The 56,033-nt window shown below is 44.9% G+C and carries 64 protein-coding genes and 2 pseudogenes (2 of these 66 running past the window's edge); 39 read left to right on the top strand and 27 right to left on the bottom strand.

Translation table 11 applies throughout. The features are described 5' to 3' along the window. The 7 genes from QUE24_RS08285 to QUE24_RS08315 form a co-directional block, all read left to right on the top strand. On the top strand, nt 1-855 hold the 3' portion of the coding sequence (locus QUE24_RS08285) for a lipid kinase (protein ID WP_286303394.1). 42 nt of this gene lie to the left of the window's left edge; only the last 855 of its 897 coding nucleotides appear in the window; its start codon lies beyond the left edge, outside the window; the stop codon is at nt 853-855. Nucleotide 856: 1 nt separating this feature from the next. Then, nucleotides 857-1,291, top strand: coding sequence for a hypothetical protein (locus tag QUE24_RS08290; protein ID WP_286303395.1), 435 nt, complete (start codon nt 857-859; stop codon nt 1,289-1,291). 245 nt (nt 1,292-1,536) lie between these two features. Beyond that, nucleotides 1,537-2,298 carry a hypothetical protein gene (locus tag QUE24_RS08295; RefSeq protein ID WP_286303396.1) on the top strand — a complete coding sequence of 254 codons (762 nt, stop codon included), beginning with the start codon at nt 1,537-1,539 and terminating at the stop codon, nt 2,296-2,298. 334 nt (nt 2,299-2,632) lie between these two features. After that, nucleotides 2,633-3,157 carry a P-loop NTPase family protein gene (locus QUE24_RS08300; RefSeq protein ID WP_286303397.1) on the top strand — a complete coding sequence of 175 codons (525 nt, stop codon included), beginning with the start codon at nt 2,633-2,635 and terminating at the stop codon, nt 3,155-3,157. Between the two features lie 115 nt (nt 3,158-3,272). Then, nucleotides 3,273-3,866, top strand: a complete 594-nt coding sequence (locus QUE24_RS08305; protein ID WP_286303398.1) for a hypothetical protein — start codon at nt 3,273-3,275, stop codon at nt 3,864-3,866. 76 nt (nt 3,867-3,942) lie between these two features. Continuing rightward, a complete protein-coding gene (locus QUE24_RS08310; RefSeq protein WP_286303399.1) occupies nt 3,943-4,488 on the top strand; it encodes a hypothetical protein in 546 nt (181 codons plus the stop codon). A 208-nt stretch (nt 4,489-4,696) separates the two neighbouring features. Further along, complete coding sequence (locus tag QUE24_RS08315) at nt 4,697-5,170, top strand: class I SAM-dependent methyltransferase (RefSeq protein WP_286303400.1); 474 nt, start codon at nt 4,697-4,699, stop codon at nt 5,168-5,170. Nucleotides 5,171-5,336: 166 nt separating this feature from the next. On the opposite strand, the gene QUE24_RS08320 is transcribed toward QUE24_RS08315, so the two are convergent. After that, a complete protein-coding gene (locus QUE24_RS08320) occupies nt 5,337-5,555 on the bottom strand; it encodes a hypothetical protein (RefSeq protein ID WP_286303401.1) in 219 nt (72 codons plus the stop codon). A gap of 523 nt (nt 5,556-6,078) precedes the next feature. Here QUE24_RS08320 and QUE24_RS08325 point away from each other — a divergent pair. The 3 genes and pseudogenes from QUE24_RS08325 to QUE24_RS08340 all read left to right on the top strand — a co-directional run bounded on the left by QUE24_RS08325 (nt 6,079) and on the right by QUE24_RS08340 (nt 9,249). Then, entirely contained in the window at nt 6,079-7,425 is a 1,347-nt protein-coding gene (locus QUE24_RS08325; RefSeq protein ID WP_286303402.1) for a sensor domain-containing diguanylate cyclase, read from the top strand. Between the two features lie 109 nt (nt 7,426-7,534). Further along, nucleotides 7,535-8,371 carry a 23S rRNA (adenine(2030)-N(6))-methyltransferase RlmJ gene (locus tag QUE24_RS08330; protein ID WP_286303403.1) on the top strand — a complete coding sequence of 279 codons (837 nt, stop codon included), beginning with the start codon at nt 7,535-7,537 and terminating at the stop codon, nt 8,369-8,371. Nucleotides 8,372-8,740: 369 nt separating this feature from the next. Next, nucleotides 8,741-9,249, top strand: a pseudogene (locus QUE24_RS08340) (type 1 glutamine amidotransferase). Between the two features lie 28 nt (nt 9,250-9,277). Here the strand turns inward: QUE24_RS08340 and QUE24_RS08345 are convergent. The 6 genes from QUE24_RS08345 to QUE24_RS08370 all read right to left on the bottom strand — a co-directional run bounded on the left by QUE24_RS08345 (nt 9,278) and on the right by QUE24_RS08370 (nt 14,359). Then, nucleotides 9,278-9,739, bottom strand: a complete 462-nt coding sequence (locus QUE24_RS08345) for an MOSC domain-containing protein (protein ID WP_286303406.1) — start codon at nt 9,737-9,739, stop codon at nt 9,278-9,280. Between the two features lie 77 nt (nt 9,740-9,816). Then, entirely contained in the window at nt 9,817-10,164 is a 348-nt protein-coding gene (locus tag QUE24_RS08350; protein WP_286303407.1) for a cupin domain-containing protein, read from the bottom strand. Between the two features lie 26 nt (nt 10,165-10,190). Next, nucleotides 10,191-11,561 carry a trimethylamine monooxygenase gene (locus QUE24_RS08355; protein WP_286303408.1) on the bottom strand — a complete coding sequence of 457 codons (1,371 nt, stop codon included), beginning with the start codon at nt 11,559-11,561 and terminating at the stop codon, nt 10,191-10,193. A gap of 166 nt (nt 11,562-11,727) precedes the next feature. Continuing rightward, nucleotides 11,728-12,510: a PAS domain-containing protein gene (locus QUE24_RS08360; protein ID WP_286303409.1), complete on the bottom strand. Its 783-nt coding sequence runs from the start codon at nt 12,508-12,510 to the stop codon at nt 11,728-11,730. 2 nt (nt 12,511-12,512) lie between these two features. Then, nucleotides 12,513-13,193 (bottom strand): response regulator, encoded by a 681-nt coding sequence (locus tag QUE24_RS08365; RefSeq protein ID WP_286303410.1) that lies wholly within the window; start codon nt 13,191-13,193, stop codon nt 12,513-12,515. Continuing rightward, nucleotides 13,190-14,359: a sensor histidine kinase gene (locus tag QUE24_RS08370; protein WP_286303411.1), complete on the bottom strand. Its 1,170-nt coding sequence runs from the start codon at nt 14,357-14,359 to the stop codon at nt 13,190-13,192. Before QUE24_RS08370 ends, QUE24_RS08365 begins: the two co-directional genes overlap by 4 nt. A gap of 303 nt (nt 14,360-14,662) precedes the next feature. Between QUE24_RS08370 and QUE24_RS08375 the strand changes: the two genes are divergently transcribed. The 6 genes from QUE24_RS08375 to dsbG all read left to right on the top strand — a co-directional run bounded on the left by QUE24_RS08375 (nt 14,663) and on the right by dsbG (nt 19,491). Then, on the top strand, nt 14,663-16,057 hold the full coding sequence (locus QUE24_RS08375) for a DUF1989 domain-containing protein (RefSeq protein WP_491562452.1): 1,395 nt from the start codon (nt 14,663-14,665) through the stop codon (nt 16,055-16,057). Further along, nucleotides 16,054-16,986 carry an aminomethyl transferase family protein gene (locus QUE24_RS15995; protein WP_491562453.1) on the top strand — a complete coding sequence of 311 codons (933 nt, stop codon included), beginning with the start codon at nt 16,054-16,056 and terminating at the stop codon, nt 16,984-16,986. Before QUE24_RS08375 ends, QUE24_RS15995 begins: the two co-directional genes overlap by 4 nt. Before the next feature lie 38 nt (nt 16,987-17,024). Continuing rightward, nucleotides 17,025-18,026, top strand: a complete 1,002-nt coding sequence (locus tag QUE24_RS16000) for a methyl-accepting chemotaxis protein (RefSeq protein WP_486196031.1) — start codon at nt 17,025-17,027, stop codon at nt 18,024-18,026. Between the two features lie 117 nt (nt 18,027-18,143). After that, entirely contained in the window at nt 18,144-18,440 is a 297-nt protein-coding gene (locus tag QUE24_RS08395) for a cupredoxin domain-containing protein (RefSeq protein WP_286303412.1), read from the top strand. Further along, nucleotides 18,410-18,559 carry a cupredoxin domain-containing protein gene (locus QUE24_RS15805; RefSeq protein WP_350226577.1) on the top strand — a complete coding sequence of 50 codons (150 nt, stop codon included), beginning with the start codon at nt 18,410-18,412 and terminating at the stop codon, nt 18,557-18,559. Before QUE24_RS08395 ends, QUE24_RS15805 begins: the two co-directional genes overlap by 31 nt. Nucleotides 18,560-18,714: 155 nt before the next feature. Continuing rightward, complete coding sequence (gene dsbG / locus QUE24_RS08400) at nt 18,715-19,491, top strand: thiol:disulfide interchange protein DsbG (protein ID WP_286303413.1); 777 nt, start codon at nt 18,715-18,717, stop codon at nt 19,489-19,491. A gap of 45 nt (nt 19,492-19,536) precedes the next feature. Here the strand turns inward: dsbG and QUE24_RS08405 are convergent, their stop codons facing one another. Together QUE24_RS08405 and QUE24_RS08410 are read right to left on the bottom strand one after the other, a co-directional pair. Further along, the gene (locus QUE24_RS08405; protein ID WP_286303414.1) at nt 19,537-19,998 is read right to left on the bottom strand and encodes a helix-turn-helix domain-containing protein; all 462 of its coding nucleotides are present in this window, start codon (nt 19,996-19,998) and stop codon (nt 19,537-19,539) included. An 8-nt stretch (nt 19,999-20,006) separates the two neighbouring features. After that, complete coding sequence (locus QUE24_RS08410; protein WP_286303415.1) at nt 20,007-20,504, bottom strand: AraC family transcriptional regulator; 498 nt, start codon at nt 20,502-20,504, stop codon at nt 20,007-20,009. A gap of 179 nt (nt 20,505-20,683) precedes the next feature. Here QUE24_RS08410 and QUE24_RS08415 point away from each other — a divergent pair, with 179 nt between their 5' ends. The 9 genes and pseudogenes from QUE24_RS08415 to QUE24_RS08455 all read left to right on the top strand — a co-directional run bounded on the left by QUE24_RS08415 (nt 20,684) and on the right by QUE24_RS08455 (nt 27,364). After that, nucleotides 20,684-22,096 (top strand): ethanolamine ammonia-lyase subunit EutB, encoded by a 1,413-nt coding sequence (locus tag QUE24_RS08415; RefSeq protein ID WP_286303416.1) that lies wholly within the window; start codon nt 20,684-20,686, stop codon nt 22,094-22,096. Then, a pseudogene (eutC, locus tag QUE24_RS08420) lies at nt 22,089-22,954 on the top strand (ethanolamine ammonia-lyase subunit EutC). The gene QUE24_RS08415 and the pseudogene eutC overlap by 8 nt, the downstream one beginning before the upstream one ends. 53 nt (nt 22,955-23,007) lie before the next feature. Next, complete coding sequence (locus tag QUE24_RS08425) at nt 23,008-24,375, top strand: ammonium transporter (protein ID WP_286303417.1); 1,368 nt, start codon at nt 23,008-23,010, stop codon at nt 24,373-24,375. Nucleotides 24,376-24,377: 2 nt separating this feature from the next. After that, entirely contained in the window at nt 24,378-24,545 is a 168-nt protein-coding gene (locus tag QUE24_RS08430) for a hypothetical protein (protein ID WP_286303418.1), read from the top strand. 570 nt (nt 24,546-25,115) lie between these two features. Continuing rightward, a complete protein-coding gene (locus QUE24_RS08435) occupies nt 25,116-25,397 on the top strand; it encodes a DUF3649 domain-containing protein (RefSeq protein ID WP_286303419.1) in 282 nt (93 codons plus the stop codon). Next, the gene (locus QUE24_RS08440; protein ID WP_286303420.1) at nt 25,394-25,891 is read left to right on the top strand and encodes a PepSY-associated TM helix domain-containing protein; all 498 of its coding nucleotides are present in this window, start codon (nt 25,394-25,396) and stop codon (nt 25,889-25,891) included. Before QUE24_RS08435 ends, QUE24_RS08440 begins: the two co-directional genes overlap by 4 nt. Continuing rightward, the gene (locus QUE24_RS08445; RefSeq protein ID WP_286306092.1) at nt 25,831-26,748 is read left to right on the top strand and encodes a PepSY-associated TM helix domain-containing protein; all 918 of its coding nucleotides are present in this window, start codon (nt 25,831-25,833) and stop codon (nt 26,746-26,748) included. Before QUE24_RS08440 ends, QUE24_RS08445 begins: the two co-directional genes overlap by 61 nt. Nucleotides 26,749-26,750: 2 nt before the next feature. After that, the gene (locus QUE24_RS08450) at nt 26,751-27,032 is read left to right on the top strand and encodes a hypothetical protein (RefSeq protein ID WP_286303421.1); all 282 of its coding nucleotides are present in this window, start codon (nt 26,751-26,753) and stop codon (nt 27,030-27,032) included. After that, complete coding sequence (locus QUE24_RS08455; protein WP_286303422.1) at nt 27,029-27,364, top strand: DUF3325 domain-containing protein; 336 nt, start codon at nt 27,029-27,031, stop codon at nt 27,362-27,364. Before QUE24_RS08450 ends, QUE24_RS08455 begins: the two co-directional genes overlap by 4 nt. Here QUE24_RS08455 and argH read toward each other — a convergent pair. Beyond that, nucleotides 27,309-28,784, bottom strand: a complete 1,476-nt coding sequence (argH, locus tag QUE24_RS08460; protein WP_286303423.1) for an argininosuccinate lyase — start codon at nt 28,782-28,784, stop codon at nt 27,309-27,311. The two genes, QUE24_RS08455 and argH, sit on opposite strands and share 56 nt — an antisense overlap. A gap of 122 nt (nt 28,785-28,906) precedes the next feature. On the opposite strand from argH, the gene hemC reads away from it, so the two are divergent. From hemC to QUE24_RS08485, 5 genes are read left to right on the top strand one after another with little or no spacing between them, the layout of a single operon-like run. Next, nucleotides 28,907-29,836, top strand: a complete 930-nt coding sequence (gene hemC, locus QUE24_RS08465) for a hydroxymethylbilane synthase (RefSeq protein ID WP_286303424.1) — start codon at nt 28,907-28,909, stop codon at nt 29,834-29,836. Continuing rightward, the gene (locus tag QUE24_RS08470) at nt 29,820-30,578 is read left to right on the top strand and encodes a uroporphyrinogen-III synthase (RefSeq protein ID WP_286303425.1); all 759 of its coding nucleotides are present in this window, start codon (nt 29,820-29,822) and stop codon (nt 30,576-30,578) included. The genes hemC and QUE24_RS08470 overlap by 17 nt, the downstream gene beginning before the upstream one ends. Nucleotide 30,579: 1 nt before the next feature. Next, nucleotides 30,580-31,608 carry a uroporphyrinogen-III C-methyltransferase gene (locus tag QUE24_RS08475; RefSeq protein WP_286303426.1) on the top strand — a complete coding sequence of 343 codons (1,029 nt, stop codon included), beginning with the start codon at nt 30,580-30,582 and terminating at the stop codon, nt 31,606-31,608. Further along, nucleotides 31,605-32,801, top strand: a complete 1,197-nt coding sequence (locus QUE24_RS08480) for a heme biosynthesis HemY N-terminal domain-containing protein (RefSeq protein WP_286303427.1) — start codon at nt 31,605-31,607, stop codon at nt 32,799-32,801. Before QUE24_RS08475 ends, QUE24_RS08480 begins: the two co-directional genes overlap by 4 nt. Nucleotides 32,802-32,819: 18 nt before the next feature. Further along, nucleotides 32,820-34,562 carry a monovalent cation:proton antiporter-2 (CPA2) family protein gene (locus tag QUE24_RS08485; protein WP_286303428.1) on the top strand — a complete coding sequence of 581 codons (1,743 nt, stop codon included), beginning with the start codon at nt 32,820-32,822 and terminating at the stop codon, nt 34,560-34,562. A 49-nt stretch (nt 34,563-34,611) separates the two neighbouring features. Here the strand turns inward: QUE24_RS08485 and QUE24_RS08490 are convergent, their stop codons facing one another. The 13 genes from QUE24_RS08490 to dnaA form a co-directional block, all read right to left on the bottom strand. Then, the gene (locus QUE24_RS08490) at nt 34,612-35,598 is read right to left on the bottom strand and encodes a GGDEF domain-containing protein (protein WP_286303429.1); all 987 of its coding nucleotides are present in this window, start codon (nt 35,596-35,598) and stop codon (nt 34,612-34,614) included. 129 nt (nt 35,599-35,727) lie between these two features. Beyond that, nucleotides 35,728-36,147, bottom strand: coding sequence for a DUF4174 domain-containing protein (locus QUE24_RS08495; RefSeq protein ID WP_286303430.1), 420 nt, complete (start codon nt 36,145-36,147; stop codon nt 35,728-35,730). Between the two features lie 82 nt (nt 36,148-36,229). Beyond that, the gene (locus QUE24_RS08500) at nt 36,230-37,633 is read right to left on the bottom strand and encodes a DUF3482 domain-containing protein (protein WP_286303431.1); all 1,404 of its coding nucleotides are present in this window, start codon (nt 37,631-37,633) and stop codon (nt 36,230-36,232) included. After that, on the bottom strand, nt 37,626-38,375 hold the full coding sequence (locus QUE24_RS08505) for a DUF2868 domain-containing protein (RefSeq protein WP_286303432.1): 750 nt from the start codon (nt 38,373-38,375) through the stop codon (nt 37,626-37,628). Before QUE24_RS08505 ends, QUE24_RS08500 begins: the two co-directional genes overlap by 8 nt. Beyond that, nucleotides 38,309-38,920: a hypothetical protein gene (locus QUE24_RS08510; protein WP_286303433.1), complete on the bottom strand. Its 612-nt coding sequence runs from the start codon at nt 38,918-38,920 to the stop codon at nt 38,309-38,311. The genes QUE24_RS08505 and QUE24_RS08510 overlap by 67 nt, the downstream gene beginning before the upstream one ends. A 156-nt stretch (nt 38,921-39,076) precedes the next feature. Continuing rightward, the gene (locus QUE24_RS08515; RefSeq protein ID WP_286303434.1) at nt 39,077-39,742 is read right to left on the bottom strand and encodes an adenosylcobinamide amidohydrolase; all 666 of its coding nucleotides are present in this window, start codon (nt 39,740-39,742) and stop codon (nt 39,077-39,079) included. A gap of 4 nt (nt 39,743-39,746) precedes the next feature. Then, a complete protein-coding gene (locus QUE24_RS08520; protein WP_286303435.1) occupies nt 39,747-40,457 on the bottom strand; it encodes a VC0807 family protein in 711 nt (236 codons plus the stop codon). A 101-nt stretch (nt 40,458-40,558) separates the two neighbouring features. Continuing rightward, nucleotides 40,559-41,044 carry a DUF6653 family protein gene (locus tag QUE24_RS08525; RefSeq protein WP_286303436.1) on the bottom strand — a complete coding sequence of 162 codons (486 nt, stop codon included), beginning with the start codon at nt 41,042-41,044 and terminating at the stop codon, nt 40,559-40,561. 40 nt (nt 41,045-41,084) lie between these two features. Next, nucleotides 41,085-41,333: a hypothetical protein gene (locus tag QUE24_RS08530; protein ID WP_286303437.1), complete on the bottom strand. Its 249-nt coding sequence runs from the start codon at nt 41,331-41,333 to the stop codon at nt 41,085-41,087. Beyond that, a complete protein-coding gene (locus tag QUE24_RS08535) occupies nt 41,294-41,521 on the bottom strand; it encodes a hypothetical protein (RefSeq protein WP_286303438.1) in 228 nt (75 codons plus the stop codon). The genes QUE24_RS08530 and QUE24_RS08535 overlap by 40 nt, the downstream gene beginning before the upstream one ends. A gap of 16 nt (nt 41,522-41,537) precedes the next feature. Beyond that, complete coding sequence (locus tag QUE24_RS08540; RefSeq protein ID WP_286303439.1) at nt 41,538-42,074, bottom strand: hypothetical protein; 537 nt, start codon at nt 42,072-42,074, stop codon at nt 41,538-41,540. A 432-nt stretch (nt 42,075-42,506) separates the two neighbouring features. Beyond that, entirely contained in the window at nt 42,507-43,610 is a 1,104-nt protein-coding gene (dnaN, locus tag QUE24_RS08545; protein WP_286303440.1) for a DNA polymerase III subunit beta, read from the bottom strand. 15 nt (nt 43,611-43,625) lie between these two features. Continuing rightward, on the bottom strand, nt 43,626-44,993 hold the full coding sequence (dnaA, locus tag QUE24_RS08550) for a chromosomal replication initiator protein DnaA (RefSeq protein WP_286303441.1): 1,368 nt from the start codon (nt 44,991-44,993) through the stop codon (nt 43,626-43,628). 270 nt (nt 44,994-45,263) lie between these two features. Between dnaA and rpmH the strand changes: the two genes are divergently transcribed. The 5 genes from rpmH to mnmE are packed head-to-tail and all read left to right on the top strand — an operon-like array spanning nt 45,264 to nt 48,994. Further along, nucleotides 45,264-45,398: a 50S ribosomal protein L34 gene (gene rpmH, locus QUE24_RS08555; RefSeq protein WP_286303442.1), complete on the top strand. Its 135-nt coding sequence runs from the start codon at nt 45,264-45,266 to the stop codon at nt 45,396-45,398. 32 nt (nt 45,399-45,430) lie between these two features. Continuing rightward, entirely contained in the window at nt 45,431-45,784 is a 354-nt protein-coding gene (gene rnpA, locus QUE24_RS08560) for a ribonuclease P protein component (RefSeq protein ID WP_286303443.1), read from the top strand. Beyond that, nucleotides 45,769-46,005, top strand: coding sequence for a membrane protein insertion efficiency factor YidD (gene yidD / locus QUE24_RS08565; RefSeq protein WP_286303444.1), 237 nt, complete (start codon nt 45,769-45,771; stop codon nt 46,003-46,005). Before rnpA ends, yidD begins: the two co-directional genes overlap by 16 nt. Continuing rightward, entirely contained in the window at nt 45,998-47,641 is a 1,644-nt protein-coding gene (gene yidC / locus QUE24_RS08570) for a membrane protein insertase YidC (RefSeq protein ID WP_286303445.1), read from the top strand. The genes yidD and yidC overlap by 8 nt, the downstream gene beginning before the upstream one ends. A gap of 9 nt (nt 47,642-47,650) precedes the next feature. Continuing rightward, nucleotides 47,651-48,994, top strand: a complete 1,344-nt coding sequence (gene mnmE / locus QUE24_RS08575) for a tRNA uridine-5-carboxymethylaminomethyl(34) synthesis GTPase MnmE (protein ID WP_286303446.1) — start codon at nt 47,651-47,653, stop codon at nt 48,992-48,994. Between the two features lie 5 nt (nt 48,995-48,999). On the opposite strand, the gene QUE24_RS08580 is transcribed toward mnmE, so the two are convergent. Beyond that, complete coding sequence (locus QUE24_RS08580; protein ID WP_286303447.1) at nt 49,000-49,902, bottom strand: LysR family transcriptional regulator; 903 nt, start codon at nt 49,900-49,902, stop codon at nt 49,000-49,002. A 94-nt stretch (nt 49,903-49,996) separates the two neighbouring features. Here QUE24_RS08580 and QUE24_RS08585 point away from each other — a divergent pair, with 94 nt between their 5' ends. The 4 genes from QUE24_RS08585 (at nt 49,997) to gloA (ending at nt 54,276) form a co-directional block, all read left to right on the top strand. After that, on the top strand, nt 49,997-50,794 hold the full coding sequence (locus tag QUE24_RS08585; RefSeq protein ID WP_343749775.1) for an SDR family NAD(P)-dependent oxidoreductase: 798 nt from the start codon (nt 49,997-49,999) through the stop codon (nt 50,792-50,794). Between the two features lie 14 nt (nt 50,795-50,808). Further along, on the top strand, nt 50,809-52,236 hold the full coding sequence (locus tag QUE24_RS08590) for an MFS transporter (RefSeq protein WP_286303448.1): 1,428 nt from the start codon (nt 50,809-50,811) through the stop codon (nt 52,234-52,236). A 104-nt stretch (nt 52,237-52,340) separates the two neighbouring features. Next, nucleotides 52,341-53,666: an alanine/glycine:cation symporter family protein gene (locus QUE24_RS08595; protein WP_286303449.1), complete on the top strand. Its 1,326-nt coding sequence runs from the start codon at nt 52,341-52,343 to the stop codon at nt 53,664-53,666. A gap of 55 nt (nt 53,667-53,721) precedes the next feature. After that, entirely contained in the window at nt 53,722-54,276 is a 555-nt protein-coding gene (gloA, locus tag QUE24_RS08600) for a lactoylglutathione lyase (RefSeq protein WP_286303450.1), read from the top strand. A 55-nt stretch (nt 54,277-54,331) separates the two neighbouring features. Here gloA and QUE24_RS08605 read toward each other — a convergent pair whose 3' ends face one another. From QUE24_RS08605 to QUE24_RS08615, 3 genes are all read right to left on the bottom strand, one after another. Continuing rightward, nucleotides 54,332-54,511, bottom strand: coding sequence for a PLDc N-terminal domain-containing protein (locus QUE24_RS08605; RefSeq protein ID WP_091712983.1), 180 nt, complete (start codon nt 54,509-54,511; stop codon nt 54,332-54,334). 61 nt (nt 54,512-54,572) lie between these two features. Then, nucleotides 54,573-55,994 carry an efflux transporter outer membrane subunit gene (locus QUE24_RS08610; RefSeq protein ID WP_286303451.1) on the bottom strand — a complete coding sequence of 474 codons (1,422 nt, stop codon included), beginning with the start codon at nt 55,992-55,994 and terminating at the stop codon, nt 54,573-54,575. Nucleotides 55,995-55,996: 2 nt separating this feature from the next. Next, nucleotides 55,997-56,033, bottom strand: partial view of an efflux RND transporter permease subunit gene (locus QUE24_RS08615; protein WP_286303452.1) — the 3' portion only. Its footprint extends 3,098 nt past the window's final position; 37 of the gene's 3,135 nt are visible here — the last part of the coding sequence; its start codon lies beyond the right edge, outside the window; the stop codon is at nt 55,997-55,999.

The following is a 56,033-nucleotide window of genomic DNA, read 5'->3' on the forward strand; positions in this document are numbered from 1 at the left end:
GGTAGTGAAGACGCTTTGCAAGAAGCCATAGAAACACTGAAATCGGGCGGGTTTGAGGTGTCAGTGAAAGAAACCGAAAGCGAAGATCACTTAGTCACACTCATTGAAAATTATGAACGTGAGGATGGCGTGATTATCCTCGCCGGTGGTGATGGGACTATCAGCACTGGGCTGGAAGCGATACATAAATATCAACGTACCATGGCGATATTCCCACTGGGCACAGCCAATGACCTGGCGCGATCGCTGGGTGTACCACAAGATTTAATCGCCGCCGCACAAGTCATTATTGATGGTAAACGCGAACGGATCAGTCTGGGCAAAGTAAATAATCATTTTTTTGTGAATGTTGCTCATATCGGACTGGGCGTGGATGTCACCCGAGAACTCAGCTCAGATAGCAAAAAATGGTTTGGTGTGTTGGCCTATTTAGGCGCCTTCTTCAAAGCCATCAAACGAAACAAAAGTTTTAAAGTCCATATCAAAACCGATGACTGGCAGAGCTCAAGTCGAGCGATTCATCTTGCTGTCGGCAATGGCCGATATTACGGTGGGGGCAATATTGTTGACCAGCGTTCTACCTTAGTAAACGGTCAGCTTCATTTGTTTTTTATCAAGCCACGACCATGGTGGCAATTGTTATTATTGGGGCCTAATTTACGTGATGGGGCATTGGCAAATGAGCGTCATATCGTGCGTCACTCTGCTCAACACTTTAGTATTTACACCTCTAAACCCAAAGAGCTGGAAGCTGATGGTGAATTTAAAACCACGACCCCTGTCGAATTTGAGATTATCCCTGAAGCCATAGAGGCAATTGTCGGGGACATACCTACCGATTCTGGAGACGTTTAATATGTCGATAATACGAACAGATGCACAGGCTGATGCCCTGGAAATTCTGAAATTACTCATACAAACAGTCGATTTTTACCGTGCAATGGGTGAGGAATTAAGCAAAGAAAATATTCAGCACCCGCTATTTGATATTGCAGACGAACGTGAAGCGTTCATTACCTCTTTTCAGCAAGTCACCAAAGAACTCGGCGACTTACCCTCCACACCCGATGCCGACAGAGAATGGATTGAAGAAATTGGTGGGAAACTGACTCAACTCTTTTCGGATGATCCTAAACAGACAATTGAAGAAAAATGCCTTGAGAAGGATGAAGTACTGGCCAACCTTGTTAACACCACCACACTCGGTGAACAATCAGCAGAAATAAAGCAACGCCTAGACTCACTCGAGCAACACCTGAAAAGCTCAAAAGCGCGTTTAGCTGGTGACTAGTTAGAACGCGATAGTTTGATATTAAAACTGAACCCGAAGGATGCCAATGTGCTGGCACTATTTTTCACCCTACGCTTTAACGGTTGGCCTCATAACTCTCTAAATAAAAAATGACTTTCATTAATAATCAACGTGTTAGACTTTCTAGAAAGGAATTATAAGGCCGCCTGTTTAATATTTATTATGAGGCTAGTGGCCTCATAAAACACTCTGTTAGGCTAAAAAAATAATATCGGAGATTCAAAATGCAAAATGTTGCAACGCCACTGTATCTAGACTGGTCATTTTGGGCTGTTGTAGTTGCATTTGCAGCGATGGTTCTATCTCAACTCCCTCCAATACATGTAATGTTAAAACGAGCCAAACTTGATTTAGAACTATATTCTAAGATATCTATTACGCATAAGCTTGGGAATCCGAATCTCCAATTGCATTTGATCCTTAATAATATTGGAGGTCGTCGAGTCAGAATAAAAGACCTAAAGGTGTCTATCTCAAAAGATGGAACGCATTTAGCAAATTTGCCAGCACAAAATTACTTGCAGAATCAAAATGATCAGAATACGGTCCTCTTTACTACTTTTGCTCTGGAGCCTAACGACGAATGGGCGCATATTACAAACTTTCTCAACTTTTTTAACAGAGACGACGAGAAAATTTATCAAAAAATTGAAGGCGACTTACTTACTGACTTTAGATCACACAAAAAAGAAACAAATGATGAAGGGAATAAAGAGGAATTATATGAGCATCCTGATGAGCTCGTGAGTCCTGCATTTGATTTTTTCGAAAAGCACTTCTGTTGGAATGCTGGTGAATATAATATGTCGATTATCGTCACAACTGACACAAAATCAGCTGATATAACTAAAAACTACAGATTCACAATATTCGAGTCTCACACAGAAGCCCTGAGTGCTATAAAGGATTACTTTAAATACGGTGGCGGCTTGTATTGGAACCCAAAAATTCAAACAAGCGTAATCCTTGAAGTATCTGAAGCCTAACAACCAGCTCTAGGCAGGCGCCCAAACGTACGTGCTTTTTGTGGGGTCGCTGTGCTCACTTTACCAAAAAAAGCCCTCCAGTTTAGGCGATGGTGAGCTGGGCATTATATGCTTAGGTCATCCAGGTCTCATAAAACTTCAAGTTGACATCAAATTATCCGTCAATCAAGATACGCGAATGAACACAAATCGTACGCAAAATGTAGCTCGAATTATTATCATCATTCCATAGGAATGGTGGGATTTTTGATGCGTTGAGAATTTATCAAACCCGCCCTAGAGGCGGGTTTTCTGTTTCTGCCTCCGGGGATTAATCTTATTTGGAGGAGCTAGAATGAAAAAAATAGCTGTATTCGGTAAGCCTGCTAATGGAAAGTCAACTTTAAGTAAGAAGCTAGCATTAGCTACAGGTATAAAATTGTATGCCTTGGATTCAATTTTATATAAACCAAATGGAGAACAGGTAGACCGAAAGAGCTACGAAGAACTCCATGAGAGCATTCTTTCTTACGAAGAGTGGATCATTGAGGGCTTTGGCCCAATGGATTCAGTGGAGTCGTTTAATAAGCGGCTAGAAGAAGCTGATACTTTGATTTATGTAGAATTACCGTATTTTGTCACTTATTGGTTAGTGACGAAGCGCTTTCTAAAGGGCCTATTCATAAAGCCAGAGGGCTGGCCCGAAGGAAGCTCGGTTTTAAAGGGAACGCTGGAGAGTTATAAAGTGTTGAAGCTTTGTCCCAAATTTTGGAATGATCGGTTTATGCAAAGGTTAGAGAAACTATCGGCTGATAAATCACTACATGTTATTCGCACAGTTTCTGAGTTAAATAGCTTTGTAGAGAGACATGTGCAATAAACAGCACATAACAGACTGTTAAAATCAACAGAGTCAGAATGTTTGATTTTAGCCTTTTTTACACTGACCCAAATAATTAGGGATTTTAATTTCAATCATTAAGGACAACACTATCATGCTAAAAAATTACATTAAGCACGCACATCATTTTCTTTTTATTGTTCTGGCAAGCATCTCCATGCAAGCCCTCGCTTCGGATAGCCTTATTCCTGAGCGTATTGAGTCGTTTGAAATTAATGGTCTTTCGCTTAACTCCTCAGTCGAAGAGTTCAAGGAACTCACAAAGAATGGCTTTAAATGTAGAGTTAAGGATCGTTTTGATGTTAATTATTGGACATGTCGTTCTAACCAGAAACAAAAAAACAAGATAAAGCTAATAGTGGGCGTTGATAACAATAAAATCGTATCAATTAACTACTCCAGTCAAAGCACCACAAATTCATTTGCTCAGTTAAGAAGTGACACCGCAGAATTGAATCAGGTATTGCTCGAAGAAGGTTTCGCTCACACAGGAAGAAATCCGAACGACAAAGAAATCTTTTTTTATAACAATGATGAATCGCCTGTCACGTCTAAGACAGAAATGTTTCTTAAGACTACGCTTGAGTGTTCAATGGAAAAACCAAGTATCTATGGCTTGGAAGTCACAATAATGACAGTTGGCCAGCTTGATAACGTCGGCGTGACGATGTACAAAATGCACTGCTAACAAAATTAAGTTGGCAGACCTTTGAGCTAGTACTGTGTTTCCTGTTATCAATCATATTTATATGAGAGGGTTTCCAATGAATTCAGCATCATTTAGTCAAATCGTCAAAACCATACTGACACTGTTGTTCATAGCCACAAATCTGGTTCCAATCGCCTCTGCGCGACAGGACTTACCTGAGTTAACAGCGGAACTGAAACAGAAAGCTATGGAGTGTCGTGCTGCACGCAGCGACTGTTTGCAAGCGTGTAATTTTCCATCGCGGGAGCTTGAGCGTGGCAGGGAGGTAGCGGATGCCGATATTCAAGCCTGCCGGGACGCCCATGCCAAGCTCGTACCTCAAACAACACCTGAACCAACATGGACGCCTGAATATGCTTCGATTCCGGATGTGGTTGGCGTCTTACGCTTTGGATCCTCAGTTAATGCAAAAGGGCGTGATGATTGGAAGCGTTATTGCCGGTCAGCCGCTATAGTCGGTGACGGTGCGCCGTTGGATATACCTAAAGGCGCCACCGTGAAGGTGTCAGGGATTCGTTATGTGACCAATCCTATTAATACCTTTGACTGGAGTAAGAACGCCTGCCGTGCAGATAGTGTTGAGGTTCTCACGACCCCCTAATTATTGTGGAGCTTGGTACAACGGTGATGAGACATAATCAGTTGAAGTGTTGCCTTTGCCAGAAGCTAGATGAGCAAGATGACCGTAGGGATTGAAGGATATGAGAGACATATATCTCGCTTTATTGAAACCAGCCAAGCGTTGGATTTTCAAATTGTATGCAGAGATTTTGTTGAGTATTTACCCCTGAAAAAGTCATGTGCTGGATGTGGGGGCTGGCGCTGGCCAAAATGCAGCAGCATTAGATGAGCTAGGGTTTCATGTTACAGCCATAGAACCCATGCAGGAGTTCAGAATTGCCGCCCAGAATTTTTACAAAGCGTCATCTGTAAAATGGTTGGCTGGTAGCCTCCCTCATTTATCAATTCTGGATTCAGCGGATGCTCATAAATTTGAATTCGTTTTAATAGAAGGCGTTTGGCATCACCTAAACGACAAGGAAAGAGAGCAAGCAGCTGCCACAATTTCTAGCATCGTAAAGCGAAACGGGAAATGCGCTATCTCATTGAGAAACGGACCTGCCGGGATGGGAACACGTATGTTTCCTACTGATCCCATGCAGACTAGCGAGCTATTTAAAAAATACGGTTTTGATTGTATTTTTATGGCAAAAAATCAAGATAGCATTCTACCTAATAAGGAGAATGTAAAATGGTCACGCATCGTTTTACAAAAGCAATAGATAGATGCCTAACGAGTGAGTGTTATTGACTCCCTCGACTGAGACTTTTTCTACGCTTTTATTAACTCTCAAATGCAGGCGTGACGATATTAATCTCCTGACCCTAACTATTCTGTATTAGAGAGTGGTTTGTCTTTAAACATCGATCCCCCCAATTACTTTGCCGCTACGGTGGCGTCGGTGGTTGAGGCATAATCGGTGCCTTTTCGGCATCTTTTTGTTTTTTATCGTCAGGATCGTCTGGTTGATATGTTCCCTCTGAGGGCTTTGGCGCCTCAGGCGTTTCTTCTGCTTCTTTTTCTTCTTCATCTGAGAGCTTCATCGAAGCAGCGATAAAACTTGAAACGTTTGTTGGGTTTTCTGTGTATATATTTTGTAGTGTCATTGTATTTTTCCTTGAATTAGTTAAAGAAGACTTCTCGCTATTACAAGAGTGAAACGACTTATTTGATAACTCTGAGTTGAGTAGAGTGATAATCACTAATGAATGATATTGCGGTAGATATACATTATTGTTGAAGAGTGTTCTTCACTACCTATGAACTTTCACCCTAGCAAAATAGGACGCCTAACACAATTAACTGGGTTTACCATCAATAGATGTATCCTTGATTCAGAGTGAGATAAACAGTGTGATTGAATCTGTGGCATCTGTTTACATACGGGTATAAGATGAACTTACCCAAATAAAATGCTGGGGGAGTGAATGTGAAACGTAAAACATGCGTTTGTACTATTAAAGCTGTGTAGGTCGTCAGATGTGCCAGAGCAAATCTGACCAACCAGTTTACGTTGAAAGCGTTTTAGAACAGAAACTTAAACTGCTTTTTACGGCGAGCATTTTTTCTATCGCCATCAATGCCTCGCTAGGTTTGATACTGATTATTGTTCAACTCCCGGTGACGTCAATGTCGACCTCCTTGAGCTGGTACGGGGTGTTGGTGATTGTTTTGATCTCAAGATGTATTTTGTTGGTGTGCTGGCATAGAGATCATAACAAAGCAGAAATTAATCAGACTAGATGGCTACAGTACTTTCGTTTCAGTGTTTTGATGTCGGGCACCATCTGGGGAATAGGTGGCGTCATCCTGATGCCTCATGACAATATTGCCTATCAGGCATTTTTGTCATTTACCATTGGCGGGATAGCTTCGGGTGCAATGGCATCACTCTCAGTGGATCGGAGATCGGTAGTGGCTTTCGTTCTTCCCACCATGCTGCCACATATTGTCATTCTTATTGGGCAAGGTGAAACGATAACATACGGTATGAGCGCCATGCTGGTGCTTTTTTTATTGTTTATCTTTCTGGCGGCTAAAAAATCAGGCGAAACCTTCCTGGAAAATGCAAGGCTACGTATCAAAGCATTAGAAAGCGAATCACGCTTGCGAATGATGTTGGACTTTAGCCCCACTGCGGCATCCATTATTGATATCGACACACAAGAAGTGGTCTTTGCGAATAAAAGTTATGCCGCTTTAATCGAAAAGAAACATCAGGAAGCTTTAGGAGTCACGCTTCGACGTTATTATGCAAATAAGGTTGAATACGATGATACGGTGAAGTTAATTGAGTTCGGTCAGCAAGTGAATAATCAATTAGTTGAACTGCACTTCCCTGATAGCCAGCAAACAACGAAATGGGCTCTCGCCTCCTATCTTCAAATTGAATATCACAGCAAGCAAATGATTTTGGCTTGGTTTTACGATATTACAGATAGAAAAGTCATGGAGGAGCATGCCCAGCATCTCGCTCATCACGATGCACTGACCGGGTTGCCAAATCGGATCTTATTCAGAGAACGGCTGCACTTGGCGATGACCATGGCAGAGCGGGATAAATACGCCTTAGCCTTAATGTTTATCGATTTGGATGAATTCAAACCGATTAATGATACCTACGGACACGATGTGGGGGATGCGGTGTTGATTCAGTGTGCCGAACGCATCCGTGACTGTCTCCGTAAACCGGACTCCGTCGCCAGACTCGGTGGTGATGAGTTCGTCGTGTTGCTGCATAAAGTCAGTGATGAACAGGCAGCCATCCAGGTTGCTGAGAAAGTATTGGAGTCATTGCAAAGCCCCATGACATTTGAAGATTTAACTGTCAGCGTCGGAGCCAGCATTGGCGTGGCGCTCTACCCTGTGCATAGTACAGAAGAGGATGGGCTATTAAATTGTGCTGACTTTGCTATGTACGAGGCGAAAAGAAATGGGCGAAACCGGGTCAGGTTGTTTCAGAATGAGTATAAGTAGCTGACTTCTTGTCATGTAGCGTTTAAGTCATACAACAATTTCCACTCAAACCGGTCACTAACAGGCATAATTTGCAGAACAACTTCATTTACCTGCATAGGATTCAGCTTTGTTAAGTTATCGTCATTCATTCCATGCGGGTAATTTCGCGGATGTGTTGAAACATATCGTGTTGATCGAATTGCTTCAGCATATGGTGAAAAAAGAAAAAGCTTTTAGTTATATTGATACCCATTCCGGGGCGGGCTTGTATCATTTACGTTCGGACCACGCTGAAAAAAATCAGGAATATCAAAAGGGTATTACAAAACTAATTGCGTTGGATTGGCCTGAGCTACTGTCCTATCAGACGGCAGTGAAAGTGGTGAATGCTGGCAATGATCTGACGTTTTATCCTGGCTCACCTTTGTTGGCGACGCAGTATTTACGGTCTCAGGATCAAGCCTGGTGCTTTGATCTGCACCCAGAAGACAGTGTGTTTCTGGCAAATAATCTGCGGCCATTTAAACAAGCGCGTGTCAGACGGGAGGATGGTCTGAAAGGTTTGCTGAGTTTATTACCGCCTGATTCACGTCGGGCACTGGTATTGATTGACCCATCTTATGAGATAAAGTCAGATTATGATGAAGTCTTTCAGACTGTGCTGAAAGCTCATAAAAAATTTGCCACGGGAACATATGCGATTTGGTATCCGGTGGTAGACAGAGCGCGTATTAACCGACTGGATAAACAGTTAATAAGCAGTGGTATCACGAATATACAACGCTATGAACTTGGCTTAGATGCCGATTCCTCCAGACGCGGTATGACGTCATCTGGGATGTTTATTATCAATCCGCCCTGGCAGTTAATGGAAACCATGACGACATTATTGCCCAAACTGGTGAAAGCTTTGGGCGAAAACACCGGTGCGTTTTATCGGGCTGACATGCTGGTGGCGCAATAGAAAAGACGTTCTTCATCAGCGCTTCAATTATGGTGATATATCGGATTTCGGCAAAGATCATAGCGCACGGTTTCTTTCGGTTCTGTCTTCAACTATTCTAGCGATAACAATTATTTAGCATGATCATGCGGATCATCGGTGGGATGGCTGACAAATTTTCAGTAATCAGCATCTCTGAAACAAAAAGTTTACGGAGTAATAACAGTGCAGAAAGTAGCCATTTTGCAGCATGCAGAGGGTGAATGGATTGGCTCGATGCAGGGTTGGTTTGCTGATAAAGCGTTTGAGTTGCAGACATATCGCCTGGATTTTAATGAAGCATTACCGACGATTGATACCTTTGATTGGTTATTAATCATGGGTGGTCCGATGAGTGTGAATGATGAAGACAATTATCCGTGGTTGCCCGCTGAGAAAAAGTTGATTAAAGAAGCGATTGAAGCCGGTAAAAAAGTGTTGGGCATTTGTCTGGGGGGCAACTGATTGCCTGTGCGATGGGGGCGAAAGTGTACCAGAATGAACAGCAGGAAATTGGCTGGCATACGGTTACAAAGACCGATGATACCGCTACCTGGATGCCTGATTCATTTGAACCATTAAGCTGGCATGGTGAGTGTTTTGAACTGCCTGTAAATGCATTTCCCTTCGCGAGTAGTCTGATTACTCCTTATCAAGGTTTTCATCTGGGTAAATACGTCTGGGCATTACAGTTTCATTTAGAGGCAGAGCACGGTACGGTCGATGCATTTTATGCTATCGAGAAGTCCTTGCCTGAAGGCGAATATGTGCAGAGTGAAGCGGAGTTATTTGATGACACGCCGTACCTACAACAAAGCCGTGAAGCGATTTTTGCGTTATTACATCAGATGAATGATTAAATAAATAGTCTAGTGACGCCTTGCGTGACTAGACTGTTTCTATGACTTCAAACGTCATACCCGCATGGATTTCACCATCACTCAGCACGTCTGCACGTAATCCACTTTTATGCACAAAGGCTTTCACCACGTCTTTTTTAGCTATCGTGTCATTACTTAATAACTTGCCAAGTGTGGCGCAGGGCTCACACAGCTCGATACCCTTGAAACGCACACCACCAATCAGAAACTCTTTGCCGACCAGATCATTCAATCGGATGCCTTGGGTGATGACATTTCGTCGGGTATCGGCCAGTTGGATACGCTGCTGGTAATTATTGTTAAAGGCTTCGATTTCTTCCATTTCAATAAAGGTAATATTCTGCCCCGGCCACTGAGCACGATCAAAGTTACGGTCACCGACGATGCCTTTACCCATGATGAGGTCGACCTTATCGACTTTAAGCTGTTTTCCAAGATTGTGTTCAGCAATATAGATGGTATGAATCATGGCCATGTCCTCAATAAAAAAAGGAGTGAACACCAAAGGTATCCACTCCAAGGAACAGATCGTTTAAAAACACTCAGTTAGAGCTTCAGCACAAAGTGTTTGGTTATCGGTTCGATGATTTCCCAAGTACCGACAAAGGTTTTTTCAAACACCATGGATTCGCCAGCACTTAGAGTAAGAGGTTCACCACCTTCAGCCGTGACAATCGCTTTACCGGCCATGATGTGGACAAACTCCCAACCACCATAGGTCGCATGATAGGTGCCTTGAGTCGCTTCCCAACGACCTGACAGTATGCTGCCATCTTCGCTTTTGTATTCAATCCATGTCTTCATGGTCGGGTTGCCCGTCTGTTTCACCCAGCCATCCAGATCGGATTCAATCGGCTCAACGGTTTTATCGATAATCTTGGTGACGCTTGTCATGATTTTCTCCAGTCCATATAAGTTGTTTAGGCTTCTTTCGCCACAGGAATTTCGCTCTTATCAGAGAGATAGGCTTCCAGTGAGTCATCCAGTGCATCTATCCAGGGAGTATGATGTTTAGGTGACATGGTGCCTGTCATCAGTGAACGGTAGGAGTGATCACGGAAGGTCATAATGTTTTCTTTTTTATGATGTTTCCATTCAAGGAAGGTTTGGTTGACTGCCGGAATATCGAATGACGGATAGTCGGTCATGTCAATCAGTTCCTGAATGTAATCACCTTGATAGGTATACATTTCTTCAGCGGTTTCCAGCGTCAGTTCTTTTTCACGCCAAGCCATACTATCGGCTTTCATCTCTTCTTTTGATGGTAATGGGATACGTCCCATAATCACATCACGGGCATACCAGGCTTGAGCATCAAACATATTGAAGCTATACCATTGATCCTGCATACCAATGTAGAAGAATTTTGGATTGTCTTCCCACACCACGCCTTTGTATAGGTCGAGTGGCCATAAGCGGTTATTGGTCACCAGTCGCAGATCATCATTGAGGAATGGGAAGTGGTGAATGTAGCCCGTGCATAAAATAATGGCATCAACGTTTTCAGAGGAGCCATCAGCAAAATAGGCTTTTTCCGTATCAACACGAACCAGATTGGGTCTTTCATCCCAGTTTTCAGGCCATTTATAGCCCATAGGTGCCGTGCGATAGCAGCTGATCAGTTTTTTCGCACCGTATTTATAACATTGCGAACCGATATCTTCGGCGGAGTAACTGCTGCCCACCAGTAAGACGGTTTTATCTTTAAATTCCAGTGCGTCTCGGAAGTCATGGGCATGCAGAATGCGACCACCAAATTTGTCGAATCCTTCAAACTCAGGCACATAGGGTGTGGAGAAGTGACCGGTACAACAGACTACATAATCAAACTCTTCTGAGTAAATCGTGTCAGTGCTATGGTCCTGCACAGTGACGGTAAACGTCTGAGTGCCTTCGTTGAATTCAACATGACGAACAGCGGTATTAAAACGGATATATTTTCTGACGCCGGCTTTTTCAACACGTCCTTTGATGTAGTCCCACAACACTTCACGAGGCGGGTATGAGGCAATCGGTTTGCCAAAGTGCTCGTCAAAGGTGTAATCAGCAAACTCTAAACATTCTTTCGGGCCATTAGACCACAGGTAACGATACATACTGCTATGAACAGGTTCGCCATTTTCATCTAAGCCTGTGCGCCAGGTGTAATTCCACTGGCCGCCCCAATCAGCTTGTTTTTCAAAACAAACGAGTTCAGGAATATCTGCACCTTTTTCTTGTGCGGACTGGAATGCTCTCAGTTGTGCCATACCACTTGGGCCTGCACCAAGTATCGCAATACGAGTTGCCATAGGGGTTCTCCATTAGTGTTATTTAGTCAATCATGCTGCGAAAATCGACAGCGCTTACCGACCAAAATAGCTCGCTGTGTTAGCGGGAGAAATCCTCTTGAGTGGGTATCCCAAAAGGGTAAAAGTGGGGGTAGATTAGCTTAGAAAACATCATCTTAATCAGCTGTTAAGACTCAGTAGTTAACAGTAGAATGCCCTCCACACCAAGCACCATGCCGCTTTCCGAATAAAGGCCTCGGCCTTTATCCTGCACACTGACTTCTTTGCCATCTGCCCGGGTTAAACGGTAGTGAATATCAAAGGGTGAAAATGTTTCTAATGCCTGTTGTACATCCTCCCATACACGGGTGGCATCATCTGGATGAATAATAGACCCGAGCGAGACTTGTGACTGGTTTAGCATGCTCTCAGCTGTGTAGCCGGTAATGAGCTCACAGCCCTCACTGACATATTCCATGCTCCAACTGGCATTGTTCCTTGAGCGATACAACATAGCAGGCAAGCGGTCGACCAGGCTTTGTAAGCTTCGGTGGCTGGCATGGCGCACTTCTTCATTTCGTACTTGTGGTGTGATGTCACACAAGGTGGCTGAAAGCGGATAGAGCTGGTCTTTATTGACAGATTGAATTCGCATTTCACACCAACGTAACTCACCACTCGCACTAATTAGGCGAAACCAGACTGTTTCATGCTGGTTAGGTGTGATTTTATTGAGTAGCTGTGACCAGCTAGGGAGCTCTTCCGGATGCAGAAAATCAGAAAATAAACGGCCAAGCGTTTGTTCAACGGGAATGCCGGTGATGGTTTCCCAATACTGATTAATAAATTGCACCTGATGCTGTTTGTCGAGTAACAACACCACATCATTCAAACTATTAAACAGCTTCAGTAATTGCGCTTCTTCCGCTTGCGTTTGTGGCTGACGGCGAGGCCATTTCAACAAGGTCATTTTTACATTTCCTTGTCCAGTAGCTCTGCGGAGAGGTTGCGGTGAGCCCACGCTGCCAGTTCAAGTCGGGAATGCAGGTTTATTTTACGCAACAGACTTTTTACATAGACTTTAACCGTGCCATCACTAATACCCAGTTCACGGGCAATCAGTTTGTTATTTAGCCCTTTAGCTATAAAAAATAGCGTTTCACGTTCACGCTCAGTGAGGTGAGACAATATAGAACTGGAGGGGGTGTCCTCATCTTCCTTATTTTCACGCAGATGGCTGGCAAGAGACGTAATAGCACCGGCATTCATGGCGACATTCCCATGTAAAACCGACAGTAATTGCGACAAAATCTCATCAGGTGGTGTGTCTTTTTGCAGGTAACCATTAGCACCGTAGCGTAGAGCTTCGAGCAATTTATCCTGTTCATTACAGGCGGTGATAATGATGATTTTTAATTTATCGTCATGTTCACGTAGTTGTCTCAATACACCCAGGCCCGACTTGCCGGGCATCTGCATGTCCAATAGTAGGATATCCGGGTAAGTATTCTCTATGTTGTCGAGTAAGGCTTCAGCATTATCGTATTCAGCAATAACGGTCATTTCTTCACTGTCGTTGAGCAGTTCAACCACGCCACGACGAAATAAGGGGTGATCATCGACAACCACCACAGTAATTGGGGTATCACTCATTCATTCGCCTCCAGATCCAGGCTGAGATCAACCCGGGTGCCGCCTTCGGGACGGTTATTAATCTCTAAGCTGGCGCCGATACGATCAGCCCGTTCTTTCATAATCTGTAAACCAAAACTATCACTTCGGGCGGCTTCTGGGTTAATGCCCGTCCCGTTATCTTCAATTTGAATATGAATGAGTGAGCTCGTTTTTAGGAGGAGTACCACACGTGCATGTGTGGCATGAGAGTGACGGACGATATTACTGAGGCTTTCACGAACGATATACAGCATTTGCATCGACTGCTGCGGTGACAACATATTTAGAGGCAGACGATTGTCCAGTTCGAATACGATAGCCGATTGATGTTCAAACTCTTTTATAGAATTAATCACACCCTGTGACAGATTCTCACTTTGCATGGTCAGACGTGAGGAGGTTATGAGTTCGCGTGTTTGATGATAAGCGCATTGTGTATAGGAGGCTAAATCTTCAGTAATCGGTTTCAGTGAACTGAACTCATCCTGCTGACAGAGTTTATCCAGTTTCAGGCTTTTTAGACGTAAGTATCCTAATACCTGTGCCAGTGAGTCATGTAGTTCAGCCGCATACATCGCACGCTCGGATTCCAGGGCCTTTTTTAATTTGCTTTCCTTGTGATACCAGGCTTGTAAGCCTTTATATAGGGTGTTTTCAATGCTGGCGGTTTTCCACTTTAATTGTTTAGTACTTGGCACCGTGTCACGAAATAAAAATAAGGACCAGACCGTCAGATTGTCGTGCTCGAATAAACGGTTGGGGGCGACAGTCAGGCCATCTACTTCCATCATGTCACTGGTATCGGGTGCCTTACCGACAGTGAATAAGTGATGCAATGACTGCATCAGTTTTGCTGGTGGCGCTTGCTCCAGACCATGATGCATAAAGGTTTCAGAAGTAGACGGGTTACTGAACAAAATCAACAGCTCTGCTTGCTGTTTATGCGGAAATAGATCCTCCATCAGGGATTGGAGTGATTTTAGTACAACGGGCAGGGTTTCACTGATATGTTCAGCGGTGGCGAGTTTAAAGGCTAAGTCATTGAAGTCTAGAGAGGGTAATTCCTTATTTTTGGTGACAGCGCGTACTGTTTCACCAAACCAAGTCTGCCCATCTATCCAGCTTTTGAGTTTGATATTGATCATCTGTATTACCTTCGCAACGTCCACACCAGAAATGGAGTGGTCTGTCTTACGTTTGTTTTGTTCTGTAACAGCAGATTTTGTGCCATTTCACTGAGTATTTGCCGGGTTATAACTAATGGGATACTCCATCAGGAGGATTGAATTATGTTTACTGAAGGTAAATATTGTTAAACCTAGAGAAATTTATTTTTTTGTCAGACAGGCAGAACAATATTGTGCACTTTTCTGGTTCAGAGCCTGTTGAGCTTGCACCAGAGATGAACAAAAATCACGCCGGCTTATCGCTGGAAGACAAGGTAAAACATGTTAGAAATGATCGAAGAAGAATGGGATGAAGAACGGTTTCTTAATCTGCAATCGCCGATAGATAGCCAACAATTTCGAGTTGAGGGACAGCAAGCGATCCGCTTGTCGTTACATGTGGGGGATGTGCTTGAAATCAACAGTGTCGATGGTGAACAGCCCGGCGAATTAATTGTGTTGGATAAGCAAGGACAAGTGGCGCCTCAGTTATTAGATGCCCGCTCGCCAGTGAATGCAGATCATGTTCAAAGGCAGTTGCAGCAGGATGATCTGGCTGCGAAGGCCTTAGCCCAACAGTTCGAAAGCTGGCAGATTCATCCTGAGCAGTATCAGACGGTATTACGTGTTGAAGGTCATGAGTCTCCAAGCTTTGTTGCCTATGCTGACTTAACGGTCGTCATTGTCGCCGCTGGGGCCAGTATGTCTATCGAAGAACATACACCACCGACTGAATTACAGGTAGTGGTGAAATATGCGGATCCGTTGGCCGAAGTGCTACCTGAGCCACTAGCTGAGATCAAAAAAGAGATACGCATTCCTCGTGCATCTGCTCGCACCTATGAAGTAAAAAAGGGCGAATGGATTCAGATTATCGATGTTTCTGGTAAGCAATGTTCTGACTTTATCGCCTTTGACAAACAGGCCTTAGAGAATGGTGAAGAGGTCGGATTGGACGCCACCGCGACGCGAACCGTTATAGGCTTGAGTAATCCTGTGCCTGGTCTGCATTCCCGTTTTCTGGGACCGGACATGATGTCGATGGTCGAAGTCGTACAAGACACCGTTGGTCGTCATGATAGTTTCCTGTTCGCCTGCACAGCCAAATATTACGAAGACAGTGGTTATTTTGGTCACATCAGTTGTACTGAAAACTTCAATAACGTACTCAAGCCATATGGCATCAAGCCTCGTGCTGGATGGCCAGCGATTAATCTATTTTTTAATACTGGTATTGAGCCTTGCGGCACGGTATTTATGGATGAGCCCTGGTCTCGTCCTGGTGATTATGTCTTGATGAGGGCAGATAAAGATCTGATTTGTGCTTCATCAGCCTGTCCCGATGATATTGATCCGGCAAATGGCTGGATTCCGACAGATATTCACGTCCGCATTTATGGGGAAGAACACACTTTCCCTCGTTCAATAGCCCATCGAATTACTGCTGAGGAGCATCCTCGTATGACCAAAACATCTGGCTTTCATAGCCGTACATCTGCCTTAACCAAGAAATTTATTGAATATGCCGGCTATTGGGTCGCAGCTGAGTATGAAGGTTGGGGTGCTAATGCGGAATATCTGGCGTGTCGTGAACGCGTTGCGGTACTGGATTTAACCCCCTTCGTAAAATCGATATTACCGGGCCTGATGCGGTGGCCTTTTTGCAGTATCTATTGACACAAAATGTACGACGTATGGCGGTGGGTGAAATCGCTCACTCGGCAATTTGTCTGGAAACGGGCGGCATGATTGATGACGGTACTATTTTCCGTATGGCTGATCAGGCTTATCGCTGGTTCTGTGGTGATAGTTACACCATGGTCTGGATGGCTGAAAAAGCCAAAGAAAAAGGCTTTAAAGTCAGCATTCGTAACGCAACGGAGCAGATTCATAACCTCGCTGTACAGGGGCCAGATAGTCGCGAATTACTCAGCCAGATTATCTGGACATCAGAAAGTCAGACCTCAGTAGAAAAACTGAAGTGGTTTCACTTCACCATTGGGCGTTTAGGTGGGCCTGATGGTGTGCCCGTGATGGTGTCTAGAACCGGTTATACCGGTGAGTTAGGTTATGAAGTCTGGTGTCATCCGGATGCGGCTGAATCTTTATGGGATGCCGTGTGGCAAGCAGGGCAACCTTTTGATATTGCTCCGATGGGATTTGATGCACTGGATATGTTACGTGTTGAAGCAGGTCTGAGCATGGCGGAATATGAGTTTGGTCCAGATGTGACACCGTTTGAAGCGGGAACCGGATTCAGTGTGCCATTGAGTTCAAAAGAGGAGGATTTTGTCGGCCGTGAAGCATTGGCTCGGGAGAACCCAGAAAGCCGACACAAATTAGTTGGCCTGATTCTTGATGGTGGCGATCCTGCAGCTCATGGTGATTTGGTGTATCAAGGTCGATTCCCAGTAGGTATTGTGACAAGTGCCATTATGTCGCCTTTGTTAGGTAAACAAATTGCGATGATTCGTGTAGCCCCGGAGTTTGCAAAACAAGATACACGGCTGGAAGTAGGTAAGCTGGATGGTATTCAGAAACGTTTGGGAGGTCTGGTCACAAAACTGCCTTTTTATGACCCAAAACGTGCCCGGCTGCTTTCCTAGGTTCAGCCTTTATAACTGTTTATAAAAGGAAACGTTGTATGGGGTGGAAGCTGTTTAATACTGGGCGTTTACAGTATGTATCTGAGTCAATTTTATCGGTTGTTGATAAGTCGATTGAGTCGCCGTTTAAACGTGTGCCAGTGTGGATGCATAGTTATTTGCGAGCCCCGATAGATCGTATTGGCGACTATCTGTCCTCTTTGCAAAAGGCGCATCAGGCTGAAGTAGAAGAGTTGAACCATAACCACCAACAGCTTTTGATAGAACAGCGGCAAACGTTTGAGCACGAACTGGACGCGCTCCGACAGCAATCGGATTCATTGAATCAAACCTTATCTTCTTTGTATTCAGAAATGGATCATTTGCAAAGTGAAAACCGACGCTTATCAGGTGAGGTTGATAATAATAACTTAGCTAAGTCAGCGTTGACTGAGGGTGTTTGGATGTTAACGCTGGTAAATGGTGATCCTGATAATGAGAAAAGTGTCATTACTTGGTCAGAACAATTCCGAGAGTTGTTAGGCCACAAACGTCAGGAGGATTTTCCAGATGGGTGGGATAGCTGGTTAAATGCTATTCATCCTGAAGATATGGATGCGACCCTGGAAGCGTTCACAAAACATATCAATGATAAAACGGGCAGTACACCCTATGTTGCCGAGTATCGTTTAAAAATGGCGACGGGTGAGTATGTCTGGTTTCGTGAGCGGGCGGCGACCATTCGTAATGAAGAGGGAGTGGCTGTGAAGTCAGCAGGAGCGATTCGCAATATCAGCCATGAGTACAGTGCTCGTGAGCTGCATACCATGGAAATGGAGCGTGCCGAAACCCGTATGACGGAAATCCTCACTGTTGCGGATGTGATCACCGAAATTACTCAGCAAACCAATTTACTGGCCTTAAATGCCGCTATTGAGGCTGCCCGTGCTGGTGAAGCCGGGCGCGGATTTGCTGTCGTGGCAGATGAGGTGCGTAAGCTGGTCTACCGTACCGAAGAGGCGAATGACAAAATACGGACAATGGCTCAGGCCGAACGTTAACTTATCCGAGTTTACATAACTTTACCCAGCTTAGCTGAACTATGTCTTACATAATCATGACGTACTTATGAGTCCTTCACTATTGGGATGTGAATTCATAATAAAAAGGAGAAAAAAATGAGTACGTTAAGAAAAAGCTTAACTGTCATGACCTTGGCCACACTATTGATAAGTGGTGCAGCATTTGCAAAACAAACCACGGTGAAAGCGGAAGGCACGAAATTTGACCCACTGATTGTTAATGTAGAGCCTGGGGATACGGTGAACTGGACCAATATGGATATTCATAATGTGCACTTTATGTTTCAGCCAGATGGGGCAAAAGATTTAAATCTGAGATTGGCCAAAATGTCTCAAGAGAATTTAGTAAAGAAGGTATTTATGTGTACCAGTGTGATCCGCATATTGGTCTAGGTATGGGGGACGCTGTGGTTGTCGGCCATGCCACAAACTTAGATGACTTAAAAGCAGCAAAATTACACGGTGGATTAGGCCGAATTGCACATAAAGTCATGAAAGCTGAATCGAAATAGCCTATTTCCCTTCTGAATTTCTCTCTCGTAAAAAGGCGCTCGTTTGAGCGCCTTTTTGTATTTTGAGCGTTTATATTCCTGGCTGAGTAAACTAATTCCTTTTTTTGCTGACTTACACTCACGTCATTAAACACTTAAACGGATTCGGAATTCTGATGAAAAAAATCTTCATTGGCCTCTTGGTCGCCATTTTTCTCGCAACGATTAGTTTTTATTTTCTCAACAAACAGTCTGATACGGCCAAGCAGGAAAATGTGTTGTCATACATCGAGCAGCAGGGTGTGACCATCATCGATAAGTTTGACACCCCCTCTGAACTGACTGGCTATGTGGGTACCTATAAAGACGAAGCAATGAGTATTTATGTCACCCCGGATAAACGCCATGCCGTTATCGGCGATTTAATCGATACAGAGGGTAAAAATCTGGGGGCAGATGCGATTAATCAACTGATAACCAAACCGAAAAATGAAAAGTTATGGCAACAAGTAGAAGAAATGGACTGGGTGCAAGATGGTGATAAAAACGCGCCGCGAATTGTGTATACCTTTTCGGATCCGTTTTGTCCTTATTGCCATAAATTCCGTGACATGGCTGAACCTTTCATTGCTGAGGGTCAGGTTCAATTTCGTCACATCATTGTAGGGATTCTCCAGAAAAACAGCTTAGCGGTTGCGGCGACGATTATGGGATCTGACTCACCCGAACAGGCATTTCAGCAACATCGCCAATTGGTTAGACAAGGCGGTATCGCTGTTGATAATGCGAAGGCTTCAAAAGGTAATGATGCGGTGATGGCAAATAATCAGCTGTTGGAAGAGATGCATACGCATGCCACGCCGACCAGTATATATCGGGATAAGGACGGTGAGATTCATGTCGTTGAAGGTATGCCAGTGCAGCAGGAGCTTAGTCGGATTTTTGAGGAGTAAGGGCTTAAGCGAGATTGAGAAAGAAGCCATCCATGGCTGGACGTGTTAGTTGTGTCGACGTGAAATGGTAATAGACGGATTTTCGCCAAATAACTCCGTGTAGTCGTGAGTAAATTGCCCGGCATGGGTAAACCCCCAGTGCTGAGCCACCATGGCGATGGTTTCATCTTCCTGCAAACCTTGTAATAGTCGTCGCCTGACAGCGTTTAATCGGGCCATTCGAATAAACTTAACCGGGCTGATATCGAGCACATCTTCAAAACTGTATTGCAGCGTTCGCCGGCTGACATGAGCCAGATCACAGAGCTCTGTAATCGTCACATGTTTACTTGGGTTCGCATCCAGATAGGCCGTGACTTTTTCAACCACGGCGCGACGTTTACTAAAACTGGGCTTTTCGGTGCTGGGCCCATTTTGTTGAAGCACTTCAAGCATAGCCATCATCAGATTGTCCTCTTGGATGCGTCTGCTGATATCACTTTGAGCGGGTGAAATGACGTCGTTCAAAACATGTCTTAATTGATTAAGTTTGTGTGACTCCCACACTTTAAGGGGGAATTGAGGGCATGGCTATCAAGCTTGATGCCTTGTTTTTCTGCAACCAACTGCAGACTGTCCTGATTCACCACTAACCCATAAATATCAAAGTCTTCCGGGGTGATGAGTTCAAATTGGGTATTGCCAGGGCGTATCATCAGTTGATTCTTTTCAACCTGATGGCCGTTGATTCGGCATGACTTCTCATCGGCTGAAAATCCCATCCATATGGCATTTGGCCAAACATTACATTGCTGACGAATAGCTCGACTGGTGTGTTCACGAAAGGCATGAACATGCTCAAACATCACCTCTTCAATACGCCCGTAAAACTGACCCATACTGATTTGATCGAATTGTTGCTGCCAGGCTTTTAGGTTATGAGCTTGTTCATCGGCATCATCTGCCTCCAGTACGCACCAACGCGTAGCGGTTGCGCTCTGTTTCGGTGCAAATTTTATATTTTCCTCTGTCATTTGCTCCCCTCGTTTATTTCGTTATGTCCACATTATGTGAATAAGTTGCTGAATCACAAACTAAAAAACATTTGCCAAATTTCGATAGTCACCCGGTATAAATCTCGCAAGTTCACATTAGGAAACTTTGTTTACTTAAAGGCAAAATTTATTCCAAGTATTGGGAATTAAAGCAGTTTATGACACAGACATACCGTTACCAATTAGGCACAAAGACCTATCAGTTCGCTGATTTAGCTGAACTGATGGCCAAAGCCACGCCTGCTCGTTCAGGCGATAGCTTGGCCGGTGTCATGGCTGAAACGGCGGAACAACGTGCTGTGGCTCAGTTGCTGTTGGCAGAAGTGCCATTAAAAAATTTCCTTAACGAAGCACTCGTGCCTTATGAAGAAGATGAAGTCACCCGACTGATTATCGATGAGCATGATGTGACTGCGTTTGAGCCCATCTCACACATGACCATCGGCGACTTTCGGAATTGGTTGCTTTCGGATAAAGCCAGCAGTGACATGCTGAGTCAGATAAGGGCTGGTGTGACCCCAGAAATGGCGGCGGCGGTATCAAAAATTATGCGGAATCAGGATTTGATTCTGGTCGCACAAAAATGCCGGGTGGTGAGTGCATTCAGAAACACGATTGGTTTACCCAAACGATTATCAACACGTCTGCAACCGAATCATCCCACTGATGATGTGAACGGTATTGCGGCTAGTATTCTGGATGGCCTCCTTTATGGATCTGGTGATGCGGTGATTGGCATCAATCCGGCAACAGACAACGTGGCGCAAGCAACGCGTCTGATGCAATTGATGGATGAAGTGATTTCTTTATATGAGATTCCTACCCAGTCCTGCGTGTTAACGCATGTCACCAACACGATTGAGTGTATTGAAAACGGTGCGCCAGTGGATTTGGTATTCCAGTCCATTGGTGGCACGGAAAAAACCAACAGCAGTTTTGGCTTTAATTTAGCCACCCTGGCTGAAGCACAACAAGCAGCATTATCTTTGGACCGAGGCACGGTCGGACAAAACGTTATGTATTTTGAAACTGGGCAGGGCAGTGCTTTATCGGCTAATGCTCATCACGGTCTGGATCAACAAACCTGTGAAGCCAGAGCCTATGCCGTTGCCAGAAAATTTAATCCTTTACTGGTGAATACCGTGGTGGGCTTTATCGGCCCTGAATATCTGTTCGATGGTAAAGAAATTACTCGTGCAGGCTTGGAAGATCATTTCTGTGCCAAGTTATTAGGTCTGCCAATGGGCTGTGATGTTTGTTACACCAATCATGCTGAAGCCGATCAAAATGATATGGATAATCTGCTGACGCTACTGGCGACAGCAGGATGTTCTTTCGTGATGGGCATTCCCGGTTCAGATGACATTATGCTCAATTATCAGACAACCTCATTTCATGATGCTTTGTATGCGCGTCGCGTCTTAGGTTTGGGGGCGGCACCTGAATTTGAAAAATGGCTGGAAAAAATGCAAATCATGACCGATGCCGGTCATGCCAAGTTATCAAACCAGTTACCACCAGCCTTTGCCGGCACCTTGAGAGGCTTAGCCACAGGAACGAATGATGGTTAAGGAAGATAGACTCACTCATCTCAGAGTAAAAAAAGATGACGCTATCGTCACCGATAACCCATGGCGTCGTCTGCGTGAATTCACGGCTGCCCGTATTGGCTTGGGGCGTGCTGGTGTAAGCACACCGACGCGTGAATCACTTGAATTCCAATTAGCACATGCTCAGGCCCGAGATGCGGTGCATACCGAACTGGACTTTGATGGTTTACAACAAGATCTCATGGCCTTAGCGGATAAATACCCGTTGTTAAACCGTGAAGCACCTTTAAAGCTGCATAGTCAGGCAACCGATCGCATGACGTATTTGCAGCGTCCGGATTGGGGAAGACAGCTGGACGAAGCCAGTCTTGCAGCACTTAAACCACACCAAGCTTCTGAACCTTACGATTTAGCCATTGTGATTGCTGATGGTTTATCAGCTACGGCGATTAAAGAAAACGCAGCGGTATTTATTGAGACCTTAGCTCAAGCCATGCAAGCCAGTGAACAAGCTTACTCACTCGCACCTATCGTTATGGTGGAACAAGGCCGTGTCGCCGTGGGGGACGATGTTTGTGAAGCCTTAAACGCCAAGGCCGTTTTAGTGCTGATTGGCGAACGTCCGGGGTTGAGTTCGCCCGATAGCTTGGGACTGTACCTGACCTGGGGGCCAAACGTGGCCTGACCGATGACAAACGTAATTGTATTTCCAATGTAAGAAAGGCGGGACTTTCTTATTTTGCTGCGGCTCAGAAAAGCCTTTATTTGCTGACTGAGGCCCGCAGACTCCAGTGTTCTGGCGTTGCTATCAAGGATCGCTCTACCGATAAGATTATTGATAGCAACGCCGTTCAAACCAGCTTTTTGCTGGATAAGTAAGCCAACCAACAAGGTGGATAGGTATTAATGTTAACTAATAAGAGGATAGAAAGATGGACAATGCGCCAACGCTAGAATCCTTGCAGGCAACGCTCGACGCCCAGCAAGCGGTTTTTCAAATGCATCAGTCTATGAATGTCGAAGTGTTCTACTGGTGGTGTACCGCCATTATGATCATGATTCATGCTGGTTTCCTGGCCTATGAAATGGGGGCCTCACGTAGTAAAAATGCTTTAGCAGCGGGTATTAAAAATATTCTTGCTTTAGCGGTCATTATTCCCACGTTTTATTTGTTTGGCTGGTGGATATATAACGCTTTCCCGAATGGCTTTATTCCTATTGAGGCAGCGGGTGCCTTACCTTGGGCACAAAGTATGGGGCCTGATGTCACCGATATGGGAACCGGTATTTTCTGGGCAGCGTTTGCCATGTTTGGTGCCACCACCGGTTCGATTTTATCCGGTGCGGTTATCGAACGGATTCGTGTCAGTGCGTTTTTGATTCTGACTGTGTTCTTGGGTAGCGTGGTTTGGATACTGGCTGGTGCCTGGGGTTGGCATCCAGATGGTTGGTTACTGACTGACTTGGGCTATCATGATGTCGGCGCGTCTGGTGTTGTGCATGCTGTGGCTGGTTTCTTCACTTTGGGTGTACTGATCAATTTAGGCCCACGTGTAGGTAAATTTATCAACGGTGTGGCACAGACTATTGCTCCACATAGCTTACCTATGACGTTAATCGGTTTGATGATGATCATCTTCGGTTTCTTCGGCTTCCTGGGCGGTTGTATCATCTTTAACGGTGGTGAAACAGGTTGGACAACCATTTACGGCAACCCAACTAACTTATCAGCGTTTGCCTTTAATACATTAATGGGCTTTGCGGGTGGTGTCATTGGTTGTTACATCGCTAGTCGCGACCCATTCTGGACAATGTCTGGCGGTCTGGTGGGTATCATTTCTGTCGCAGCCGGTTTAGATCTTTATGATCCTGAATTAGCGTTCATTATTGCTGTAGTAACAGGTGTATTAGCGGTTAAATTCGCTAAATTGATCGAAAATTTCGGTATTGATGATGCGGTAGGTGCTGTTTCAGTTCATGGCTTCACGGGTGTATGGGCAGTATTCTTAGTCGGTGTGTTTGCCGACGGTATGCCTAACGTGGGTGACTTGCCTGAGATTTCATTAATGGGGCAAACAATTGGTGCCATTGTCATGGCAGCAGTGGGCTTTATTCCAGGTTACGGTATTTCATTGATTCTGAAAAAAGCCAATGCATTACGCGTACCGAAAGAAGCGGAAGAGCTGGGCTTAGATGAAGTTGAAATCATTGCCAAGCCTTACCCAGAAGTGCATGGTGTCCCTGCGGTGACATCAAGTGACGTGCCAAATAAATTGGCTAACTCAGAACCAGGAGTGTAATTATGGGAACATCAATTAGTTCATGGGAAAACGTAGGGGCTTATTTTACTTTTGCTGATAATCCACTTGCTCTAGGCCTGTTCACTGTTGGTGCTGCAGCCATCATAGTGGGTTTGATTATCTCGATAGCAAAACATGAAAATGAAGCGTTCGAGAAAATTGAAAAATAAGCCAGGCTTAAACATGACCTAGTCATGTATCAAACAATAACCCCGATCTTGTATCGGGGTTATTTTTTATAAGCAGTAACTTTTTGTGGCATTCAAAGCAGTGTGATCCGACCTCTACCACTGATACCAATGAACTAGCACCCAGACTGAATACCATAATAAAGATTTCACTTAATCACATTTTTAACAGTCAATATGGCCATTGTTTCTAGCATGGCTGATTTTGAAATTATTCTTCTCCAAATACCTTTCGATATCAAAAATAAGCGGCATTTTGATTCTATTGATCGACTATCCAACATCTGTCTGAAAATAAGAGTGAAGACTGATAATCAATAAATCTAAATGCATATAATTATTATTTGATGGTAATATCTACCTTTAAATTAATCCAGCTTTATAAAAAGTGAAAAATTGCACTTTTTATCTGCTTTAAACGACATAGATAGAGAGTACACGATTGTTCTCTTATTTTACGGTCAGTCCTCTCATGTGAGTTGAGGACAGGCGTTCATGTCTATCTGCAGCTAAAACTATAATTAGATCAGCCATTTGAGAGTTATCTCCAATATGCAATTACCTTATCCACTCAGAATTCTGTCATTGGTTCTGGCCGCCACGGTAGGCGGGTATTTACTGACGTCCGCCGTTATCATTTTTTTATCAGCTATTGTGCCAATGGAAAAACCACATGCCATCGTGGCCGTGAGCCTTTTTAGTTATGCAATTTATACAGCAGCTGTTATTTGGGTCTTTACTGTTAGAAATAGCAAGCGCGCTTGGTTAGGTATGTTGATTCCAACAGTCTTGCTCGGTGGTGCAGGGATGCTAATTTCCAAGGTGGCGTCATGAGTGAGTTAACGAAGCCAGTGAAAGAACAGGAATCGTTTCGTCAGGCGATGGGCTGGTTACATACCTGGGGTGGGTTGCTTGCCAGTTGGGCCTTATTCACGATCTTCCTTACGGGCACGATTGGTGTGTTTGATGTTGATATCACGAAATGGATGAAACCAGAGGCAGCCGTTGTATCCGATTTTGATCCAACTGCGATGACCGAACAGCAACGTGTTGATACGATAAAGAAAGGTCAGGCTTATCTTGAAAAACATGTTCCTGATAGTCATTTCTGGGGGATTGGACTGCCAACGGAAACAGAGCCAGGAATACGTCTGTTCTGGCGGGATGAGCAGAATGAATTTCAACATGCCTTACTGAGCCTGGAGAATGGTGAACTCATGCCAGCCGCTGAAAATCGCGAAACGGAAGGGGGCATCATTTTGTGCATATGCATTATGAGTTTCATGCGGGTATGGCAGGCATCTGGCTGGTCGGCTTTTTTACCATGATCATGCTGGTGGCCTTAATTACCGGCATCATTATTCATAAACGTATTTTCAAAGATTTTTTCACCTTCAGACAAAAGAAAGGTCAGCGTAGTTGGTTAGATGGACATAATGCCTCCGCTGTTTTAACGCTGCCTTTCCAATTGATGATTGCTTACACCGGTTTGGTGGTCTTTTTATCGATTTACATGCCTGCAGGTGTATTAGCTAATTACAGCAATCCACAGGTATTCTTTTCTGAACTGCTTGATGAGCCCATGCACAGAGCAGAAACAGGCGTGAATGCAGATGTGGTGGATTTATCCATTTTGTTCCAGCGAGCAGAAGTGATGATGGGTAAACCCGGACGATTTATGAACGTAGAGCACCCGGGAGACAGTAGCGCTGTGACCAAGGTGTTTGGATGGTTTGATGAAAAAGACTATGAAGGGCAATTATTGAGGGATGAAATTGGCAGTGTTCAGTTTGATGCGACCAATGGTGATGTGATGCATCTGAACCCACCAGGTGAATACGATAAGGGCACGCCCATGGCATCACAACGTGTGATGCGTATCATGCACTTTGCCAACTTTGGTGGCTACAGCGTTCGCTGGTTATATTTCATTATGGGTATGGCGGGTGCGTTGATGATGGCAACCGGCGCCATCTTGTTTCTGGTGAAACGGCGTCAGAAATCATTGAATGAGTTTGGCTCGCAAACTGCTCACGTTTATCGGGTAATCGAGGTACTGAATATCGCTGCTATCAGTGGTCTTGCGGTGGCTTGTATGGCTTATTTCTGGTTGAATCGTTTGATTCCGGTCGATATCGCTGATCGGGCATCCTGGGAAATAAAAGGCTTTTTTATCTCTGGCTAGCCATGCTGTTTCATGCCGCTTGTCGACCTGGCATGAAAGCCTGGTTTGAACAATGGAGTCTCTTTACCTTACTGGCATTGTTGTTACCTGTCATGAACCTGCTGACAACCGGACATTGGCTACCATCCTACTGGCTGGCAGGAGACTTGAGCAGTGTCGGCTTTGAAGTGACCGTATTGGTGTTCGGTTTGATGAGTCTGGGGCTGGTGTTATTTTTACGCCGTAAATTAACTGCACCTGAACGCTACTCTAAGCCCGCAAAACGTTCGGAGGCGATATCATGAGTGTGGCGATGATGATGAGCGTGGCTCTGTGTTATGCCGCGATGAGTGGTTTGAGTCTGGCGATGCCAAGACATTTAATGGATGTGACTGATAGACGTTTAACTGCTACACAGATACGGGTTTTACGCTGGACAGCAAGTCTTGTGCTGATATTAGCTTATTTACCCATGTGGCAGGTGTGGGGAGCAGGAACCGGCTTTGTGATTTGGGTATCGATATTGTCTGTGACCAGCGTAGTATTGGTGTTACTGCTGTCTTATTGGCCAAAGTGGGCGGTCAGAATCGCTTTTCTGATGATGTTATCGGCCAGCGTTTTGTGGTTGATGCAGTAACGACTAGATGATCGTTACTGCATCGGTGTAACTCTTGTTTAACGTTGACTGCGTGCTTTTTTATCGCCGCTTTAACCTGTTCTGGTGCTGTACCACCTAAGTGGTCACGAGCAGCGACAGAACCTTCCAATGTCAGCACGTCAAACACGTCTTCATCAATATTGGCAGAAAATTGCTGTAGTTCAGCCAAGGTGAGTTCAGACAGATCTTTTTTGTGTTTGATGCCATAGGCGACCGATAAACCCACCACTTCATGTGCATCACGGAATGGTGTGCCTTTACGTACCAGATAATCAGCCAGATCAGTCGCTGTGGCATAACCTCGTAATGCAGCCTGACGCATATTGTCTGCCTTCACTGTAATGACTGACATCATATCTGCATAAACGCGCAGTGAACCCAATAAGGTATCAATCGTGTCGAACAAGGGTTCTTTGTCTTCCTGGTTGTCTTTATTGTAAGCCAGTGGCTGGTTTTTCATTAAGGTCAGCAAGTTAAACATATTGCCGTAAACGCGACTGGTTTTACCGCGAATTAACTCAGGCACATCCGGATTCTTTTTCTGCGGCATGATGGATGAACCAGTGCAGAAGGCATCACCTAAATCAACAAAATCAAATTGCGCCGATGACCAGATAATTAATTCTTCTGAGAAACGTGATAAATGCATCATCAGAATCGATGCGAAGCTGTTGAACTCAATCGCAAAGTCACGATCACTGACTGCATCCAACGAGTTTAAACAGATACGATCAAAGCCTAATAAGCTGGCGGTCATTTCACGATCAATCGGGAAAGTGGTGCCAGCAAGGGCGGCTGCACCCAAGGGCAGGCTGTTTGCTCGTTTAGCACAGTCTTGCAGGCGTTCAGCATCTCTAACGAGCATTTCGTACCAGGCCATCATGTGATGACCAAACGTCACTGGTTGGGCTGTTTGTAAATGAGTAAAACCGGGCATGATAGTCTCGGCTTCACGTTCAGCAACGTTGAGTAAGGCTTCTTGCAAACGATTAAGCTGCTGACCGATAGGCTCAATCATATCGCGTAGATAAAGGCGCACATCAGTGGCTACCTGGTCATTACGTGACCGGCCAGTGTGAAGTTTTTTACCGACCTCACCGATCAGGACGATAAGACGCGCTTCGATATTCATGTGCACATCTTCTTGAGCGATAGACCACTCAAAGTCGCCGTTCTCAATTTCTTGTTCGATTTGTTGTAAGCCCGCAATAATTTGATCGCGTTCGTCTACTGTCAGTACCTTGACTTCAGCCAGCATGGTGGCGTGCGCAATTGAGCCACGAATATCCTGACGGAACATACGCTGATCAAATTGCACGGAAGCGGTAAATTCTTCGACAAACTTGTCGGTAGGCTGCGTCAGTCTGGCAGATGAGAGTTTTTTATTGGCTGTAGTCATATCAATCAGATTAGGCTCGTTGAAAACAGGGCGTCATTATAACGCGGATAGTCGAGAGTCAATGCGTGAAATGCTAGAATCGACTTTATTTATTAACGACAACGCTGAAGTGACCTTATTCCATGACTAAAAGAATCGTTCGTATTGCCACTCGCAACAGTCCTCTTGCCATGTGGCAGGCTGAATTTGTTAAATCACGCTTATTAGAATTACATCAGAATATTGAAGTTGAACTGATCGGTATGAAAACCCAGGGCGATATCATACTGGATACTCCCTTGGCAAAAGTGGGCGGTAAGGGGCTTTTTGTTAAAGAGCTGGAACAAGGCATGTTAGATGGACGTGCGGATATTGCTGTGCATTCTATGAAAGATGTGCCAGTTGAGTTTCCGGAAGGTTTGCATCTGCCTGTTATCTGTCAGCGTGAAGATCCGCATGATGCTTTTGTTTCCAATCATTATCAAAGTATCGATGAAATGCCTCACGGAGCCCGTTTAGGCACATCCAGCCTGCGTCGTGAATGCCAGGTGCGTACTCACCGTCCGGATCTGGAAGTACTGCCTTTACGCGGTAATGTGAATACCCGTTTACGTAAACTCGATGATGGTGAGTTTGATGCCATCATTCTGGCGATGGCGGGATTAAAACGTCTCGGTTTTGATGACCGTATTCGCAGCGCATTAACACCAGAGCAAAGTTTACCTGCGATTGGACAAGGTGCGTTGGGTATTGAAACTCGCGTGGATGATGAAGAAATGAACGCGCTTATTGCTCCATTACATTGTGATCAAACCGCCATTGTGCTGCGTGCTGAACGAGCCTTGAACAAACGTCTGTCCGGTGGCTGTCAGGTACCCATCGCCGGTTATGCGATGTTAGATGATGATAACGTTTGGCTGCGAGGCTTGGTTGGTCAGCCAGATGGGACTAACACGGTCACAGCTGAAGTTCGCGGTAAAGCAACAGATGCTGAAAAATTAGGAATTCAAGTCGCTGAAATGTTGCTGGCGAAGGGTGCCGATAAAATTCTGGCAGATGTCTACGGTGAGTAAACTGCCATTGGCGGGGCAGCAGATTCTTGTGACCCGCCCTCAACATCAGTGCCAAGCACTGGCTGAGCTGGTTGAGGCCGCTGGCGGTAAGCCACTGATTCTGCCAGTGATTGATATTGAAACGGTTGCAAAAAAGCATTGGCAGACGATCAATATCGACCACTTTGACTGGTTGATATTTGTTAGTCGTAACGCGGTAGAGAGCTTTATTGCTGGCTGGGGACACGAACTGCCCAAGTTATGCCAATTTGCTGCGGTGGGTGAGGGGACCGCACAGGCTATGCGTGAGCATGATATACCGGTCGATTGTCAGCCTGAAATATCAAATGGAAGTGAAGGTTTGCTGCAGATGCCTTTGATGCAGGCATCACAAGTCAGAGGTAAACAGATTCTGATTGTACGAGGTAATGGCGGCAGGGAGCATATGGCTGATACCTTAACAGCCAGAGGTGCTAATATTACTTATATTGAAGTTTATCAACGTGTTTTAGCTCAACCAACGGCAGCAAAACTCAAGCAGGCCATGATGGCAGACAAAGTGATCTGTACCAGTGTGGCAGGTGTTGATAATCTTTGTAGTATCTTCATGAATACATGGCCAGATTTGTTAGATAAACCATTGACGGTCGTCAGTGATAGGATAAAACAGCATGCCTCCTCACGAGGCTTCAAAACCATTTATGTATCAGCCGATGCCAGCGATAATGCAGTTGTTGATACTCTGATAAATATGGACGATTAACATGGCAGATAAAGACGCAAAGCAAACGATTGATAACAACGTGCAAGATGCGGAGTTACTGGAAAAAAATAAGCAGGATGCACAAGTCTATCGCTGGATTTGGGTTGCACTGGTCGTGGTGGTACTTCTCTCCGCCGCTAGCATCGCCTGGTTCTATCAACAGCTGCAGCAACAAAAAGCAGATATTCAATCTTCCCTGAACGAATTATCCAGCCAAAACGGAAACTGGCAATCAAGAGTAGAACAACACCGACAACAATTGGGACGACTCGATACGGATCAAAAGCAGTTAGCAGAAAAATTACAGCAACTGAATGATAAGCAGCAGTTATCGAATGCTGAGCTGCAAAAACGATGGGCTTTGCAGGAAGTGAAATATCTGCTCAACGTCGCCAACCAACGCGCTGTATTAGCACACGATGCGAAAGGCGCCATTCAAGCTTTGATTATGGCGGATAAACAGTTAGAAGCCCTCTCTGATTATCGACTTCATCCTCTGCGGGCTGAGATAGCAGAAGAATTATTAACATTACAATCACTCACGACCTCTGATATTTCGGGCATGGCCATTCAACTGCAAACCCTAGCAGCTCATGTCAATCAATTACGTGTTAAAAAAGGCCCTGAGGTCGATTTTTCTGCTTCTTCAGAGACGGCTGATATAGCCGTGACAGACACACCTGCGTGGAAAGAAGCGCTCTCGGATATTTGGCAGCAATTGCGATCTCTGGTGGTGATTCGTCATGAACAATCAGGTGAAGCGGCTGTTTTGGCGCCAGAGCAGCGTTACTTCCTATACCAGAACCTGCGACTACAGTTGGAAAGCGCAAGGCTGGCATTACTGAATGCGGATACGGATAGTTTTCAGCACAGTTTGAAAACAGCTATCACTTGGTTGGAACATTATTTTACGGGTGACGAACGTGATGCCATGTTGGAAACACTGAATTCACTGGCTGAACAAAACATTGATGTATCTATTCCTGATATCTCAGGCTCACTGAACTGGCTAGAGGAGTATCGGCAATGAAAATGCTGATTATCATCGCTTTAGCTTTAGCATTGGGTGTGGCGGCTATTTGGGCGGCTGATTTTGAACCGGGTTTTGTGTTACTCCAGTACGGACAATGGAGTCTCGAAACATCACTGGTCGTGTTTACCGCCATTTATGTCATTTTAGTTGTTGCAGGCTATTTAGCCTTACGAAGTCTGATTCTATTAAGACAGACGCCCAAAAGAATCAGTGCCTGGAAAACTACGCAAAGACAAAAACGTGCTAACCGTGCGCTGACACGAGGATTGATTACGCTCGAAGAAGGACGCTGGACCGAAGCTGAACGGACTTTGGTTCGCCATGCGACCCATAGCGAAACGCCTTTGCTTCACTATCTGGCTGCTGCCCGGGCAGCGCAAAAACAACAGGCACCAGAGCGCCGTGACAATTACCTCCGTTTAGCTCATGAAACCACTGAAGGCGCTGATATTGCCGTCGGTGTCGTACAGGCAGAACTGCAGTTGTCAGCAGGGCAAAAAGAGCAGGCCTTGGCGACACTTCAGCATCTGCGTGAAGTGGCTCCCAAACATCCTTATGTATTGCAGTTATTGCAGTCCTTATATCAGGACATGGAGCAATGGCAGGAAGTCCAGTCGGTTTTGCCCGATTTACGTAAACGCCATGTCCTTGAAAGAAAGGAAGTAGCGAGTTTGGATCAAGAAGCGGCAGTGGGGCAATTAGAGACGGCTTTAGTGAAACAAGACTGGCAAAGAATGTCAGAGGTTTGGGAAAAATCATCCAGTAAATCACGTCAGACAGAAGCCATGCTCGTGCCTTATGTCAATGGTTTGATTGAGCAACAGCAGGAAGAACAGGCGATTGCTCAGATTGAGCAGTACATGCGGCATAACTGGAGTGAAAAGCTGGTATACATCTATGGTGTACTTACTCAGGGGGATGTGCTGGCTCGCCTGGCGACAGCAGAAAAATGGCTGAAAGCCTATCCGGATAATGCCTGCCTGTTATTGACGGTTGGGCGTCTGGCAGCAGCCAATGAGTTATGGACTAAGGCAGAAGAATATTTACAACAGAGTATTCGTCTCGGCGCCAAGGGTGAGACATATCAGGTATTAGCTGAAGTTCAGCTGGCACAAGATAAAAAAGAGGCCGCTGCCGATACCTACAAACAAGGACTGCTGTTAATGCTAAGTCCTCGTACCACGGTTTAATTAGTAAAGGGATAATTTGTGCAAGAAGCAGGCGGCCATTATCTGGTAGAAATTCTGGCTTTATTATTGGCCACGGTAATTATTATTCCGATGTTTCATGCCATTCGTTTGGGCGCGATTTTGGGGTATTTAACGGCCGGTATGATTCTTGGTCCATGGGGGCTGGGTGTTATTACTGAGGTTGAAGATATTCGCCATCTCGCCGAGTTTGGTGTCATTTTCTTACTGTTTGTTTTAGGGATAGAACTCAAGCCAGATAAACTCTGGCAAATGCGTAAAATGGTGCTGGGGCTGGGGCTTGCTCAGGTTTTGATTACAGCAGGTGCTATTTATGGCATTGCTATCTGGTTAGGTCTGGATAATCACAGTGCCATCATCATTGGTTTTGGTTTAGCCTTATCATCCACCGCATTTTGTTTAAAACTCTTGTCGGAACGTGGCGGTATTTCCACTGTTATGGGCCGAATGTCATTCTCAGTACTGTTGTTGCAAGATATCGCGGTGGTGCCTTTATTGGCTCTGGTGTCCTATCTTGCCGTAGGCAATGGTGCAGAAGTGGTCGGGCCAGATATCAATCCACTGATCGGTATTCTGGTCATTATTGCTCTGTTGTTTGCTGGACGTTACCTGCTTAATCCGGTGTTAGCGAGAATAGTCGCCAGTCAGGATCCGGAAGTTTTCATTGCTGTCGCCGTGCTTTTGGTGCTTGGCGTTGCCTGGATTATGCAAAGTGTAGGTTTCTCTATGGCGCTTGGGGCTTTCCTTGCTGGGGTGATGCTGGCTGAGTCTCAGTACAGACACCAGATAGAAGCTGATATTCTGCCTTTCCGCGGTATCTTGTTAGGTTTGTTCTTTATGACCGTGGGCATGGGGATTGATTTCAGTCTATTGTGGGATCGACTGGGTGATATTCTGTTGCTGACTTGGGGGCTGATGACCATTAAAACCGTTGTGGTTTACATCCTGGCCCGGATTGCAGGAGCACGTCACGATATTTCTTTACAAACCGGTGCTTTATTATCTCAAAGTGGTGAGTTTGGTTTTGTTTTGTTTAGCTTTGCGGCTTCATTAGGCTTATTGGAAACTACGGTCAGCGATATTCTGACGCTAGTCATTGCTTTAACGATGGTCTTAACACCATTTGTTGTTCGCTCAACAAACTTCCTATTACTGAAGTTTTACACACCAGATGCTGAGAAAAGCGAAGAAGACTATACCACTGAGTTCATCGAACATGATCAGGAGCATGTGATTCTGGCCGGTTTTGGCCGGGTTGGTGCGCGTGTAGGTACCTTATTGGGCGCTGCCGGTGTACCGTATATCGCATTAGATATGCGTCAGCATCGGGTAAAGGATGCCAGAGCGCAGGGATTTCCGGTTTTCTTTGGTGATGCCAGTAAAGTAAAAGTCTTACAGGCCGCTGGTGCCGACCGAGCCAAAATGATTGTTGTGGCTCTGGACAACCCTGCTCAGGTAGATAGATTAGTGGCTCAAGTGCGTCAGTATTATCCAGAGATGCCAATACATGCACGTGCTCGAGATAGAAAACACTGTGCAGAACTCATTACTCAGGGTGCAACCACAACAGTTTCAGAGACATTAGAAACCAGCCTGAGACTCACAGAAGAAGTGTTGTTGGGAAGTGGTGTCGAGGATACAGTCGCCACACGGGTTATTAATGAGTTTAGAGATGATTACTACTCGAATGTGGTGAAAAAAGTTACGGATAATAAAGTGGTGCTGGGTGAGCTAAAACATTAATGTTGAGTTATCCAATGTCTATTGAAAAGTAATAGACATTGGATGGTTGTTAGGCATCGGTGTTGTCGTTAACAATGACCCTGTTTCTACCGGTGTCTTTTGCGCTATACAGCATGCGATCAGCCGTTTGAAGTAAACTCGATTGTGTTTGGCCTGGTTGATATTCCGTCAGTCCAATACTACAGGTCAATGAAATATCGTGTCCGTCTTGCTGACAAAATGAATGTTGCTCAACGTCCAGCCTAATACGTTCAGCGAGGCTTTTTGCCTCATTCATGTCCGTCTCTGGAAGAATTAATAGAAACTCTTCGCCCCCATAACGTCCAAGGTGGTCACTGTGTCTGGACACGTTGGATATAATTTGAACAGCTTCCGTTAACACAACATCACCCTGTTGATGCCCATATTGATCATTGACGTATTTGAAGTGATCTAAATCAACCATTAATAGACTTAATGGACGTTTGTAGCGGGTCGCGCGATCAATTTCATCCGTCAAGCAGGACATCAAGCCCCCTCGATTTAACACGCCTGTTAATGCATCTGTGCGCGCTAACTCTTCTAGTTCTTTGGTTCGTGCTTCAACTCGTTGTTCTAATAATTGATTGGCTTCAAGTAACTCTTTTTTAGCCAGTAATAATTGCTCATTTTTAACTTTAAAGTCTTTAATACTGGGAAAAGCAATGACTTTGGGAAGTAAATATACAATCATCACCGTGGTGGTAATAGAGACGATACCAGTGATGAGTTTTGCCATACCACTGATGTAGTAATACCCATGCCAGATATTAATCAGGTTAATGAGGTGAGTAACGCCGCAGAGAAAAATAAAAGCGGCAAACATGACAAAAATCCAGTTGAAAGCAAAATCATTTCTTTTTTTGACAAGCTGGATAAGGGCGATAGGGATGAGAAAGTAGGCCATCACCGTTAGTGCATCACCCACCACATGAAGAAAAAGTAAGTCACTCTGCCATTTGTAACAATGACCGTGGGGCATAAAACTGCCATCAAATAGCTCATTGATGATATTCATACGCCCCCCAACAACGATGAAGAAGATAAACCTACACTCGTCTTCTATATAGATTATGAATCATTAATAGCATAGTGCTACCAGTGCTTACAATTATTCATATTGATAGAGTGGAAGGAATGGATATGGCTAACGGGATTGTAGCTCTTGCTGACGCATGGGGATTCTATCTATCTCGCCAAAGAGCTCATCGAGTATTAACTGGGTCTCTGTGGCCTTAATACCACCATCTTTACCGATTAATAAAACCGCACTACTATGACTTTGTAATGTTTGACGGATCTCATCAGCGGCACTATCACTGAGCTTGCCGTTAAAATTACTTATCACGTCCTTGTCGTTAACAATAAACCACGCAATATCACGATCAACGATGTCAGCATCGAGTCGGTCAAGTTCATCCTGATAGTGTTGGATTTGCTGATCAGCCTCTATCAGAATAAGCCGGTTTTTCCATTTTAAGTCTGAGAGTGATTCAAGGTTTTGCATCGGTTCTGCCCAGGATAGTGGACTCAATAGCATCAATAAAACCAGTACTTGACGAGTCATGTCTCAAGCTCCATTGTTGATAAACATAGTTGGATGAGCTTACGAAAGACGCTGTTAAGAACAAGTCAATATTGACCGGATTTTATGCTTCAGACGACAAGCAGAGTGCTAATACCCAGTCGCGAAGTTTGATTAACTCAGCCTCGCTGAGGCCTTTGTGTGCTTTTTGTAATAAGCGAGTGAGCTGAACTTGATCGACTTTGGGTAGATGATTTATTCGTTCAGTAAGGTTGGTTTCAGGTAGTTCTGCAATTGAACGATCGGCATGTGTGCGTCGTAAGATCATTTCCAGAAAATCAACAGCACGTCCCAGCACGACAAAAATAAACGTCAGTTCTTTCATTGGACCCGCTTTTAATGTTTCACCCGCTATGGGAATGCCATTAATTTTGAGGTTTTCTGGTGCGGCGGTAGCGAAGAGTGATGCGGCGCCAGATACCAAGCCGCCGAAGAAGGCACCGGTCATCAGTGAGGTGCCACCCATGCCGACATCCACCACCACACCGGCAGCTGCACCGGCAGAAGCCGATAAGCCCACGATCTTTTGTCTGTCTAAGCCATAAATATACCAATGACTGGTATCAAACAGGTCGGGATAATCAGCGTTGAGTTCCTGTACCTGCATCTTCATTTCAGGGTGAGCAAACAGGGATTGCAGCTGGCGTTGCATACTGGCTTCAATATGACGCAGCGAGCTTTGATAGTCGTGTTTGAGCTTGTCCTTGAGACGTGACTTAACAAAGTCTGCAGGCACTTTGATTTCACTGATATGGCCAAGCATGCGTTGAATATGCTCTGCAACAACAAAAGCACCTTGTTGCTCTAGTGATTCGAAATACTGTTTCAGCAATTCAATGGTGTCTTCAATAGAAGGACGCCAGGGCTCATATAATTCAGCAAAGGCAGACAGGATGGTGAATTGTTTTTGGTGATCCGCTGTCATGGGGTTGAACACGCGAACAACACTAAAATATTGGCTTAACGCATCTTGCCACTCTTGCACATAAGCTTCACCACCTATCGGGTTAATCAGAGCCATACGAGGCTGCCCGGTCCATTGCAAAATGGTCATTTCTGCTTCAAATTCGGGACTGTAGGGAATAGAGCCATCCACAACATAGATAATGCCAGCACCACTCAGAATAGGCTGTAATAGCTCAACTTCATCATGAAATTTATGACTGCCTATAACTGCCTGCTCATCTACAAAGGCTTGAATCGTGTTTCTACGCTCGGCAGCATTGGGGGCATGTTGCTGACACCAGGACAGGACTTGCCGTGGTCGTTGAAAACCCGGAGTATCAACCAGCGTGTACTGGGTCACCCCCTCTATATTCAAATCAAAGGTTTGCGACGACGTCGTGGTACCTGAAATTTCAGAGATCTTCACGGCATCCTGGCGTGTCAACGTGGCGACAATGCTTGACTTGCCTTTATTGGGATGTCCGACGACGGCAAAGACGGGATGTGACGTTGATTCAGCCATTGTCATGCCCCTCTTTTAAACTGACAGCATGTCGTTGGGCAAAAAAGTGCCATGATTTCTGCTGCTGTTGGTAACGTGAGTCATCCGTATTGATAGGGTATAACACTAAGCTGACAGAAGAATTATGTTGCTGTAACAACTCAATACTATCGGCCAGTTCACCTGTTGGTGTCTGCATCGGATCAATCATGATCCAGACAGGCTTATCAAAATGACTGGCATCAGACATCAGCCACTTTTCATCTTTTAACCAGTCATCTGTGCCCAGATTTTTTGCTATGGGAAAAGACAAATCAGCCTGCTGCCAGCTAAGCAAGACAGTATTGGATGAGGGTAATTGCACTGACGTATTTTCGCTAGTCAGGTTCTCAGACTGAATAGGATTGCGACTCATCTGATGTTGTTGAGCAACAATAAATTGTTCTACATCACTACTATGTTGGATGTTGTGACGTAATTGCTGGATAAATTGATGACGGAGTAACAGTGCTAAGAGCAGACGAGGCAAAACTCCGTAAACCACAATAGACATCACCAAGGTCACCCACCAGTTATTGTTGGCCGTGACAGCTATATTAGCTGTCTGAACACTAAACCGTGTCTGCTGGATTAATTCAGCCATTGGTGCCTCAAATAACCACTGCCAGGGCCAACTGATCATATTCATCAGCTGAGTCATGGTGGCATTATCAGTGATGAAAGTGGATGACCAGCCAAATTGATAATCCTGAAATGTCGCCAATAGAAAAAAGACAGTAGCGCTGAGGCAGAAAACAAAATAGCCGCTGATTGTACTTGCCAAAAAAGCCAGGGTAATAACAGATTTTTATACGGAATAAAGGGTTGCAACTGCAGTTTATTGATGAGCCAATGCATCACGGGGTGATGATGTAAATGTTGTTTAGACGGTGATAAAAAAGACAAATAAAAGCTGCTCAGGCTGAGCAGCAGTGGTAAAAATGCAAACAGAGCGAGCGGAACCCAGATATTTATGAATGTGTGTTCTCGTACATTTAATACGCCTACCATGGCTGTAAATCCAATAATCATCGCGATAACGCTGAAAAGTCGTAAAATTCCTGTAGCGGGAGTTGTCAGAGAGGCCTGTTGCTGCCAGGCATGGAGATAATCAGTAGCTGATTGCGCCGTTGTATTTTTAGAGGATGTTAATTGGATATTCTGTTGCGAGACAAATAAACGAAAATCCAGCCAGCGGAATAAGGCCCGTGTGGCACCGTCTTTAAAGAAAAAATGCTCGATAGCGTGAGTTGCATGTTTAGAGGCCATAAGAGCTAGTATACAAAATACCCTTAACTCAAGCTGAAATGAATTGCTAACGATAATGCAAATACTGCTTCCAAGCTTATCTAGACTGTAATACGTTAATAGCGACAGGTTTCAAGCAAGTATTATTCGGCTATCGACAGGCTGTAAGCCCTATTTTTAGTCGTTGGTCATACTGCGAAAACAGTGACCTAAGCTGGTTGAACAGGCCTCAAGCACAGCGCGGCCGATAAGCTCACCCAGCGTAGTGTGTTTGCCACAATAATGGTGCTGAGGTTCTGCATCAGGGCAAAATACAGCATGACTATCGGTGCCTGTACCACTGGCAGGGAGACCGGAAACCGGGCTGATAATATCCGTATCGCGAATGGCCGTGACTTTACTCTCAGTCAGTAATATCAAGGCTTCTGCCAGTGCTGAATCGGACAGTGCTTGATTAATGTGTAAGCAGATATTGATGGTACCTGGCTCAGTCTTATCATCGGCTTTATCACCCACTCGTCTGACGTTACTGAGCCCACTCGTTACCCAGCATTCAACCGTTAAGTCACCGCGTTTCTCAATATGCTGCCCTAACGACTTCATGGAAGCCGCTGTCATCATGCCGACAGTGGGAGAGGGTAGAGCGAGTTCTTCTGCTTTATTTAATAGCGTTTGCTCTGGCGCCAGACAGGGGAGTGGAGAGTGTTTCTCCACACGCATATTAAGTAAAGCATTGGCCTTTTGCAGTCCTCCGTGTAACACCGCAGAACTGAGAACTTTGCAGGGTGTCGTGGGTAATAGAATCAGGTAGTCTGGATGCAGAACCTGTCGGACTGAGGACATACGGTTATTTATTGGCGATTTTGGGTGATATCACCTCTTCCAGTTTCAAGCCAGTAAGATCATGAATCGTGCGCCATAAATAATAAAAAATACCAATCATCATCAGCATAGAGGGAATCGCGATCACTGGATAACTGTATAAAGTCAGTAAACCGAGTTGTTCATTAAACTCTTCACTGCCAGTTGGGCTGGTGACCAGCCATTTCACCAGCAGGAAATTCATGATGGCTGAAAATAAAAAGGTACCAGCTAATAAATAGGTGGCATTGAGTAAGCGTTTTTCAAACAAGGCTGTGCTGTTGTGCTCTTCAAGACGATCTTTAATCTTGTCTACGTCCATCATCTCACGGTTGTACAACAGCGCTCTGATAAGTGGGTAACGGGTGAATGTTGAGCCAAGCACGGCAAGACCGATAATCGCAGGAATGGCTGCTTCTTTGATCGCTAACCATTTCGTATCGAGCTCAAATAAACCGATGCCACCAGTGAGTAAGACACTCACTAAACCGAGTAAGGCAATAAAGTTGAATTTACGGTATTTAATCAGCTCAAAAATACCCCAGCCAAGTGGAAAAGACAGCGCCGCGACTAATGCACCACTGGCACCTAAGTCTTCTGGACCACTCATCTTCATTAAAATAATGGATGGCAATACGATACTGACCATCAGGTCTACGAACGGACGTGGCTTATGCGTGGGGGTACTATTCATCATTGTGTTTTTGTTTGGCTCTATATAAATGAGTCAGTGATTATATAGGATGTAGATGATTGATGGGATTACCTTTTTGTTTTGTTATCAAAGTCAGCATAAGGTTATGACTGATCGTCCTGACTATCCAAATATAACCAGACCATACGATCGACAAACCAGGCTTTGAACACCATCATCCAGATATTGCTGGCCAGCAGTAGCCAAATATTTAAACTGTAAAAGCCATAAATCAGAAAGGGTAAGCCGATGACAGACAGCGTCTGTAGCACAACACAAAATCGCTGATGATGAACAGGAATGGGGACATGTTGACGATTTAGATACAACCTTTCTCCAAAGGTCGCCATGGAGGCCCAGTTATCGGTAGAGGATGGTGGAGGGAAGAGTCGTGGGTTGAGCCAAATCCAGACAAGAGCCAAAACAACAGGTATGAACGAATAAATCCCTATCCACTCGCGTGAATAAAAAGCCAGAGAGAGTAAGGGCAAAGTTGTAAAGCGTGAATACACACTCCAGGGATTGGCATGGCGCTGCCAACTCTCCTCATCCATCGACATCAGCTTTTCAGTCCACTTGATGATATCCATTTCAATGCCTTATTTTTATAGCCAGTACTAGAGCTTAATCTCAGTTTAAATTTTCAGTTTGTTCGCTGCAAAGACTGGGTAATACTGCCATAGCCATATCAATCTGGTATGTATCTTTGTGGTGTTCTTTTAGAAAAAGTTGTTGAACACGATAGGCTTCACGTTCAATTTCTATGCGTGTTTTACAATCAAGCTCTTCGCTGTTTATTTTGCCGTTTTTATGCTGCAGAAAATGCACCATTTCATGCACTATGAAACTACGGGCTCCATCATCAGTTTTGATGTCCATACGGTTATCAAAAAAATCGTTTCCGTGTTTTTGTCGTAATAGGCCACTGCGGTACAGTAACTGGATTTACACAATGTAGTGGCGAGTGTTTGATGACTGACTGCTTTTATATCAGGCAGATAATTCGGGTCTTCGTAGCCTGTTAAGGTAAGTGCCCAGACAAATAAACTTTGAATTAAAAAATCCACATCACATCCTCCCTGACTAGATAAGCTCAAACAACTGTTTCATGGCCTGGTCATGATTCATGTCTTGTTGTCGAAGATTGCTGTAGTTTGCAGTGAGTTCGCCAAATACATACTTACCATTCACACTAGGTAAATAGTGAGAAAAATCAATCAGCAATCTATCTTGGTCGGCATCAATGCCTTTGTCTTGTAACTGTCGTGTGACTTGTACTAATCGATTGCTGACAACGCGTTTATCCTCATGAACATGTGCCAGGACCTCATCAAGTAATTTCTGGTAATACATCACATCACGTTCAGGATCATGATTGGGTTTTTGCCGATATAAAGATATTAACCAGACTTCAGGTGGCGTGGGATCGGCAACTGACAGCATTTCTTTGGGTTTCTCCTCTGGTATCCCGGCCCGCAAATGATCTGGCACAGGTGTTACCGCTGTGAACTCGGCTTCATCTTGACCAAAATCGATTTGCGAGAACTCATCGTCACCACAACTCGCCAATGTCAGGACTGAGACGCAAGCCATGATGTAATTCATGCATTGTTTTTTCATAGTAGACCCTCCCTTGTTCAGGTTTGGCCGTTATCTGTGAAATTTTTGTAGATAAAAAATGCTGCTGTTAATGCCAACGCTGAAATGCACTTTAATCACGTCACATTGTGCGGCTAGCTCTTTATTGAGAGGACTATTTCATGACGTAATTAATGTCATACTCATGGGAGTTGTTGGGGGGTAGAACGGCTTTGTTGCGCTTTATTGGGTCAACCAGGCTTGGAGTGTAGGAATGTCTGCAGTTGGATAGCTAGGAGCTCACAAAGCATCAAACGGAGCCATCTTTAGCCTCACGCCGTTGGCCATCCGTTTGATGTGTTAGGACTTTATTGAGCACAGCCTGTATTCATACTGCTGATAGCGTTGCTGTTAATACGTACATCTATAAAAATCGCTTTAATGCCTACTAATAAAGAAATGTTTGAACATTTACTACAAGCGCATTGGCATAACGACATATTGACGCTCAAATTTTTCATCAGCAGGTGTAACTAGGGCACTGCTGGTCTCGTCAGTGAAAAGCAGTTTCACTTGGTTATCCGGAATCGCGTTCAGTAAGTCCAGCAGATAGGCATTATTAAAGGCGATTTCTAATGGGGCACCTTTGTAATCGACGCTGATTTCTTCTTCTGCGGATTCTTGTTCCTGGTTAGTGACTGTGGCTTTTAATTGATCTGTCTCTAAATTGATACGCACGCTGCGATGTTTATCATTAGACAAAATAGCTGCGCGAGATAAGGCTTGTTTCAATTCATCACGATCAGCCAGGACTTCTTTATCGCCACCTAAAGGCAAAACGCGTTCGTAGTTCGGGAACTGGCCATCAATGAGTTTAGATGTGAAGTGAATATCCGGTAATTCCACTTTGATTTGCTGATTACTGAAGGCAACTTTAACCGTATCATCACTGTCATTAAGCAAGCGGCCAAGTTCAATAATCGCTTTACGTGGCACAATCACGCTGTTTTTCTCACTGACGGGTGTGGATGTCGTCAGGCTGCCCAGCGCCAGACGGTGACCATCGGTCGCAACAGCACGTAATGTAGTGTCATCACGCTCCAGCAGTAATCCATTCAAGTAATAACGAACATCCTGACTGGCCATGGCAAAGCTGGTTTCGTCGAGTAAGGATTTCAGTGCCGATTGTGGCAGTGAAATTTCGTCCATGTAATTGGCGCCTTCACTATCCGGAAAGTCATCACTGGACAATGTGGCTAATGAAAAGCGGCTTTTCCCTGCTTTCACCACTGCTTTACCTTCGCTGGCATTAACACTGATGGTGGCGTTACCAGGTAGGGCTCTGACAATGTCCAGCAGTTTACGGGCTGAGACGGTGGTTTTGCCTTCTTCTTCAACGGCGACCGGCAGAGTAGCAATCATTTCCAGTTCCATATCGGTGCTGGTCATGGATAGCTGGTCACCTTGAACACGTAATAAGACGTTAGACAGGATCGGAAGCGTAGCGCGTCGTTCAACAATACTGCACACCAGTTGCAGCGGTCGCACTAAAGTATCTTGGCTGACAGTAAATTGCATGATGATTCTCTCGGGTTAACTCGACAGTGTTCGTAAAAGGTTACGGTAGTCTTCAGCCACACGGGGATCCGACTCTTTCAGTTCAGCAACTTTCCGGCATGCATGCAGGACAGTCGTATGGTCACGTCCACCAAATGATTCACCAATTTCTGGCAGGCTGTGACTGGTTAATTCTTTGGCTAAAGCCATGGCAATTTGCCTTGGGCGAGCGATAGAACGTGTGCGTTTTTTCGCCAGCAATTCAGATACGCGGACTTTGAAATATTCGGCCACTGTTTTCTGGATACTTTCTAGTGTGACCAGCTTTTGGTGCAGGGCCAACAGATCTTTCAATGCTTCCTGTGCCATATCAATTGACATGGGCTGATTGGTGAAGCGAGAAAAAGCCAGAACGCGCTGCAATGCGCCTTCCAGATCACGCACATTCGATTTTATACGTTTAGCAATGAAAAAGGCCACGTCTTCCGGCAGTGTAATCAGGTTTTGTTGCGCTTTCTTGATCAGAATCGCCACACGAGTTTCGAGTTCTGGCGGCTCGATAGCAACAGTTAAGCCCCAACCAAGACGTGATTGTAGACGTTCATCGAGGTTGTCGACTTCTTTCGGGAAACGGTCGCAGGTCAATATGATTTGGCGCTGGCCTTCTAACAAACTATTAAAGGTATAGAAGAACTCTTCCTGAGAGCGCTCTTTTTTTGCAAAGAACTGAATATCATCAATCAATAATGCATCGGCACTGCGATAGTGATTTTTAAACTGATCGATAGCGTTGTTGCGTAGGGCGGTAATCATGTCTTGAACAAAGCGTTCTGATGATAGGTAAATCACCCGTGCTTTTGGATTGTTTTGTTTGATCTTATTACCCACGGCCAGCATGAGGTGAGTTTTACCCAGACCAGTGCCACCATATAAAAAGAGAGGGTTATAACCACTTGTCCCTGGCGCTTCTGCCACATGAAGCGAGGCGGCGCGAGCAATCTGATTGGACTTACCTTCGACATAACTATCAAAAGTAAATAGTGGATTGATTGGACTCCCAAGTGCGGGTTCGGATTTAACAATTTCCGGCTTTTCTTCTTTATCGATGTTTGTTGTTGCGGCAGCAGGTACAACGCGTTTTGGGCGTTGTGGTGCCTGATCGATGGTGCCTACCTCAATGGATACCTGTTCTATAAGGCCTTGAGTTAATTGATGAACCAGCTGATTTATCTGTGTCTCAAGTTGCTCTTGTACCCAGGCTTTAACATACGGATTAGGCGCAAGTAGGCGTAAGTTCTCTTCGGTTTCGATCGCTTGCAGCGGCCTAAGCCAAGTATTCAGCTGCTGTGCCGACAAATCACCTTCGAGATGGGACAGACATTTTTCCCAAAGGGGTGATGACACATTAACTCCTTGATTTATACCGGTTTAAACAAAAAAGAGGTGCGCTGGTTAGCTACGTATGAGAAATAGTATAGCTGGTAACGCAGGACGTCTAAAGTTATCCTTAAGCCAGCTTTTTGGCAAGTAAAATAACCACAGAAATAATAAAGTCACTCTGGTTTGACTTGTTATGCCTTAAAACTTTATAATCCCGTGTCTTTTGCCTCGGCGGTTTTTGCTGCTGTTAGCACCGCAGGCAGCAAAACAATCAATATTTCTGGAGTTGGTGAAATGAAAAGAACTTTTCAGCCTAGCAATCTGAAGCGCAAACGTACTCACGGTTTCCGCGCACGTATGAAAACAGTTGGTGGTCGTCGCGTTATTAACGCACGTCGTGCAAAAGGTCGCGCAAGACTGTCAGCATAATCTTCTCTGACATCCTTCAGGGAGGGCATGACTTGGCAACATTTGGCCGAGCCATGAAAATGAATCGCCCGGGAGATTTTTCTCGGGTGTTCCGTCAAGGAAAACGCACTGGTGGTGGGGGCCTGACGGTTTTAACGGTTGAGAACTCAGTGGGGCATCCCCGACTGGGACTAGCGATAGCTAAAAAACACGTGAAATTAGCCAATCAACGCAACCGCTTAAAGCGGATTATTCGCGAATCTTTTCGACAGAATCAATCCGTCTTATCAAATATCGATATTGTTGTGCTGTCACGCCCCGGTGTGACAGAACGAGATAGCACTCAAATATGGGCAGCATTGGAGCGACATTGGTTAACAGTGGTGGCGCAATGGCAAAAATCCTAATCATCCTCGTCCGAGGTTATAGACTTTTACTGAGCCCTTTCACTGGCATGCATTGCCGTTTTCATCCAACCTGCTCACAATACATGATAGATGCAATCGAACGTCATGGTGCCATCAAAGGAACCTGGCTTGGTTTGCGTCGACTATCCCGCTGTCACCCTTGGCATGAGGGTGGACTTGATCCTGTACCTGAACTAAAAACAAAGAAACATAATGGATAATCTCAGAACCCTATTTATTTTTGGTCTGCTCATCGTGTCGTTATTGTTATGGCAGGCGTGGCAAACTGATTACGTCAGCCCACAGCAAACCGTGGAAAATACAACATCGAATCAAGCAGCTGACCCAGCCGCTGTTACCAATGATGCTGAGTTACCGGATATGCCATCCGTCTCTGCAGAAGCGTTACCCGATGTGCCTGACGCTGCACAATCAGTTGCTTCTAAACAAATGGTGAATGTGAAAACAGATGTCATGGATATCGACATCAGCACACAAGGCGGTGATATTCAAAACTTAGCTTTACTTAAATACGCTGTCAGTTCTGAACAGCCGGATACCCCGGTTCAATTTCTGAGTGATAAAAGTGATGCGTATTTCGTGGCTCAATCAGGTCTACGTTCTAATGACGATGCGCCGACACATTACGCAATCTATCGATCTGAGCAACAGAGCTACCAGTTGAAAGAGGGTCAGGACGAGCTTAGCGTACCTTTCTACTGGCAAGCGGATAATGGTTTAACAGTTATTAAAACCTATACATTTAAACGCGATAGTTATGTGGTAAACGTTGACTACAAAGTGGTCAATAACACATCAGAGGCTTTCTCAGCCTATCCTTATGCCCAATTTAACCGCAATAACGTCACTAACGGTTCCCACTTTATCTATACCTACACAGGCCCTGTATTTTCAAACACAGGTAATGAGTACGAAAAAGTAAAATTTGATGATTTAGATGACAAGCCTTTTAACCAGAAAGCGACAGATGGCTGGGCGGCAATGATTGAGCATTATTTTGTGGCGGCGATTGTGCCTGAACAAAATACGGAAGAGAAAGGTTATTACGCTCGTTCAATCAATGGTACCAACTACACTGCTGGTGTCAGAATGCCTGCAATATCTGTTGCGTCTGGTAGTGAAGCGCAGGCCGATTATGAAATGTACCTGGGCCCTAAAAAGGCAGATCGTCTTGAAGCTGTAGCCAAGAACCTACAGTTAACGGTTGATTACGGCATCTTTACCATTATTTCTGAACCATTATTTTGGGTCATGGAGTGGTTACATAAACTGACGGGTAATTGGGGCTGGTCAATTGTACTGCTGACAGTATTAATTAAGTTAGTGTTCTTCAAGTTGTCAGCAGCCAGTTATCGTTCCATGGCCGCTATGCGTAAGTTGACGCCTAAGTTGGCAACACTGAAAGAACGTTACGGCGATGATAAACAGAAATTTAATCAGGCGATGATGGATCTATATCGTACTGAGAAAATTAACCCATTGGGTGGTTGTTTGCCGATTCTAGTGCAAATGCCAGTGTTCTTGTCTTTCTACTGGGTGTTGGTTGAAAGTATTGAGTTACGCCAAGCCGACTTTATCCTGTGGATTAATGACTTAACAGCGATGGATCCCTATTTCATCTTGCCAGTGTTGTTTGGTATTTCTATGTGGATTCAACAAAGCCTGAACCCTGCACCTCAAGATCCTGCACAAGCGATGATGATGAAGTTCTTCCCGCTGGTGTTCACGGTCTTCTTTGCGTTCTTCCCATCTGGTCTGGTGTTGTACTGGGTTGTGAATAACGTGCTGTCGATTGCACAACAGTGGTATATCACTCGTAAGATGGACGCACTCTAAGCGACGCTGATGGATACGATTGTTGCAGTAGCCACCGCGCCTGGGCGTGGTGGCGTCGGTGTCGTTAGAATCTCAGGCAAGCAAAGTGCTGAGATCGTGAGTGCAATTTGCGGCAAATTACCGACTCCTCGTTATGCGACCTTTACACACTTTCGCAGTGCCGAAAATGAAGTGATTGATGAAGGTATTGCCCTTTATTTTCCAGGTCCGGCTTCATTTACAGGTGAGGATGTAGTCGAACTGCAAGGACATGGCAGCCCACTTGTGATGGATAAACTCTGTCAGCGAGCCGTTGAGCTGGGTGCCAGAATGGCCAGACCGGGTGAATTTTCAGAGCGGGCTTTTCTGAATAATAAAATGGACTTGGCCCAGGCTGAAGCAGTCGCGGATTTAATTGAGAGCTCAACAGAGCAGGCTGCCAAAAGTGCAATGCGTTCACTGCAAGGTGATTTTTCTAATCGCATTAATGATTTTCTGCAAGAACTGACACACCTCAGAATGTACGTTGAAGTATCGATTGATTTCAGCGATGAGGAAATTGATTTCCTAGCAGAAGCGCAAGTCGACAGGCAACTTCAGGATTTATTAAAAACACTGGAAGGCATCACGGGCTCTGCCAAACAAGGCCGATTATTGCGTGAAGGTATCAGCGTCGTGCTGGCGGGTCAGCCTAACGCGGGTAAATCCAGCTTGCATAATCAATTAGCGGGTCATGATGCTGCCATTGTCACAGATGTCGCTGGCACCACCCGTGATGTACTGCGTGAGCAAATTCATCTTGGTGGCTTGCCATTACGTATCTCTGATACGGCCGGTTTGCATGATGCAACAAATGATATCGTTGAGCTTGAGGGCATTCGTCGTACCCAAAATGAACTGGCTCAGGCCGATCATATTCTATTACTGATCGATGATAGCCAAGGGCTGACTGAACAGGATAGAAAAATCCTGGCTGAGTTACCGGCGAATAAACCACTCACCATTATCCGTAATAAGATTGATAAAAGTGGTCACCTGACGCAATTGACAGAAGAAGAGGGGTATCCTACGTTGTATCTCTCGGCGAAGTCGGGCGATGGACTTGAGTTATTACAACAACATCTTTATCAAGCCGTCGGGTTTCACCCAGAAGAAGAAGGTGTCTTTATTGCCAGACGCCGCCATCTTGATGCACTGGCACGCGCCAGACAGTCTATCGTCAATGGTTATGACTGCCTCTCAGGGATGGGCGCTGGTGAGCTGTTAGCAGAAGAGTTACGTCTTGCACAAAATGCACTGGGTGAAATTACTGGTACCTTCACCACAGAAGACTTGCTGGATCATATTTTCTCCAGTTTTTGTATTGGCAAATAAGACTGTCAGAATTTGTCTTTATGCATCTGTAGCGGCTGCAAGCTATTCAGTAAGAAGTCGATAAATAGTCGTATTCTGGCTGGTTGATGCTGATTTTTTAGGGTAATGATATTGATGGGGGCACTGATAACGGCTTGCTCTGGTAAGACCTGAATTAATTTGCCTGCCATTAGATCTTCTGCCACATCCCAGTATGATTTCAGCACGATACCCATGCCTTGTAATGCCATGACATGTGCGGCCTCACCGTCATTACTGCTTATCGCTTGCTGGATATGTAAGGTGTGGCTTGGGAAAGCCCAGTTAATTTCAGTATGACGACTAATAATAATGCAGTGATGTTGGTAGAGTTCGTCCAAGGTCTGAGGCGTACCGTTTTGAGCAAGATAGTCTGGTGACGCGCATAAAATACGATCATTATTCAACAGTCGACGTGCGACTAGTCTGGAATCTGGCAGCTCACCATAACGGATAGCTACATCAATACCTTCTGAAATCATCTCCTCAATGCTGTCACTTAACAGCAATTGGATGGTGATATTAGGATGCAGTTGTCTGAACTCAGCAATCAGTTTGACCAAATGACGTCGACCAAAACTGTTGGGAGAGGTAATGGTTAATGTGCCAGATATCTGTTCCGACTTTTGCAGAATGGCTTCTTCGGCCTGTTCTAATTCCGACACAATCCGTTGTGCATAAACATAAAGCGTTTGTCCTTCATCACTGACTGATAACCGTCGCGTACTGCGATGAATCAGTTGTACACCCAGATACTGCTCAAGCTTACTCAGTCGCTTACTGGCGGCAGCGAGCGAGATGCCTAAGGCTTGGGCGGCGGCTGTCAGGCTACCGAGTGTGACCACTTTCTCAAATACTCTTAATCCAAGCAGATCATCAATACGTTTCATTGTTAACTAATCAGAAATAGTGAATTTACATTATATCTATTTAATCAATATTGTCGCTCACCTAAAATGGACACAAATAACTCATAAGGAGAGCATGATGAAAATCGATTTCAACGGTAAAAAAGCATTAGTCACAGCCTCAACGGCAGGCATAGGCTTTGCCATTGCATCTGGCTTAGCCGAGTCTGGAGCAGAGGTCGTTATCAATGGCCGTAGTGATGAGAGTGTAGAGAAGGCGATAGCGCGTATCAAACAACAACTGCCCGAAGCCAAACTTATTCCTGCTGCGGCTGATTTATCCACTGCGACTGGCTGTCAACAACTTGTCAATGTTGTGCCGGAAGTCGATATTCTAGTCAATAATGCGGGTATCTTCGGTCCAGCGGACTTCTTTGAGACAGATGATGAAACCTGGGATACGTATTGGGCAACCAATGTGATGTCCGGCATGCGATTGTCACGATCCTATCTGCCAGCAATGCAGAAAAAACAATGGGGACGTGTTGTGTTTATTTCGTCAGAGTCTGCTCGCAATATTCCTGATGACATGATCCATTATGGAGTATCAAAGACGGCTCAGTTATCACTGTCTCGTGGTCTTGCCAAACGTGTAGCAGGAAGTGGCGTGACAGTGAATAGTGTGCTGCCTGGACCGACTCTTTCTGACGGCTTTAAAGCGATGATAGCTGATGAAGTAGAAAAAACAGGCCAGTCATATGAACAAGTCGGTCAATCATTTGTTATGGAAGCCAGACCGAGCTCAGTCATACAGCGACCTGCTTCGGTAGAAGAAGTGGCCAATATGGTGGTGTATGTCTGCTCTGAGCAAGCATCGGCGACCAGTGGTGCTGCCCTCAGAGTCGATGGTGGTGTCGTAGACGATATTGTGTAACTGACAGTCATGGCATGCAGTTAGGGCCCATTCTAATCAACAGACGAATAGCGATTGCATTATTAGTGGCGTCGGCGTTTTTTATGGAAACGTTAGACGCCACGATAATCGCTACCGCTTTGCCGGCGATCGCTAAGGATTTTGATATTGCAGCAGCCCATTTATCTGTGGGGGTATCGGCTTATCTTGTGGCATTAACTATTTTTATGCCGCTAAGTGGTTGGGCGGCTGATCGTTTTGGTGCCCGACGAGTATTTTCTTTTGCTGTACTGATGTTTATCACATCTTCTGTGTTATGCGCATTGAGTACAGACTTATTGAGTTTTACGGCGGCGAGGGTATTGCAGGGGTTCGGTGGGGCCATGATGGTGCCGGTTGGTCGCTTAGTTGTTTTGCGAGATACGCCAAAAAGCGAGATAGTCAAAGCGGTGGCGATTCTGACCTGGCCGGCCCTATTTGGTCCTGTGTTGGGCCCGTTTTTAGGAGGATGGATTGCCACACATTGGAGTTGGCAATGGATTTTTCTGATTAATATTCCGATTGGATTATTGATCTTAGTTATTACGCATTTTTTGATTCAACCCCAATCAACGCCTGTTAGGCAAAAAGAACCTTTTGATGTCCGTGGTTTTTTCATGACTGGGAGCGGTTTCGGACTATTTATGGCCGGTGTGGAATGTCTCAGTGCTGGCAGAATCGGTATGGCCTATAGCCTGAGTTTCATTACTGTTGGCATTATCTTGCTGGCTTTATCTGTTAAGCATTTGCTGGGTAGTCAGTATCCTTTATTCAGCTTGAGCCCTCTAACGATAAAAACGTTCAGAATAACGGCTGTGGGAGGCTCGTTTTTCCGTATTGCTGTCGCCTCAGTGCCTTTCTTATTACCTCTGATGTTTCAATTGGGTTTTGGTATGTCGCCCGTCGATGCGGGGACACTGTTGTTATGGTTATTTGTTGGTAACCTCTGCATGAAACCAGCCACCACCTGGATAATGAATACCTTTGGTTTCCGTCGAGTCTTGCTCGTCAATGGACTGATGGTGTCAGTCGGCTTCGCCGCGATGGCCATGTTTACTGTCAATACACCTCACTGGTTAATCGTATTGGTGTTATTTATCAGTGGTCTTAACCGATCCATGCATTTCACTGCACTCAATACTATTGGTTTTGCTGATGTAGGTGAGCAGCAAATGCGTGATGCCAGCACGTTGTTTTCTGTGCTGCAACAAATGAGCAGAGGTATCGGTATTGCTTTTGCTGCTCTGGTCTTGGTTTTTTCGATGTGGTTATTACATGGAACCACGCTGGTGGAAACAGGGGCTGAGGATTTCCAGTTAGCTTTCTGGATCATTGCTGTGTTGGCATTAATTTCAATTGCCGATACCTTGAGTTTGTCAAGAGAGGCTGGGGCTTCTATTCTGAAATCTAAAACAGTTTCATGAGCTGAGTTATACCGTTGATAGATTGATTGTTCTTAAAGTTTGACAGCGGTCTGCTTCTCACATAACTTCGAAAGCATTTATCACTTCTCACAGGTTAGATATACATGGAATTTCTTTCACACTGGGTATCGGTTTTCTCAGGCTGGGTCTGGGGGCCGCCCATGCTGATATTGCTGGTTGGAACCGGTTTATATTTAACCGTCATTTTAAGAGGCTTACAGTTCCGAAAATTAGGTCATGCCCTGAAGCTTGTCTTTCACAAAGAAGATAAAGCTGATGGGGATATCAGTCATTTTGCTGCCTTAACTACTGCTCTCGCCGCTACGGTGGGTATCGGCAATATTGTTGGCGTGGCGACAGCGATTTCTTTAGGTGGGCCCGGTGCCGTGTTTTGGATGTGGGTGACAGGACTTGTGGGGATGGCGACCAAATATGCCGAAGCCATGCTGGCCGTGAAATATCGTGAAGAAGGTGAAAACGGTATGCGTGGTGGGCCGATGTACTACATTTCAAAAGGTGTGGGCTTGCCATGGCTTGGCAGCTTGTTTGCGGTTTTCACCATCGGTGCTGCGTTTGGTATCGGCAATATGACCCAGGCAAATTCAGCGGCTGCTGCTGTAGAGCAAGTGTTTGGCGTGGAGACCAGCACAACCGGATTTGTGCTGATGGTGTTAACCGGTTTGGTATTAATCGGCGGAATTCGTTCAATTGGGCGCTTCACCTCAATGCTAGTACCTTTTATGATTGTGGCCTACTTGGGCGCTGCTTTTACGGTTATCGGGATCAATATTGACGAAGTGCCAGCGGCCTTTCATTTAATTTTCTGGCATGCATTTAATCCGATTGCGGCTGGCGGTGGTTTTGCCGGTGCTGCTGTCGCGGCGGCGATTCGTTATGGTGTGGCACGTGGTGTGTTTTCGAATGAATCGGGCTTGGGTTCAGCCCCCATTGCTGCGGCGGCAGCCCGGACGAATGATCCGGTGAAACAGGCATTGGTTTCTATGACTCAGACCTTTATTGATACTCTAGTGGTGTGTACTGCAACAGCGCTGGTAATCTTAACCGCCACAGCCTGGCAGGATGGGGTGAAAGCTAATATCTTAACCAGTGTCAGCTTTGCTGAAACATTAGGTATGACGGGCACGTATATCGTCGCGATAGCCACGGCTCTATTTGCCTTCTCCACTTTAATTGGCTGGAGCTATTACGGTGAAAAAGCACTGGAATATTTACTGGGTGAGAAAGCCATTATCGTCTTTCGTGTCGTGTTTGTGGCTGCAGTCATTGTTGGCGCTACCCGGGAGTTGAAGTTTGTCTGGGACTTTTCCGATTTGATGAATGGTTTAATGGCCATTCCAAACCTTATCGGGATTTTATTGCTGTCGAAAGTCGTGAAAGAAGAAAGTCAGCGTTATTTCAATACTAAGTGAGCCATCGTCATAAGAATGGTCATAAATTTATCTGTTTTACATTAAGGAGAGCACAATGAGTCGTCATTTTGACAATGCTGAAGGGGTAAGCGAGACACACGATCCCGCCACCCATGATTTTGTATTTAATCAAACCATGTTCCGCATCAAAGACCCGAAACGCACTCTGGCGTTTTACACTGAAGTGATGGGGATGACCTTAGTGAAACGATTTGATTTTCCAGAGATGAAGTTTACCTTGTACTTTATGGCGGCATTATCACCTGAACAAGTGAAAGCGATTTCAACGGATAACGATGAGCGTATCAAACAAACATTTGCCATGCCTGCCATGTTAGAGCTAACACATAACTGGGGTGATGAAGATAACGACGAGGTTAGCTATCACAATGGCAATAGTGATCCGCGTGGGTTTGGCCATATCGGTTTTGCTGTGCCAGATATTGATGCGTCATGTGAGCGATTTGAATCCTTCGGTGTGCCGTTTGTGAAGAAACCGAATGATGGCAAGATGAAAGGCATTGCCTTTATTCAAGATCCAGATGGTTACTGGATTGAGATTTTCACACCTGAACGTCAGCCAGAATTACTAAAAGATCACTTAGGCTAAGCGCATGTATTAAAAAAGGGGCATTGAGCCCCTTTTTTATTTGAAATGGTCTAGTCTAGCTTTTGGGTCCAAGTAAGAACCATATTAATAGACCTAGCACAGGGAATAACAACAGGATAAGAATCCATAAGATTTTTGCACCACCGCCAGCAGGACTATTGGCTACCTGGATAATGGCCCAGATAACAATGATTAACCAAATCAGACCTAATATGCCACCTACTTGTAAGTCCATTCTTTTCTCCTTGCTTGATGAAATATAGCTAGCTTAAATTAAGCTGCTGACGGACACAAAATTAATTCTGTGAAGGGGCGGCTGTGGGTGTCTCTTCATACAAACCACCACCCAAAGCTTTATAGAGTGTTAATTGATTACGAAGCCTCAGCAGACGCGTATCAATTTGATTTAATTCACTGTTAATAGAGCTCCGTTGTGCATCCAATACATCCAGATAGCTATCTATACCAGCGTTAAAGCGATATCGCGCTAATTCTAAACTGCGTTTGGTGGAAGCAGTGAGATCGTTCTGCGCATCCAACTGAGCATCTAGGGTATAACGGGCTTCCATTTCGTCACGGACTTCTTTGAAGGCTTCTTGAATCACTTGTTGGTATTGGGCGATATTAATATCTTTTTGTAATTCGGCCACATTCAGGTTGGCCTGATTCACACCCCAGTCAAGTAAAGGCAGGGTGAACTGTGGTGCGATTGCCCATTGACGACTTGATGCTTCGCCTAGTTGACCAAAGCTCGTTCCCCCAAACCCAAGGGAGGTGGTGAGACTGATACGTGGGAAAAATGCTGCTCTGGCTGCACCAATATCAGCATTAGCCGATTTGATGATGGATTCAGCCTGCATCACATCAGGACGTGATAACAAGACATCAGAAGTCAGGTTGGCAGGAATATCTCGCAGTGTCTTTATTTCATACCAGTCTTTTTTCCACTCATCTTTGTCTAAAGTTTGTCCTACCAGAAGTTGTAAATTGGTGAAGTTCTGATTGGCTTGTTGCTTATATTGGGCTTCCAGAACTCTTGCTTCATGTAACGCTGTTTCAGCTTGTCTGACATCGAGCTCAGAAGCTAATCCACTATTGAAACGTTTTTCGATCAGTTGATAACTTTCAGCACGTGCTTCACGGGTTTCAGATGATAATTGCTGTTGAGCATCACTTGCTAACCAACTAAACCAGGCATCAGCCACTTGCGCAATCAGGGTTAATTGCATGCTGTCACGGGCGGATTTAGATGCCAGAAACTGTTGTAAAGCTGATTCTGACAGGCTATCGATTCGGCCAAAGAAATCGAGCTCCCAGGCAGATATACCCAGTCCAACACTATAGGTATCCGTAATGCCACTACGACCTATGCCACTTAATGATTCTGGCGTACGCTGACGTGTCACTGAGCCTTCTGCATTGACCGTGGGTAATTTTGCCGCTTTCTGAATACGAAATTGCTCACGTAATTGTTCAACTGTGAGTGATGAGACTCTCAGATTTTGATTATTTGCCAGGGCTTTGCTGATTAACTGCTCCAGTTTTGGATCAAGATAAAAATCGCGCCAGCCAAGCTCTGCAACATTAAGCGTGCTTTCCTTTTGTTGATTGGCGATAGCAATCGTTGGCTCAGGCCTTTGATAATCTGGCATGAGTGAACAAGCCGATATCGTTAATATTGTCGAAATCGCTATCGATAATTTAAGAGGTTTCATCATAATTAGGCCCTTTTCACTTCATCATGTGATGATTTTTTA

This window comes from Methylophaga marina (assembly GCF_030296755.1).
Classification (GTDB): Bacteria; Pseudomonadota; Gammaproteobacteria; order Nitrosococcales; family Methylophagaceae; genus Methylophaga; species Methylophaga marina.

Excerpts from the sequence above, each read along its gene's own strand:
- QUE24_RS08290 (WP_286303395.1), top strand. The coding sequence starts at position 857 with ATGTCGATAATACGAACAGATGCACAGGCTGATGCCCTGGAAATTCTG.
- QUE24_RS08295 (WP_286303396.1), top strand. The coding sequence starts at position 1,537 with ATGCAAAATGTTGCAACGCCACTGTATCTAGACTGGTCATTTTGGGCT.
- QUE24_RS08300 (WP_286303397.1), top strand. The coding sequence starts at position 2,633 with ATGAAAAAAATAGCTGTATTCGGTAAGCCTGCTAATGGAAAGTCAACT.
- QUE24_RS08305 (WP_286303398.1), top strand. The coding sequence starts at position 3,273 with ATGCTAAAAAATTACATTAAGCACGCACATCATTTTCTTTTTATTGTT.
- QUE24_RS08310 (WP_286303399.1), top strand. The coding sequence starts at position 3,943 with ATGAATTCAGCATCATTTAGTCAAATCGTCAAAACCATACTGACACTG.
- QUE24_RS08320 (WP_286303401.1), bottom strand. The coding sequence starts at position 5,555 with ATGACACTACAAAATATATACACAGAAAACCCAACAAACGTTTCAAGT.
- QUE24_RS08325 (WP_286303402.1), top strand. The coding sequence starts at position 6,079 with ATGTCGACCTCCTTGAGCTGGTACGGGGTGTTGGTGATTGTTTTGATC.
- QUE24_RS08345 (WP_286303406.1), bottom strand. The coding sequence starts at position 9,739 with ATGATTCATACCATCTATATTGCTGAACACAATCTTGGAAAACAGCTT.
- QUE24_RS08350 (WP_286303407.1), bottom strand. The coding sequence starts at position 10,164 with ATGACAAGCGTCACCAAGATTATCGATAAAACCGTTGAGCCGATTGAA.
- QUE24_RS08355 (WP_286303408.1), bottom strand. The coding sequence starts at position 11,561 with ATGGCAACTCGTATTGCGATACTTGGTGCAGGCCCAAGTGGTATGGCA.
- QUE24_RS08360 (WP_286303409.1), bottom strand. The coding sequence starts at position 12,510 with ATGACCTTGTTGAAATGGCCTCGCCGTCAGCCACAAACGCAAGCGGAA.
- QUE24_RS08365 (WP_286303410.1), bottom strand. The coding sequence starts at position 13,193 with ATGAGTGATACCCCAATTACTGTGGTGGTTGTCGATGATCACCCCTTA.
- QUE24_RS08370 (WP_286303411.1), bottom strand. The coding sequence starts at position 14,359 with ATGATCAATATCAAACTCAAAAGCTGGATAGATGGGCAGACTTGGTTT.
- QUE24_RS08375 (WP_491562452.1), top strand. The coding sequence starts at position 14,663 with ATGTTAGAAATGATCGAAGAAGAATGGGATGAAGAACGGTTTCTTAAT.
- QUE24_RS16000 (WP_486196031.1), top strand. The coding sequence starts at position 17,025 with ATGGGGTGGAAGCTGTTTAATACTGGGCGTTTACAGTATGTATCTGAG.
- QUE24_RS08395 (WP_286303412.1), top strand. The coding sequence starts at position 18,144 with ATGAGTACGTTAAGAAAAAGCTTAACTGTCATGACCTTGGCCACACTA.
- dsbG (WP_286303413.1), top strand. The coding sequence starts at position 18,715 with ATGAAAAAAATCTTCATTGGCCTCTTGGTCGCCATTTTTCTCGCAACG.
- QUE24_RS08410 (WP_286303415.1), bottom strand. The coding sequence starts at position 20,504 with ATGACAGAGGAAAATATAAAATTTGCACCGAAACAGAGCGCAACCGCT.
- QUE24_RS08415 (WP_286303416.1), top strand. The coding sequence starts at position 20,684 with ATGACACAGACATACCGTTACCAATTAGGCACAAAGACCTATCAGTTC.
- QUE24_RS08425 (WP_286303417.1), top strand. The coding sequence starts at position 23,008 with ATGGACAATGCGCCAACGCTAGAATCCTTGCAGGCAACGCTCGACGCC.
- QUE24_RS08430 (WP_286303418.1), top strand. The coding sequence starts at position 24,378 with ATGGGAACATCAATTAGTTCATGGGAAAACGTAGGGGCTTATTTTACT.
- QUE24_RS08435 (WP_286303419.1), top strand. The coding sequence starts at position 25,116 with ATGCAATTACCTTATCCACTCAGAATTCTGTCATTGGTTCTGGCCGCC.
- QUE24_RS08440 (WP_286303420.1), top strand. The coding sequence starts at position 25,394 with ATGAGTGAGTTAACGAAGCCAGTGAAAGAACAGGAATCGTTTCGTCAG.
- QUE24_RS08445 (WP_286306092.1), top strand. The coding sequence starts at position 25,831 with ATGCATTATGAGTTTCATGCGGGTATGGCAGGCATCTGGCTGGTCGGC.
- QUE24_RS08450 (WP_286303421.1), top strand. The coding sequence starts at position 26,751 with ATGCTGTTTCATGCCGCTTGTCGACCTGGCATGAAAGCCTGGTTTGAA.
- QUE24_RS08455 (WP_286303422.1), top strand. The coding sequence starts at position 27,029 with ATGAGTGTGGCGATGATGATGAGCGTGGCTCTGTGTTATGCCGCGATG.
- argH (WP_286303423.1), bottom strand. The coding sequence starts at position 28,784 with ATGACTACAGCCAATAAAAAACTCTCATCTGCCAGACTGACGCAGCCT.
- hemC (WP_286303424.1), top strand. The coding sequence starts at position 28,907 with ATGACTAAAAGAATCGTTCGTATTGCCACTCGCAACAGTCCTCTTGCC.
- QUE24_RS08470 (WP_286303425.1), top strand. The coding sequence starts at position 29,820 with ATGTCTACGGTGAGTAAACTGCCATTGGCGGGGCAGCAGATTCTTGTG.
- QUE24_RS08475 (WP_286303426.1), top strand. The coding sequence starts at position 30,580 with ATGGCAGATAAAGACGCAAAGCAAACGATTGATAACAACGTGCAAGAT.
- QUE24_RS08480 (WP_286303427.1), top strand. The coding sequence starts at position 31,605 with ATGAAAATGCTGATTATCATCGCTTTAGCTTTAGCATTGGGTGTGGCG.
- QUE24_RS08490 (WP_286303429.1), bottom strand. The coding sequence starts at position 35,598 with ATGAATATCATCAATGAGCTATTTGATGGCAGTTTTATGCCCCACGGT.
- QUE24_RS08495 (WP_286303430.1), bottom strand. The coding sequence starts at position 36,147 with ATGACTCGTCAAGTACTGGTTTTATTGATGCTATTGAGTCCACTATCC.
- QUE24_RS08500 (WP_286303431.1), bottom strand. The coding sequence starts at position 37,633 with ATGGCTGAATCAACGTCACATCCCGTCTTTGCCGTCGTCGGACATCCC.
- QUE24_RS08510 (WP_286303433.1), bottom strand. The coding sequence starts at position 38,920 with ATGGCCTCTAAACATGCAACTCACGCTATCGAGCATTTTTTCTTTAAA.
- QUE24_RS08515 (WP_286303434.1), bottom strand. The coding sequence starts at position 39,742 with ATGTCCTCAGTCCGACAGGTTCTGCATCCAGACTACCTGATTCTATTA.
- QUE24_RS08520 (WP_286303435.1), bottom strand. The coding sequence starts at position 40,457 with ATGATGAATAGTACCCCCACGCATAAGCCACGTCCGTTCGTAGACCTG.
- QUE24_RS08525 (WP_286303436.1), bottom strand. The coding sequence starts at position 41,044 with ATGGATATCATCAAGTGGACTGAAAAGCTGATGTCGATGGATGAGGAG.
- QUE24_RS08530 (WP_286303437.1), bottom strand. The coding sequence starts at position 41,333 with ATGGACATCAAAACTGATGATGGAGCCCGTAGTTTCATAGTGCATGAA.
- QUE24_RS08540 (WP_286303439.1), bottom strand. The coding sequence starts at position 42,074 with ATGAAAAAACAATGCATGAATTACATCATGGCTTGCGTCTCAGTCCTG.
- dnaN (WP_286303440.1), bottom strand. The coding sequence starts at position 43,610 with ATGCAATTTACTGTCAGCCAAGATACTTTAGTGCGACCGCTGCAACTG.
- rpmH (WP_286303442.1), top strand. The coding sequence starts at position 45,264 with ATGAAAAGAACTTTTCAGCCTAGCAATCTGAAGCGCAAACGTACTCAC.
- yidD (WP_286303444.1), top strand. The coding sequence starts at position 45,769 with ATGGCAAAAATCCTAATCATCCTCGTCCGAGGTTATAGACTTTTACTG.
- yidC (WP_286303445.1), top strand. The coding sequence starts at position 45,998 with ATGGATAATCTCAGAACCCTATTTATTTTTGGTCTGCTCATCGTGTCG.
- mnmE (WP_286303446.1), top strand. The coding sequence starts at position 47,651 with ATGGATACGATTGTTGCAGTAGCCACCGCGCCTGGGCGTGGTGGCGTC.
- QUE24_RS08580 (WP_286303447.1), bottom strand. The coding sequence starts at position 49,902 with ATGAAACGTATTGATGATCTGCTTGGATTAAGAGTATTTGAGAAAGTG.
- QUE24_RS08585 (WP_343749775.1), top strand. The coding sequence starts at position 49,997 with ATGATGAAAATCGATTTCAACGGTAAAAAAGCATTAGTCACAGCCTCA.
- QUE24_RS08590 (WP_286303448.1), top strand. The coding sequence starts at position 50,809 with ATGCAGTTAGGGCCCATTCTAATCAACAGACGAATAGCGATTGCATTA.
- QUE24_RS08595 (WP_286303449.1), top strand. The coding sequence starts at position 52,341 with ATGGAATTTCTTTCACACTGGGTATCGGTTTTCTCAGGCTGGGTCTGG.
- gloA (WP_286303450.1), top strand. The coding sequence starts at position 53,722 with ATGAGTCGTCATTTTGACAATGCTGAAGGGGTAAGCGAGACACACGAT.
- QUE24_RS08605 (WP_091712983.1), bottom strand. The coding sequence starts at position 54,511 with ATGGACTTACAAGTAGGTGGCATATTAGGTCTGATTTGGTTAATCATT.
- QUE24_RS08610 (WP_286303451.1), bottom strand. The coding sequence starts at position 55,994 with ATGATGAAACCTCTTAAATTATCGATAGCGATTTCGACAATATTAACG.